This is a genomic window from Paenibacillus oryzae (assembly GCF_001675045.1).
In the GTDB taxonomy this organism is placed as follows: domain Bacteria; phylum Bacillota; class Bacilli; order Paenibacillales; family Paenibacillaceae; genus Pristimantibacillus; species Pristimantibacillus oryzae.
The window spans coordinates 1-57,671 of the sequence record NZ_LYPA01000028.1 but is presented as its reverse complement, the minus strand read 5'-3'; the positions used below and the strand labels follow the sequence as shown (position 1 = coordinate 57,671).

The 57,671-nt window shown below is 48.2% G+C and carries 48 protein-coding genes and 1 pseudogene (1 of these 49 running past the window's edge); 12 read left to right on the top strand and 37 right to left on the bottom strand.

Features of this window, described 5'->3' with window-relative positions:
• From A7K91_RS03095 to A7K91_RS03075, 5 genes are all read right to left on the bottom strand, one after another.
• Positions 1–328 carry the 5' end (the start) of an MFS transporter gene (locus A7K91_RS03095; protein WP_068679564.1) on the bottom strand. 857 nt of this gene lie to the left of the window's left edge, so only the first 328 of its 1,185 coding nucleotides appear in the window; its start codon is at positions 326–328; its stop codon lies off the left edge, out of view.
• A 15-nt stretch (positions 329–343) separates the two neighbouring features.
• Positions 344–1,180 (bottom strand): MerR family transcriptional regulator, encoded by an 837-nt coding sequence (locus A7K91_RS03090; RefSeq protein ID WP_068679562.1) that lies wholly within the window; start codon positions 1,178–1,180, stop codon positions 344–346.
• Between the two features lie 75 nt (positions 1,181–1,255).
• Entirely contained in the window at positions 1,256–2,914 is a 1,659-nt protein-coding gene (locus tag A7K91_RS03085) for an extracellular solute-binding protein (protein ID WP_068679560.1), read from the bottom strand.
• A 35-nt stretch (positions 2,915–2,949) separates the two neighbouring features.
• Positions 2,950–3,705: a response regulator transcription factor gene (locus A7K91_RS03080; protein WP_068679558.1), complete on the bottom strand. Its 756-nt coding sequence runs from the start codon at positions 3,703–3,705 to the stop codon at positions 2,950–2,952.
• Between the two features lie 44 nt (positions 3,706–3,749).
• Positions 3,750–5,579, bottom strand: a complete 1,830-nt coding sequence (locus A7K91_RS03075) for a cache domain-containing sensor histidine kinase (RefSeq protein WP_068679556.1) — start codon at positions 5,577–5,579, stop codon at positions 3,750–3,752.
• Positions 5,580–5,807: 228 nt separating this feature from the next.
• Here A7K91_RS03075 and A7K91_RS03070 point away from each other — a divergent pair, with 228 nt between their 5' ends.
• From A7K91_RS03070 to A7K91_RS03060, 3 genes are read left to right on the top strand one after another with little or no spacing between them, the layout of a single operon-like run.
• Positions 5,808–6,890, top strand: coding sequence for a Gfo/Idh/MocA family protein (locus tag A7K91_RS03070; RefSeq protein ID WP_068679554.1), 1,083 nt, complete (start codon positions 5,808–5,810; stop codon positions 6,888–6,890).
• Positions 6,891–6,903: 13 nt separating this feature from the next.
• Complete coding sequence (locus tag A7K91_RS03065) at positions 6,904–7,947, top strand: Gfo/Idh/MocA family protein (protein WP_068679552.1); 1,044 nt, start codon at positions 6,904–6,906, stop codon at positions 7,945–7,947.
• A 37-nt stretch (positions 7,948–7,984) separates the two neighbouring features.
• Positions 7,985–9,013: an AraC family transcriptional regulator gene (locus A7K91_RS03060; RefSeq protein ID WP_245697200.1), complete on the top strand. Its 1,029-nt coding sequence runs from the start codon at positions 7,985–7,987 to the stop codon at positions 9,011–9,013.
• 505 nt (positions 9,014–9,518) lie between these two features.
• Here the strand turns inward: A7K91_RS03060 and A7K91_RS03055 are convergent.
• The 8 genes from A7K91_RS03055 to A7K91_RS03020 all read right to left on the bottom strand — a co-directional run bounded on the left by A7K91_RS03055 (position 9,519) and on the right by A7K91_RS03020 (position 18,587).
• Entirely contained in the window at positions 9,519–10,907 is a 1,389-nt protein-coding gene (locus A7K91_RS03055) for a UDP-N-acetylmuramoyl-tripeptide--D-alanyl-D-alanine ligase (protein WP_245697198.1), read from the bottom strand.
• Between the two features lie 134 nt (positions 10,908–11,041).
• Positions 11,042–11,566 (bottom strand): MogA/MoaB family molybdenum cofactor biosynthesis protein, encoded by a 525-nt coding sequence (locus tag A7K91_RS03050; RefSeq protein WP_068679550.1) that lies wholly within the window; start codon positions 11,564–11,566, stop codon positions 11,042–11,044.
• Between the two features lie 197 nt (positions 11,567–11,763).
• Positions 11,764–12,312, bottom strand: a complete 549-nt coding sequence (locus tag A7K91_RS03045) for a GNAT family N-acetyltransferase (protein WP_068679549.1) — start codon at positions 12,310–12,312, stop codon at positions 11,764–11,766.
• Between the two features lie 404 nt (positions 12,313–12,716).
• Entirely contained in the window at positions 12,717–13,160 is a 444-nt protein-coding gene (locus A7K91_RS03040; RefSeq protein ID WP_068679547.1) for a hypothetical protein, read from the bottom strand.
• Positions 13,161–13,250: 90 nt separating this feature from the next.
• The gene (locus tag A7K91_RS03035) at positions 13,251–14,159 is read right to left on the bottom strand and encodes a M23 family metallopeptidase (RefSeq protein WP_068679545.1); all 909 of its coding nucleotides are present in this window, start codon (positions 14,157–14,159) and stop codon (positions 13,251–13,253) included.
• Positions 14,160–14,188: 29 nt separating this feature from the next.
• The gene (locus tag A7K91_RS03030) at positions 14,189–15,520 is read right to left on the bottom strand and encodes a hypothetical protein (RefSeq protein ID WP_156739270.1); all 1,332 of its coding nucleotides are present in this window, start codon (positions 15,518–15,520) and stop codon (positions 14,189–14,191) included.
• A gap of 780 nt (positions 15,521–16,300) precedes the next feature.
• A complete protein-coding gene (gene rsgA, locus A7K91_RS03025) occupies positions 16,301–17,329 on the bottom strand; it encodes a ribosome small subunit-dependent GTPase A (RefSeq protein ID WP_068679541.1) in 1,029 nt (342 codons plus the stop codon).
• Between the two features lie 361 nt (positions 17,330–17,690).
• Positions 17,691–18,587, bottom strand: coding sequence for an AraC family transcriptional regulator (locus tag A7K91_RS03020; protein WP_068679539.1), 897 nt, complete (start codon positions 18,585–18,587; stop codon positions 17,691–17,693).
• A 146-nt stretch (positions 18,588–18,733) separates the two neighbouring features.
• Here A7K91_RS03020 and A7K91_RS03015 point away from each other — a divergent pair, with 146 nt between their 5' ends.
• Positions 18,734–19,675, top strand: coding sequence for a DMT family transporter (locus tag A7K91_RS03015; protein WP_068679537.1), 942 nt, complete (start codon positions 18,734–18,736; stop codon positions 19,673–19,675).
• Between the two features lie 115 nt (positions 19,676–19,790).
• Here the strand turns inward: A7K91_RS03015 and A7K91_RS03010 are convergent, their stop codons facing one another.
• Together A7K91_RS03010 and A7K91_RS03005 are read right to left on the bottom strand one after the other, a co-directional pair.
• Positions 19,791–20,555 carry an alpha/beta hydrolase gene (locus tag A7K91_RS03010; RefSeq protein WP_082967196.1) on the bottom strand — a complete coding sequence of 255 codons (765 nt, stop codon included), beginning with the start codon at positions 20,553–20,555 and terminating at the stop codon, positions 19,791–19,793.
• A 30-nt stretch (positions 20,556–20,585) separates the two neighbouring features.
• Positions 20,586–21,527, bottom strand: coding sequence for a COX15/CtaA family protein (locus A7K91_RS03005; RefSeq protein ID WP_342671724.1), 942 nt, complete (start codon positions 21,525–21,527; stop codon positions 20,586–20,588).
• A 155-nt stretch (positions 21,528–21,682) separates the two neighbouring features.
• Here A7K91_RS03005 and A7K91_RS03000 point away from each other — a divergent pair, with 155 nt between their 5' ends.
• Positions 21,683–22,297, top strand: coding sequence for a TetR/AcrR family transcriptional regulator (locus A7K91_RS03000; RefSeq protein WP_068679532.1), 615 nt, complete (start codon positions 21,683–21,685; stop codon positions 22,295–22,297).
• Between the two features lie 160 nt (positions 22,298–22,457).
• Here the strand turns inward: A7K91_RS03000 and A7K91_RS02995 are convergent, their stop codons facing one another.
• A complete protein-coding gene (locus A7K91_RS02995; protein WP_068679636.1) occupies positions 22,458–24,713 on the bottom strand; it encodes an ATP-binding cassette domain-containing protein in 2,256 nt (751 codons plus the stop codon).
• Positions 24,714–25,095: 382 nt separating this feature from the next.
• Here A7K91_RS02995 and A7K91_RS02985 point away from each other — a divergent pair, with 382 nt between their 5' ends.
• Positions 25,096–25,698, top strand: a complete 603-nt coding sequence (locus tag A7K91_RS02985; protein ID WP_068679528.1) for an AraC family transcriptional regulator — start codon at positions 25,096–25,098, stop codon at positions 25,696–25,698.
• A 38-nt stretch (positions 25,699–25,736) separates the two neighbouring features.
• On the opposite strand, the gene A7K91_RS26945 is transcribed toward A7K91_RS02985, so the two are convergent.
• From A7K91_RS26945 to A7K91_RS26935, 3 genes and pseudogenes are all read right to left on the bottom strand, one after another.
• On the bottom strand, positions 25,737–26,021 hold the full coding sequence (locus A7K91_RS26945) for an alpha-L-rhamnosidase C-terminal domain-containing protein (RefSeq protein WP_245697208.1): 285 nt from the start codon (positions 26,019–26,021) through the stop codon (positions 25,737–25,739).
• Between the two features lie 117 nt (positions 26,022–26,138).
• Positions 26,139–27,421: pseudogene (locus tag A7K91_RS26940) on the bottom strand (family 78 glycoside hydrolase catalytic domain); the annotation flags it as partial.
• A gap of 164 nt (positions 27,422–27,585) precedes the next feature.
• On the bottom strand, positions 27,586–28,209 hold the full coding sequence (locus A7K91_RS26935) for a glycoside hydrolase family 78 protein (protein WP_245697189.1): 624 nt from the start codon (positions 28,207–28,209) through the stop codon (positions 27,586–27,588).
• A 215-nt stretch (positions 28,210–28,424) separates the two neighbouring features.
• On the opposite strand from A7K91_RS26935, the gene A7K91_RS02975 reads away from it, so the two are divergent.
• Complete coding sequence (locus tag A7K91_RS02975) at positions 28,425–29,153, top strand: EcsC family protein (RefSeq protein ID WP_068679526.1); 729 nt, start codon at positions 28,425–28,427, stop codon at positions 29,151–29,153.
• A gap of 100 nt (positions 29,154–29,253) precedes the next feature.
• Here A7K91_RS02975 and A7K91_RS02970 read toward each other — a convergent pair whose 3' ends face one another.
• The 4 genes from A7K91_RS02970 to A7K91_RS02955 all read right to left on the bottom strand — a co-directional run bounded on the left by A7K91_RS02970 (position 29,254) and on the right by A7K91_RS02955 (position 31,965).
• Positions 29,254–29,982, bottom strand: a complete 729-nt coding sequence (locus A7K91_RS02970; protein WP_068679524.1) for a hypothetical protein — start codon at positions 29,980–29,982, stop codon at positions 29,254–29,256.
• A gap of 266 nt (positions 29,983–30,248) precedes the next feature.
• Positions 30,249–30,719 carry a DinB family protein gene (locus A7K91_RS02965; RefSeq protein ID WP_068679522.1) on the bottom strand — a complete coding sequence of 157 codons (471 nt, stop codon included), beginning with the start codon at positions 30,717–30,719 and terminating at the stop codon, positions 30,249–30,251.
• A gap of 207 nt (positions 30,720–30,926) precedes the next feature.
• Positions 30,927–31,601, bottom strand: coding sequence for a bacillithiol biosynthesis deacetylase BshB2 (gene bshB2 / locus A7K91_RS02960; protein WP_068679520.1), 675 nt, complete (start codon positions 31,599–31,601; stop codon positions 30,927–30,929).
• A gap of 19 nt (positions 31,602–31,620) precedes the next feature.
• Positions 31,621–31,965 carry a YojF family protein gene (locus A7K91_RS02955; protein WP_068679518.1) on the bottom strand — a complete coding sequence of 115 codons (345 nt, stop codon included), beginning with the start codon at positions 31,963–31,965 and terminating at the stop codon, positions 31,621–31,623.
• Between the two features lie 977 nt (positions 31,966–32,942).
• On the opposite strand from A7K91_RS02955, the gene A7K91_RS02950 reads away from it, so the two are divergent.
• From A7K91_RS02950 to A7K91_RS02930, 5 genes are all read left to right on the top strand, one after another.
• Complete coding sequence (locus A7K91_RS02950) at positions 32,943–33,869, top strand: tyrosine-type recombinase/integrase (RefSeq protein WP_068679516.1); 927 nt, start codon at positions 32,943–32,945, stop codon at positions 33,867–33,869.
• Between the two features lie 122 nt (positions 33,870–33,991).
• Positions 33,992–34,597: a DUF1349 domain-containing protein gene (locus tag A7K91_RS02945; protein ID WP_211274502.1), complete on the top strand. Its 606-nt coding sequence runs from the start codon at positions 33,992–33,994 to the stop codon at positions 34,595–34,597.
• A gap of 227 nt (positions 34,598–34,824) precedes the next feature.
• Positions 34,825–36,453, top strand: coding sequence for a spore germination protein (locus tag A7K91_RS02940; protein WP_068679512.1), 1,629 nt, complete (start codon positions 34,825–34,827; stop codon positions 36,451–36,453).
• Between the two features lie 21 nt (positions 36,454–36,474).
• Positions 36,475–37,578 (top strand): GerAB/ArcD/ProY family transporter, encoded by a 1,104-nt coding sequence (locus A7K91_RS02935; protein ID WP_068679510.1) that lies wholly within the window; start codon positions 36,475–36,477, stop codon positions 37,576–37,578.
• On the top strand, positions 37,571–38,767 hold the full coding sequence (locus tag A7K91_RS02930) for a Ger(x)C family spore germination protein (RefSeq protein WP_068679508.1): 1,197 nt from the start codon (positions 37,571–37,573) through the stop codon (positions 38,765–38,767). Before A7K91_RS02935 ends, A7K91_RS02930 begins: the two co-directional genes overlap by 8 nt.
• A 22-nt stretch (positions 38,768–38,789) precedes the next feature.
• Here A7K91_RS02930 and A7K91_RS02925 read toward each other — a convergent pair whose 3' ends face one another.
• The 14 genes from A7K91_RS02925 to A7K91_RS02860 all read right to left on the bottom strand — a co-directional run bounded on the left by A7K91_RS02925 (position 38,790) and on the right by A7K91_RS02860 (position 57,488).
• On the bottom strand, positions 38,790–39,926 hold the full coding sequence (locus A7K91_RS02925) for a DUF4179 domain-containing protein (RefSeq protein WP_068679506.1): 1,137 nt from the start codon (positions 39,924–39,926) through the stop codon (positions 38,790–38,792).
• The gene (locus tag A7K91_RS02920; protein ID WP_169833368.1) at positions 39,923–40,453 is read right to left on the bottom strand and encodes a sigma-70 family RNA polymerase sigma factor; all 531 of its coding nucleotides are present in this window, start codon (positions 40,451–40,453) and stop codon (positions 39,923–39,925) included. Before A7K91_RS02920 ends, A7K91_RS02925 begins: the two co-directional genes overlap by 4 nt.
• Before the next feature lie 126 nt (positions 40,454–40,579).
• Positions 40,580–41,665 carry a Gfo/Idh/MocA family protein gene (locus A7K91_RS02915; RefSeq protein WP_082967195.1) on the bottom strand — a complete coding sequence of 362 codons (1,086 nt, stop codon included), beginning with the start codon at positions 41,663–41,665 and terminating at the stop codon, positions 40,580–40,582.
• Positions 41,666–41,680: 15 nt separating this feature from the next.
• Positions 41,681–42,484 carry a sugar phosphate isomerase/epimerase family protein gene (locus tag A7K91_RS02910; protein ID WP_169833367.1) on the bottom strand — a complete coding sequence of 268 codons (804 nt, stop codon included), beginning with the start codon at positions 42,482–42,484 and terminating at the stop codon, positions 41,681–41,683.
• A 211-nt stretch (positions 42,485–42,695) separates the two neighbouring features.
• On the bottom strand, positions 42,696–43,820 hold the full coding sequence (locus A7K91_RS02905) for an NAD(P)/FAD-dependent oxidoreductase (protein ID WP_068679634.1): 1,125 nt from the start codon (positions 43,818–43,820) through the stop codon (positions 42,696–42,698).
• A 33-nt stretch (positions 43,821–43,853) separates the two neighbouring features.
• Positions 43,854–44,270 (bottom strand): organic hydroperoxide resistance protein, encoded by a 417-nt coding sequence (locus A7K91_RS02900; protein WP_068679498.1) that lies wholly within the window; start codon positions 44,268–44,270, stop codon positions 43,854–43,856.
• 77 nt (positions 44,271–44,347) lie between these two features.
• Positions 44,348–45,388: an NADH:flavin oxidoreductase gene (locus A7K91_RS02895; RefSeq protein ID WP_068679496.1), complete on the bottom strand. Its 1,041-nt coding sequence runs from the start codon at positions 45,386–45,388 to the stop codon at positions 44,348–44,350.
• 28 nt (positions 45,389–45,416) lie between these two features.
• Positions 45,417–46,454 carry an HD-GYP domain-containing protein gene (locus tag A7K91_RS02890; protein WP_068679495.1) on the bottom strand — a complete coding sequence of 346 codons (1,038 nt, stop codon included), beginning with the start codon at positions 46,452–46,454 and terminating at the stop codon, positions 45,417–45,419.
• 180 nt (positions 46,455–46,634) lie between these two features.
• Positions 46,635–47,822, bottom strand: coding sequence for an MFS transporter (locus tag A7K91_RS02885; RefSeq protein WP_068679493.1), 1,188 nt, complete (start codon positions 47,820–47,822; stop codon positions 46,635–46,637).
• 106 nt (positions 47,823–47,928) lie between these two features.
• The gene (locus A7K91_RS02880; protein WP_068679491.1) at positions 47,929–48,648 is read right to left on the bottom strand and encodes a YebC/PmpR family DNA-binding transcriptional regulator; all 720 of its coding nucleotides are present in this window, start codon (positions 48,646–48,648) and stop codon (positions 47,929–47,931) included.
• 242 nt (positions 48,649–48,890) lie between these two features.
• A complete protein-coding gene (locus A7K91_RS02875) occupies positions 48,891–50,447 on the bottom strand; it encodes an ABC-F family ATP-binding cassette domain-containing protein (protein ID WP_068679489.1) in 1,557 nt (518 codons plus the stop codon).
• Positions 50,448–50,639: 192 nt separating this feature from the next.
• Positions 50,640–52,229 carry an MDR family MFS transporter gene (locus tag A7K91_RS02870; RefSeq protein WP_068679487.1) on the bottom strand — a complete coding sequence of 530 codons (1,590 nt, stop codon included), beginning with the start codon at positions 52,227–52,229 and terminating at the stop codon, positions 50,640–50,642.
• A gap of 71 nt (positions 52,230–52,300) precedes the next feature.
• A complete protein-coding gene (locus A7K91_RS02865; RefSeq protein WP_169833366.1) occupies positions 52,301–52,741 on the bottom strand; it encodes a MarR family winged helix-turn-helix transcriptional regulator in 441 nt (146 codons plus the stop codon).
• Positions 52,742–52,958: 217 nt separating this feature from the next.
• Entirely contained in the window at positions 52,959–57,488 is a 4,530-nt protein-coding gene (locus A7K91_RS02860; RefSeq protein WP_068679483.1) for a DEAD/DEAH box helicase, read from the bottom strand.
• Between the last annotated feature and the right edge of the window lie 183 nt (positions 57,489–57,671).

Below are 57,671 nucleotides of genomic sequence, written 5' to 3'. Positions count from 1 at the left end.
AGATTCCTCCGCTGGCTCCTTGAATAATACGTATCCAGATCATTGCTTCAAAGGAAAGCTTCAGCAGCATGAGAGCGTTGCTGGCTATAAAGATGCTGAGCGTAGTCAGGAGCAGCTTCTTGCGGTCTGCATTAATCGTAAGAGTAATCAAAATCGGGGCGATGACGGCTGCCGCGAGAGCAAACACCGTAACCAGCAGCCCGGCTTTGGAGGTTGTTACCTCCAGGTCCGTGGCAATTAGCTCAATAACGCCGGTAATAATATATTCAATGGTACCGATCAGAAAAACAGCCAGTGCCAGAACATAGATGATTCCTTTATTTTTCAATCCACTCCACCTTCTTCAGTTACCTATTTCTAGCTTTCTATTCCCAATCGGGATTTGAATTTCGATAAATTGTGCCTCTTGTCCCGGAGACAACGGGAGATACAGCTCCCTGCCGTATTCGTTTTCCTTGATTTCATAGTTGCTGTTTTCAATCCATTTGGCTAAATGAACGCAGGCCGCGCCATCGAACTTGGAGTTGGAATGAAAAGCCATTGCGGCCATCATCGGCTCGGGGGGAAGAGTACGCAGCTGAAACGGGTCCGGATAGGAGCGCGGCTCGCTTGTCAAATAATATCCGACCTCGAATTCAAACTCGTCTTCTTTTCCATCTACATCCCTCCACAGCACAACCTGGGGCCCCTGAATCAACTGTCTTATTTCCTTTGTTACTAAAGGTTCGGCTTCACGAATCAAAACAGGAATGTCCTCTTCTCGACCGTAAGCCTTCTGGAAAAGAAACAGCTTGGCTTCCTCCGCGGTTACTCTGATTTCCTGGCCCGTTTCGAGCTGCCCCTCCCTTTCGATCAGCCCGATACGCTGCTCGATTCTGGCCAGCCTCGCTTGCTCGGTATCGATAATTTGCTGGATTTCGCTTCTTTTCAGCTTAAACATCCCTTGAATGTTTTCCAGGGTGATGTCCTCCTGGAGCAGCTGGCTAATCTGCGGCAGGGTAAAGCCCAATTCCTTGTACACGAGAATTCGGTTAAGCTCCAAAAGCTGATCCGCGGAATAATAGCGATAACCGGAGTCATGATCCACCCTTCTCGGCTTTAAAATGCCGATCTGGTCATAATAGCGCAAGGTTTTTAAGGAGGCCTTGCTCAGTCTGGAAAACTCGCTGATTTTAAACAAAATATCACCTCCAATCCACTTGTTAAGGCAAGTATACAGTTTCCCGTGCAGGGGAAAGTCAAGAGCAGAAATTAGCTACTGCTCAGAAAGTTTTGTTTGCTTGGCGACGATTGTCCAGACATCGTCGGCAAGAAAGGCTGTTTCCTTGTTGGCGTCATACCATTCGTTCATATAGGACACGATGCGCTCTCCGCCGATCGCCGCCCAAGCCGCTTTTGCGTCCTCCACGGCTTGCTCCGCGCTATATTGCTCCCCGCTTACGATTGCTTTTATATACAAATCGGTTGTTTCCTTAAGCGCCTTTATCCGGATTTCGTCCAGCTCGATCGGCAGTCCCGGCACATGGTCGCCAAGCGTCAGTCCGGGATATTCCTTTTCAGGGTCCAGGTACAGCTTGTATGCTTCCTTGTACATCTCCAGTCCCTTCCGTTGAATGTCATCCTTGGGGTTAAACTGGTTTTTGACAAAATGACATTTTTCCGTCCCTCTGCTCAGGAACAGGCCGTAAGCGGCGGCAAATCCCACTTCCGTGCGCCATTTCAAATCGTTCGTATAGACGGGACAACCTCCGGCTTCAGAGGAAGCGATCCAATGGACGCCCTCCTCGCCCTTGAACAGCCGGTTTGACGTATCCGGCTCCAGAATAAAATTGATGTATTGCGCTGCCGCAAGGGGGTCCTTCATCGCCACATTGAATACAGTCGTCATTTGGTAAGGGTTGTCGATGGCTCCCGTATAGCGGCCAAACGGAGAAGCTGGATATTCCAGCGGAACAACCACCGCGGAGGGGTCATTGCGATGGAGTGAAACAAGATCCCTTGTCGTAAATTCAAACCAGTTCATGCTGTAATTGACGTAAATGCCAAGCTTGCCCGCAATAAAATCTTGCTTTGCTTTGCTTCCGTCCTTGTCCCGTATGAAATCCCGGTCAATTGCTCCAGCGTCATAGAGAGCTTTTTTGAATCTAAGAGCCGCCAGCTCCTTGTCCCATTGCCGGATGACGCGGCCTTCCCGGAGGCCCCAGCTATGATCCTGCTGGATGCCGAACATTTCATTGACGGCTCCGTCGGAGGCGTAGCTGATATTTAAACCCAGCGTATCCTCTTTCCCGTTGCTGTCCGGATCTCGCTGGGCAAAAGCCTTCGCAACGGCCAGCAGCTCCTCTGTCGTTTTGGGCGTATTTAATCCAAGCTTATCCAGCCAATCCTGGCGAATAAACAAGACATGCAGCGGATTCGCCTCATTAACGCGGCCGATTTCGTACAGCTTGCCATCCGATTTTGTGCCCGCCAGGCGCAGCTGCGGATGCTCCTCCAGCAGCCTGGCGTAATTCGGCATGTACTGGAGCAGATCGTCCAGCGGCAGCAGCCTTCCTTGCTCGTACAAATTGTTGCGAAACGGAGCGTTTGTTTCGTTGATAATATCCGGTGCGGAGCCTGAAGCCAGCATAACGTTAAGCAGCTTTTTCGATTCGCTGCGCAGGACGGGGACGAATTTAACGTTGACGGGAGCATTGGCCATAATCCACCTCGTCCAGCGGTTTTGCTCGTACGAGCCTTCAGAGGAAGCAACCCCGCCCCTGTCCTGCACGCCAACGGATACCTTGCCCCGGTTATCGGCCCTGCGTTCACTGCCGCCCCCGTCCTCGCGGAACAAAACGCTGCAGCCGGCAATGATCGCTGCGATGGCGCACATGGCCGTAATGCCGATGATCTGCTTGTTAGTATAGCCCATAAAGCGACCTCCTGTCCCTGTTACCGTGTCTGTCCTTACAGCTCGCTATGCTGCCTGCGCCATTCCTTGGGAGAAAGCTTGTAATGCTGCCGGAACACGTTTGTAAAATAGTTCGGTTCCCCAAAGCCCGTTACGCGGGCTATTTCAAGCACCTTCATATCCGTTGTTCGCAGCAGGTTCAGCGCCTTCTCCATCCGGTAGCGCGTAACGTAGCCCGTAAAGCTCTCCCCTGTTTCCTTCTTGAACAGCATGCTGAAATAGCTGGGGTTAAGGCGTACATGCCCAGCGACCTCCGTCATTCGGCAATCGTCGGCAAAATGCATGTCGACATATGAAATAGCTTTGCCGATCGCCCCGTCGAGCTTTCGTGAGGGATGAGCCTCTCCCTCCTTTGCTTCCCGGGACTGGCTGGCCTGGAATCTTTCCGTCGCCATGTCCAGCATGGCGCGTACATCCTCCTCCGTGCACGGCTTGACCAGAAAATCCATAACGCCAAGCTTGATGGCCGCTTGCGCGTAATCAAATTGCTTGTAGCCGGTCAAAAAAACAACGATCATATCGGGGTGCATCCGTCGTATTTGAGTCACAAACTCAATGCCGTCCATTGCGGGCATCCGAATATCGGTCAGCACAAGATCCGGCTTATGCACCTCCAGCATTTTTAAGGCATCAAGCCCGTTGCTTGCCTCGCTGACAACCTGCCAATTATGCTCGCTCTCCTGAATCATTTTGACGAGACCTTTGCGAAAATGATACTGGTCCTCTACAACCATTGCATTTCCATAGCTCATCCTGCTTCTCTCCCTTCGAAATAGACGCCAATTAATGTGTATTGTCAGGAGTCCGACGTGGTGGAAATGGTTCTTCCGAATGCAGCTGTTTCCAAATTTCCTGTCAGCGGCAAATAAAGACGCATAACGGTTCCAGAGCCTGGCTTGCTGTCGATTTCCAGCCTGCAGGGCTCGCCGTGCAGCAGCTGTATTCGTCTGGCGACATTGCGGACGCCAATGCTTTCGCGCCGATTCTGGCCTATTGGGGGTTCCTCGCCCTTAAGCAGCTTGTTGATCTGCTCCTGCTCCATGCCGCATCCGTTATCACTGATTTCGATGCACAGAAACCCCTCCTTTTCCCGGACGCGGATTTCCAGTACCTTATGGCCAAGCTGGTTGCGGAAGGCATGCATAAACACATTTTCGACCAGCGGCTGAAGCAGCGACCGCATCATTTGGCCCCTTAACGCCGCATCATCAGCATGAATGGTGAATTCAAAATCCGTCTCGAACAGCTCAGCCTGAATTTTGACGTAATTGCGGATTTGCTTCAGCTCCTCCTCCACGGTGGCAGGCATATGGACCGGCATAAGCGAATGCTTCAATATTTCCGACACTGCCGCAATCAGCGAGGCCGTATCCTTTTGTCCCTGCAAGTGCAGCTTCCAGTACACCTCGTTGAAAAAATTGTGCAGAAAATGCGGATTAAGCTGCGCCTGAAGCGCCTTAAGCTCCGCATCCCGTTCGCTAAGCTGCGTCATGTAGACCTTTTTGATCAGCCCTTCGACATGCTCCGCCATCGCATTGAAGCTTTCGCCGATATAAGCCAGCTCATCCTTGGTGCCAACCTTGACCCTCGTTTCAAATTTTCCGGAGCGCAGCCGCTGTAGCCCCTTTAGCAAATCGGCAAGCGGAAGCAGCAACCGCTCCAGCGTCAACACGATTAACAAACACGCAACAAAAGCGATCAGCAAGCCGGCGATAATAATGTTTTCCGCGATACGGCGGTTTTGTTCTTCGATATTGTCTAGAGATCGGGAGCTGACCAGCAAAAAAGAGTCGGTCGGCGGATTAAGCGATTCGCTGCGCGACAACAGCCTTCCTGCAATAATGCTGGAATTTTGCGCCTCCCGGATATCCTTCAGCTCTGTTTCGCTAATGGATTTGTCATTGGCATACAGCAGTTCGTTGGAATGGTTGAACAAATAAACCATGCCCGTGCCGTCTTTAGTCAGCTCCCTTAGCCCTTCCGCCAGATAAGACTCGTCAATGGACATGACGAGCATGCCGTACCGCTGCTGAAAGCTGTTGATCATCCACCTGGCTGCAACGATCGTATTGCGAAAGCCGTCCGGTTCGATTTCGCTCGGCAGAGGCATTCGCATCCAGATCAGCTCGCCCGACGTATCCGCAAGCTGGAGCCTGACGCGATCCAGAGAGCTTTTGTTCGGCTCATTGATAGCCGGCGTATTGTAACGGTAATAGGCGGTTTCGCCGTCAGGATCGAGCATGTACAGGCCTGTTATATAAGGCGCTTCGGACCTGAGCTGATTGATCATTTCGTCTATTTTTTGCATTTCCAGATAAAGCTGAAATTTGTCGTTGTCCTTGTAACGGTTGTACCGGGTAATCATCTCTTCAATTTCGCCCTTGAACACCAGTAATTGTGAAATGCGTTTCATTTCCTGCACCTTCAATTCAAGCTTTGAAAGCGCTTCCTGATTTATGATGCGCGCTTGCTTGCTCAGCTCTTCCCGGAACAATAGCTGGTTGCTCCGATACGTGTACAGGCTGGCAATGCCGAAGGCTACGATAATGATAAAAAATAAACTGCCGAGAAGCTTCAGCTTAAAGCTGTTTGTTACGCTGCTCCACAGCCACTTCCAAAGGCGCATGCTGGACAGCTCTCGTTCCCCCCTGTCTGCTTACGGCGTACCTATGATTTATCTTGAAAGTATCATACCGTATTTTCGAGAGATTGTGGCAAAATAATGACAAAAAATCTGTAAGGAAAAAGATTGTCGCGATTGTGCACCCCATGTTGTCGTAATCGTTCATTAACTACCCTCTTTTATTCGTGCTAGAATGAGCGCGAGAATATGTTATGCTTAGGAGGAAACAGAATGAGCAGGCGTGTAAAAATCGCTATAATTGGGTGTGGCGGTATAGCAAACGGCAAACATTTGCCAAGTCTTGCAAAAATGCAACAGGTTGAGCTTGTCGCCTTTTGCGATATCTATATCGATCGGGCGCAAAAGGCAGCCGAGCAGTTCGGCGCTCCGGAGTCGAAGGTTTACGATGATTATCGGGAGCTGCTGAAACAGCCAGACATCGAGGTTGTGCATGTTTGTACAGCTAACGACAGTCATGCCGAAATCACAATAGCAGCGCTTGAAGCAGGCAAACATGTCATGTGCGAAAAGCCGATGGCCAAAAAAGCGTCGGATGCCGCATTGATGCTGGAGGCAGCCAAACGTACCGGCAAAAAGCTGACGATCGGCTATAACAACCGCTTCCGGTCCGACAGCCTCCTGCTCAAAAAAATGTGCGAGGAAGGCGAGCTTGGCGACATTTATTTTGCCAAGGCGCATGCGGTTCGAAGACGCGGCGTGCCAACCTGGGGCGTTTTTCTGGATGAAGAAAAACAAGGCGGCGGGCCGCTTATTGATATCGGCACGCATGCGCTGGATTTGACGCTTTGGCTTATGAACAACTACGAGCCCAGCGTTGTATTGGGCTCCGCCTACCATAAGCTGTCCAAACGCGCTAACGCGGCCAATTCCTGGGGGCCCTGGGACCCCGACAAGTTTAAGGTGGAGGATTCCGCTTTTGGCATGATTATTATGAAAAATGGCGCTACGATCCTGCTGGAATCAAGCTGGGCGCTCAATACTCTGGATACGCGCGAGGCGCGTTGCACGTTAAGCGGCACCGAAGCCGGGGCCGACATGACCGACGGCCTGCGCATTAACGGGGAAGCTTACGGCAAGCTGTATGAAAAACAGTTTAAGCTTGATCCCAAAGGCGTTGACTTCTACGATGGCAAGCGCGAGTCGATGCAGGATGTCGAATTACGGATGTGGATTGACGCCGTTGTTAATGATACCGAGCCGGTTGTAACGCCGGAGCAAGCTTTGGTCGTATCTCAGCTGCTGGAGGCTATTTATGAATCGGCCCGGACCGGCGAAGCGATCTATTTTGACTAAGGAGGCTATTCCCATGCCGAACGAGCTAACGGGTCAAGGTAAAGGCCAATCCAGGCTGCGTATTGCGGTTCTCAGCTTCTGGCATGTCCATGCCGCGGATTATGCCAAGCTTGCAATGGAGCATCCCGATACCGAGCTGGCTGCCGTTTGGGACAACGACCCGCAGCGCGGCCAGCGGGAAGCGGCACTGCGCGGAGTCCCCTATTACAGCAGCCTGGAGCAGCTTCTTGCGGACCGTTCCATTGACGGCGTAATTGTGACCGAAGCGACAACGCGCCATCCTGGCGTGCTGATGGCGGCCGCAAAAGCGGGCAAAGCTATTTTTACGGAAAAGGTTGTTGCGCTGACGGAAGCGGATTGTGTGGATATTATACAGGCGTCTGACGAAGCCGGCGTTGCGATGGTTGTATCGCTGCCGCGTCTTAACCTGCCATTTGTGCTGGGGATGGAGGAGCTTGCAGAAAGCGGCCTGCTGGGCGGGCTGACGCTGGCGCGCGCGCGGCTGTCGCATAGCGGAGCCTTGCCTTCAGAGGCCGGGCCAAACGGTTATTTGCCGGACGGATTTTTCACTTTGTCGGAAGCGGGCGGCGGCGCTATGATGGATCTCGGCTGCCATCCCATGACGATAGTGCGGCAGCTGCTCGGCATGCCGGCTTCCGTCAGTGCCGCTTTTGGCTACTATACCGGCAAGGAGGTTGAAGACAACGCGGTCGTTACGCTGCAATACGGCAGCGGCGCAATCGGCATTGTGGAAGCGGGTTTTGTCAACCGCTCGTCGCCCTTTACGCTGGAGCTTCACGGTACCGAAGGAAGCGCCATCTATTTCGCCAAGGATGGCATGCTGATGTACAAAAGCGCGCTGTTAAGCGGTGAACAAGCCAAACAATGGCAGGAATACGCTTTGCCCGAAGCCCGGCCAAACGCTTTTTCGCAATGGGTGAATCACATCCGAAGCGGAACCCGCGCTGACGCGAACCTTGCCGCAGCGCTTGATCTGACCCGGCTGATGGAAGCCGCTTCGCAATCGGCGCGCTTGGGGAAAACGATTCAGCTTTAAGCGGCTGTTCATAAATAATGTTGCAGGAGGAACGGCAATGGCCAAGCTTCAAACAGGAACGGAAACGCTAATGCAAGCTCCTGAGGGGCAAAACCTTGCTCCCGCCATCAACGAAGCTGCCGCGAATGGCGGTCACAGATATCCTTTCCAGCTCATGAAGGAGCAGCAGCATGCCTTGGAGCATGTGCAGGCTGATTTTCGCTGGGGGCCGTATGGGATATGCGTCTTCCGCTTCCACCTGGCCGCTTTTCCTCCGGGCAAAATTGACCGTTTCCATAAGCATACCGAGGAATATGAATTTCATTTTGTGCCGCGAGGCTCAGGAATGGTTATACTGGAGGATACGCCTTGCCATGTTGGCGAAGGCATGATGTATGTGACAGCGCCGGGCGTTATGCACTATCAGGAAGCCGATGACAAGGACGGCATGGACGAGCTGTGCTTGCGCATCCGGATTGTCCGCATTGATGACGGCGAGCCTGCCGAGAGCTGGGGAGCAGCTTCGGAGTGGCGGGAAGCCGAGGCATGCGTGCGCCAGCTTGGGCTTATCCCCCGCCGTCCTTCCCACGACCGATTCAAGGCAATGGAGTGTTTCCTTGCCGCCTATCGCGCCTGGTACGAAAACCAGCCCGGGCTGCTGACCGTCATCCGTCAATGCATTATCCAGATATTGCTTCGTACGACACGGGCTTATTTTCCGGAACCGGAGCATATGCAGCTTCCATCACGCGATATTAACCGCTACCGCTGCCGGATCGCGGAGCAATTTATTAAGGATAACTATCAGGAGCCGTTGACGCTGGAGGCGGTTGCCGAGGTCATCCATATTAGCCCGCGCCAGCTGCAGCGCATCATGAAATCGCAAATCGGCTCTACCTTTAGCGATTATATAGAAAGCATCCGGCTTGATCACGTGTGCCGAGAGCTTGCCGAAAGCCGCAATACAATCGACCAGGTAGCCGTTCGCAACGGCTTTTCAAGCGCCAATTATTTGCATCGGGTGTTTAAGAAGAAGCTTGGCATAACGCCGCAGCAATACAGGAGCCGGAGCTGTCCCGGGAGCTAAAAGGAGTTAAGGCAACCTTGCATGCTTATTTTCAAGCTCGCCGGAACGCTGCGGGACATAGAGGGGTCAGTTCTTGCAACAAGCTGACTTGACTTAAAAGCGCCATACAACTCCCTGCGCCCATCAGGAGCGCTATAATAGAGATTTTTGTGCCGGCTTCTTTCCAGCGGACAAAAATGTCCTTTACGAGCTGTTTTTGACTGTATTTCAGCTTGTAACGGACACTGACGTCCGTCCCGCCTCCTAAATCCAGCCCATTATGCCAATTTGGAGCGCTTAAGGACACGAATGACCGTTAAACAAGCAAAATCCAGCTATTTCATACTGTAACGGTCATGAATGTCCATCCAATAAATGCCCATCAAATAACAGATCACTACAAGTTACAGACCACTTCAAGATACTGGGTTAACCCCTAAGTTTGGACACTTACCATACTCCTACTCTCATAGTCAGTACGCACGCTACAAGTCAAGCACAGCTTATTTGTGTCTTAGTGTGTTTTTTATATTTTCAGCAAATCGCACACCTCTTCTAGCTTCATTCCGCGCGAGCCCTTCAACAATACAACATCATCGCTAGCTAAAATACGTCTGCATTCAGAAGCAAGCTCTTTCTTGGATGTGAAATGTTTCGCTTTGCCTTTTAGACTGGTACCGCTAACGCTGTCTGAAATTACTTTGCTTAACCTGCCGAACGTAAAAACGGAGTGTATCTTTGACGTATCAATATACTCAGCTATTTCCTCATGAAACGCCAACTCTTCATTTCCCAATTCCAGCATATCGCCTAAAACCAAAACCTTTTTGTCATAGCCTTCAAGATTTGACACGGCTTCGATTGCTGCTTTCATTGAAACCGGGCTAGCATTCCAGGCGTCGTTTATAATTAAAAAGCCCTCCAGGCTTGGTATCTGTTCCATCCTCATTTCCGTAACCTCCAGGTTGGCAAGCCCTTTTCTAATGTTCTCCCCGCTAATCCCAAAATGATCTGTCGCTGCTATGGCAGCCAGAGCGTTCCATACATTGTGCCTTCCAAGCAATGGCATAGAAAACTCATCATCATAATGGCTCACCTTAAAAGCAAGTCCAGCCGAAGTTTCGATAATTTGAGGTGAAAAATAATGATTGGACTCCATGGCGCCAAACGTTTTTACTGTTATCGCTTCTGGAATTTTCAGTTTTGGAAGCGCATCCGTAAGCAAAGGCTCATCGCCATTAATAATGAGGACGCCATGATGGTTCATGCCATGGAGCAGCTCTAATTTGGCTAGCGCAATGGCTTCTCTTGACCCCAGATTGGACAAATGGGAAACACCAATCATCGTTATGATCCCGATATCCGGTCTGGCTATGTTGCTAAGCGCCTTTATTTCCCCTGCATGGCTCATTCCCGCTTCTAGCACAGCAATTTCTGTATCTTCATCCAGCTCCAAAATGGTTAATGGAAGCCCATATTCGCCATTTAAATTGCCACGCGTTTTTTGAACCTTACAGGTTGTGCTTAAGATGGACGTCACCATATCCTTAACTGTCGTTTTCCCGTTGCTCCCTGTTACAGCAGCTACTTTGCAGTTTAATTGATTGCGATACTCCCGTGCCATATGTTGCAAAGCAGCTAGTGTATCCTTGACGATAATAATTGGCAAATCCTCTGGCGGAGCTCCATGATCCTCCTGCCATAATGAAGCAGCAGCCCCATTTTCAAAAGCCCGCTTTACATAGTTGTGGCCGTCGTCAATTCGAACAATTGGAATAAACAAATTGCCCTTCTGCAAAGTTCTTGTATCAATCGATACCCCTTTAACCTCTTCAAATTGACGAGTTTGACAGGCTTCAGTTGCTTGAACAGCATTTGTAAACGAAATCAGATCCTGAATGGGTCGTTTGAACACAAGCATCCCTCCTTGCTCACTAATCTACATTATGCAAAGCTTAAACAGTACCCGTTTGTTCATTAAAAAAGTGGACATCTGTATTCCTAATAAACAGATATCCACTGGCACAGGCAGACAACAGTCGTAACGCCTTATTTAATATCTTTATAAATCTCGCGCATCACATGCCGCAGCTCCGGAGCTATGATCCGGCTAATGGCTAGACGTACCGCTCCAGTTGAGCCCGGCATGGAGAACACCGCTTTTCCTCCGCTCACACCGCCAATGGCTCTGCTCAGAATTGCAGCCGTCCCTATATCTTCGGAATAACTCAAATAACGAAAAATTTCGCCAAAGCCATGCATTTCCTTGTCCAGCAAATCACGAACGGCTTCGTATGAGGTATCCCGCAGCGCTATTCCGGTACCGCCATTTAATAAAATGGCTTCTATCGTTTCGTTGGCAAGCCCGCTGCGGATAGCTCCCTGAATGTCTGCATAATCGTCTTTGACGATCTGATACGCTCCGACATTGTAGCCGGCCTCAAGCAGCATTTCAGTCATTAAAGCACCGCTTTTGTCTGTTTCCGGCGTTCTTGTGTCAGACACGGTAATGATCATGCAGTTGACCATTTTAGGACTTTCCTTACGGTGTTGTTCAACCGATGAAATTGTCATATTACATACCCCATTTACATTAGAAACTCTCACATTTGTCACTTCTGCTTAAAAGCGTATCGCCTTGATTTTCAGCTGTCAAGTTAATGCAGCTTATCAGTTAACATAATTATGTTTATGTGTGTTTTATGATATTAACTAAATCATTTATTTAATGTGGTTAACTATGTAGGCAATCTACTCTCTATAAATAAGTCCTAGTCATTAAATCTTGACATGATATAACTGGTGTAGTACTTTCCATCGGAAAGCAGCTTATCCTTTTTCATCGTGCCTTCGATTTCAAATCCCAGTTTTTTATACATATCAATCGCCTTTTCGTTAGTTTCGAGCACGCCTTCAAGCACTATTTTTTTGATCCCGATAGAATCAGCCCATGCTATGCTTTCTATCATTAGGTTTTTACCGATAGCATATCCCCAAAAATCCATCAGCACCCCTAAGCCATATACGACTTTATGGGAAAAACGCTTTAGATCATAGCCTTGACAGCGGGAATACCCTATTAATCTCCCGTCACAATCTGCGACTAAAAATAAGTTTCTGGGATGATTTGCATCATTTTCAATAATGCGTTCAAATCCTGCTTCATCGATGAAGCCTTCCCCTTGCTCCCTGTCCATATTTTCCGTTTCGCCGTCTATTTGCAATCGAAGCTCAGACAGCTTTTTTGCATCCCCTCTAACTGCCGGCCGAATCTTATACGATACCCCTTTTACATGAAAATCCCGGTGTTCTATTATCATCAGTCTCTTCCCTCTCTCAAGTTAATGGATAGGAAGTTTACCATAGATACCCAAGCATGTAAAGATAAATGAATGATTATAGGCGGGTAGTTACATATTTAAGCGAACGAAGTTACATAGGGAGTGCTTTAATGAAAATGGACGCCGCTAATCCTGATTCTTCTTATCATTGCCGGGATTTTTGCGGGCTTCTATTTTGAATATCACAATGTATCCTATGCTCTTATGGGATTGGTCATCCTGGTTTGCGGCGTATGGGCGTCAGTCATCAGAATTAAAAACTTAGACAAATATTATGGTTACCAGCATAAACGTACCAGATCCATGAGCGATATTGAAAGACATAGCAGATAGCTTGACTTAAGCTGGCGGCCGATCATCTGATCGGCTTTTTTTAGTTTTCGCTATTTTTTATTCTTATACATCTCAAATTTCAATACATACAAGTTGGATTCAAGGCTATAAATGCCAAGCATATCTGACGTAAGATCAAATGACTTCATATCGACAACGATTTCTTGTCGTGCATCCGAATCCAAGAGGACACCCCAATTCGCATGAGATTTTCCATCGGAACTAAAATTCACGTCACTCATATCGGCCGCTAATACGGTAACACGTGCGCCGGGATAATAGACAAAAACACTGTATTCCCAAGGGTTACCTCCATCATCCTTCATACTCTCGGTTCGAACCTCGTAGACATTTGTTACCTCAAGTTTGAGTCCGCCAAAATTAAAAGTTTTAGTTTCTCCGTTTGAACTGTTATTGCATCCGACTAGTAAGATTAACATAGTAATTGCCACATGTATCATCATTGTACGGAGCTTTTGATGGGAGTTCCTCATTATAGATTTCTCTCCTTCAACAGATGAATCTGGACTTCAAACACCCACGCAGATAAACTACGTGGGTGTAATCGCGCTAACATTATTAACTTATGAGACCGTGTTTGTCCAATATTCATAAGGATACGAACTCGCGTTAGGATTGTTGTTTGGTTGATAGAATTTTGCAGGGCTGAATGCCGCCTGAGAAACACCACTTCGTATCATTCTAAACATCCATTGTACGGATGTTCCTGATGGGACTTTGCCAGTAAAATTATAACTGTAAACATCTCCGGATCTGGTTAAAGCACCTCCATCAGTCCACGTACCCGAAGATGTGCGATAGTACATTCTGACTTCAGAAAAGTACTCCTTAGCGCCGTCATTCCTGATATACGAGGTAAATGACGCAGTGTTGTTATTCCACGCTACTACGGAATAAGCGTCGAGGTCTTTGCCAGAGTTCCAGTTCGTCGAAGATAAATGTCTGTAATTGACCTCGTTTCGGAGCCATTTCAACCCACCCGTTGTAGAACAGACTCCAAAATGAAGGTGTGCAGCGCTGGTTCCTTGATTGCCAGACTTGCCTATCAGAGTCCCTTTACTCTTCTTTCCGTCAGGTTCCCTGCTATTCATATGATAAAACCTAATTTTATAGTCTCCATCATCCTTTTTATTATTGTTGTTTGCATCCACCAAAAATTCGATATCATACGAACCTGCACCAGTAATGCCAGTTGCCCACCCGTCATATGGTGCATATACACTTGTATTCAACGCGGCTTTTAGGTCTACTCCGTTATGGGGATTTGTTCCAACTGCACGCGGCTGATTCCACTTGCTGTTCACTGCCGCAAAGCCTGAAGTTGAAGTAGTTGAAAGCGGCGAGTTGAAATTCACAATAGACGGCGGCGTATTCCCAAAAACGATACTGTAATCAGCCGCGAATACATTTGATGTGAATAAGAACGCAATGGCAGTAATAGAAAGTGCAAATGCCGTTATTTTTCGTTTCATTTTTTTACCACCTTTCGTTATATAAAATATTATTCCCCTTGTGATTTAACCATAAAGCTAGTGGAATCACTTCCATATCTCGCATTGACGAGTACTTCGTCATCATTCACCCATTGGAAACGAATAATATTCCCGTTAACTGCGCGAGCGCTTTGCGACGAGTTGGAGAGCAATTTCTGTGAATTTGTAGATAAGTCAACAATCATTACATCGTCAATGCCAACCATTGGGTCATTACCATAACCTATCGCAATTTTGCTTCCTGATGGTGAAAAACGGGGTTCGCCATCAAGGTATCCGGAAACTCTGGAAATTTCAGATATCCTTCCTGTTGATGCATCGACACTACTAATGAACGCAGTGGAATTAGAACTGCCATTATCGTAACTTGATATCACGATTTTTCCATCCTTAACGCTGCTGATACGTAAATTCGGCAGATTCGGTACATCTACAGCGATAGCTGTCTTGTTATTTACATCAATGATACGCGTGTCGCTGAGTGCTCCCACAACAACATTGCTGTCAGTAATGAATCCGACAATATCGTTATTAAGGGACGGATCAATCAGTTGCTGTTCTTCCCCGGTATTAAGATCAATTCCCCAAACAGATGTCTCATTAAGCTCGATGCTGTCTCGATTCGTGCGATAAACAACATACTTGCCATCAGGACTAATGTTTACGCTATCGATCCAAGTTAGGTACCAATCTGAATGAGGTTTCGCTATCCCGAGGCTGATTTCAGCTAAAGACTTGCCGGAGTATGAATCCGACGAAAGTTTTTTTGCGGTCATGTTTTCTGGATCTATCCGCCAAATCCCCATATCCGTATAGGCTAAATAAATATTTTTTTCACTGATGGAGATAAAGCCGAATGACTGGTTCCCCCATTCGGAAGGGAAAACAAAGTTATCTTTACCGACGCTCGCTCTATAAAACAAACTCTTGTACTCGCCGTTCGATTCATCCGTAATGGAGATCTTAAACGGTGTCAGTGTAACTTCGGATCTCTCCTCTCCAACTAACGAATATGCTTTCATATGTTCGGCGACGAATTTTGCACGAGATTCGTCAAAGTCGTTTATACCGGGAATATCTTGCCCCTGTGCATCTACAATGCCGTTAGGGTAGAGTATACTCATCATTTCCGAATACTCTTCATCAGTAATTGAGTCGACCAACAGAACCTCGCCGTTTTCCCCAACCATAACATTACTAACATTTTTTTCGTACGGGACAGCCACTAGCTTATTTTCACTCGTAATGGTCGGGTTTGATGCTTGTAATACTTGAGAAGTCGCGACCCCGAGAAGGATGAGCGTAGTTGCTATAACTGTGATTCTAGGCCATTTTTTCATAATCATAAACTCCCCTTCCTACGCTCGCAATATATGGAAACTATAACAGAGCGCATGCTTGTTTTTAATGAAAACGTTTCGTTTATGGAATAGAAACGCTTCTCCAGAACCTGCTTTAAAGCTGCAAACTGGTCTTCTTATGAGGATGTAACAAAGGTCGCAAAAAGCTTAACAGATACCATTCATTTGTACGCTACATATCATAACACCTCCAAAACCTCCTTTTCCTTTGGAGTCCATTGGAAATTGAACCCCTTTTATCATCTATACAATACCAATATTGGTATTTATATGTAATAGTTCGATAGATTCAAAATAACGTCAAAATTCGACTCTTGCGTAGTTGACCAAATTAGTAAAGACATTTAGCTTCTTTAAGGTAAAGTCGGCGATGGTCGTACTATAAACCCTTATGGGAGGTGGGACTAATCCTAAATGAAAAGCTTGTTCCAGCACTTGAGTGTGGAGCTTGAAATCGAGGTAGCAAAGACATTCAATAAACTGCCTTACATGCCAACAGAGGAGAACTCAAATTCATAGGATAGTTAAATCATTGTCGAAAAATAAGGTTACCGACCGATTAATATGAAAGAATCGGGAGTACAAAGAATAGATCTCGAAAATCAAGTTTACATAACATATATTATGTATGTTTTATGCAATTAACAAATGGATTGCGTCCTTCTAATCCATCGGCGCTTCCATTAAGTACAGAATAGCCCAGCCAAGCGGGTCCCCCCGGATTTCCCCACAACACAAGGAAACCCGGGTATGGACTTCTTATTTCCGCAGCTTTTTAGATGCCTTATCAACCCTTCTGAGCTTTTCATTTTCCCGCCGTTCCGCATAAGCCAGCTCCCTCTCCATTTTGAGGTAGTTATCGTAGCGGCTGCGATCAAGCTCGCTGGCTGCCAGGGCCGACTTTATGGCGCAGCCCGGCTCTCCATTATGTTTGCAATCACGGTAGCGGCATTGCTCCATAAGCTGTTCAATATCCTCGAAAGCCGAGCTTAACCCTTCATCCGAAGCATTAAGCTGGATTTCACGCATGCCTGGCGTGTCAATTATGATGCCGCCTGTGGGCAAAACAATCAATTCGCGGTGTGTGGTCGTATGTTTGCCCCGCCCGTCCGACAATCTAATGTCATTGACGCGTTGAAGCTCGCTGCCTGAGAGCGCGTTAATAAGCGTTGATTTGCCCACGCCTGAGGAACCGATTAATGCAGCCGTATGCCCTTGGCCCAGGTATGGCTGAAGCTCCTGCAAGCCTTGCGTGTGGAGCGCGCTTATTGCATGGATGGGAACGCCAGGGGCTATCCCCTCCACCTCCGCAATCCTCTCTTCCGCATTATCGCAAAGGTCGATTTTGCTCAGCACAATAACCGGCGTTGCTCCGCTATCCCATGCCAATAGCAAATATCGCTCCAGCCTTCGCAGATTGTAATCCTGATGCAGCGCCATCACCAGAAAAGCCGTATCGATATTGGCGGCCACTATTTGTTCATCCGAGGTTGCCCCCGCTGTATTTCTAGAAAACTTGCTTTTTCTTGGCAAAACAGCGTGAATAATGCCTCTGCCGTCTTGATGCTTCAAAGCGACCCAATCTCCTACAGCAGGCAAGTCGGCCCGCTCCAGCGCATCAAACCTCATTTTTCCGGATACCTCGCCAAGCACCTCCCCGCCTTCAGCGGCAATTTGAAAATAGTGACGATGCTCCCTGACGACGCGGCCGACCGAATATCCACGCTCCCGATACGGGGTAAAATGCTGTTCATAACTGGAGTTCCAGCCTAGTTCAACTAAATTCAAGGTAAATTTCCTCCAAATCAAAAGTTAAGTTTTAAAAAACGGCAGCACAAAAAGCCGCGATCGCAGGACCGGCGGCTTTTGAACGGCATCATCAAAAATGACACAGAAAAGCCCCGGAGACATCAAACACGAGGTCCCCGAGGCGCTTAACTTATAAGCTTTAATAATAGCTTAACGCGCAACAACATGAGGACCGCAACTTACAACCCATACCTTCATCATCAAGTTTTTCATAGTCCCCACTCCTTTCGGCTTCTTATGCAGCTACTGTAACATATGAATGATTATCGTTAAAAGGTAATAAATAATTAAAGCCGTTTTTCACCAGCGGCGGCCCCTCATATTCCACCTCCGCCTTTTCCTAAGTAGCAGGTTCGTTTCTTATTTTCCTGTATGCCCGGGGCGTTTGATGATGCTGTTTTTTGAATGACTGAATAAAGTGGTTAACATGATTGAAGCCAACAAGCTCAGCGATTTCTGTAATTGTGCGGTCGCTGGACAGCAAGAAATCGCAGCTTTTTTTGATCCGGTAGGTGATCAGATAATCGTAGGGCGTCATTCGAATTGTTTTCTTGAAGCTGCGTGTACATTCAGATACGCTTACATGCGCCGCATCGGCTATTGCCTTAAGTGAAACGGGCTGGCTGTAATGCTGATGAATGTAGCTCAGCATTAGCTGAAGCCTCTCTTGCTGCAGCTTATTGTATGGCGAGGAGGTTTCCTCGGTCGATAAGGAGACGTTCCTGATAAACAGCAGCCATAGCTTAACGGCCAATACGGAAACCTCGTATTCCCATCCCCAGGTTTTAGGAGCGTCAAATATATTTTTCACCTCCCAAAGCAGGCCAAGGATTCCTTTGTGCCAAGGGGAAACGTCCTTTACAACATAGGCTACAAAATTGGAGTTGGTATATGGAAGCACATAATGCTGCTCCATGACGCTTTCGGAATAAAAGGCGAGCAGCTTCTCCGGAAAGTTTATGCTGACATATTGGCCGTCGGGAGAAAGCTGCGTAACGATATGCAGCACGCCTTTGTTCAGGATAATGGCTTCGCCCGTTTCCAAAACATGATCAATACCGTTGACTTGGATATTCATCCTGCCCTTTGTCGCGAGAGTGATTTGCAGCTCCTCGTGCCAATGCAAATCGTTAAATCCCCTTCCCTTGGGGACCGTTTCCTGCAGGGTATGGGTATACATGATAAAGGGAAACGAGCGATCGGGATATTGAATGGCTTCATGCAGTTCCTTCTTCAAAAAAGACGCCTCGATTCTGACGATATTTCGATAGAATATAAAGATATTATTGCACAAAAAAGAAAAGTCCGGTGATAATATTATATTTGGTTTTGAAATTCCAAATCTAACCTATGCTTAGAATTGTCAGGCATCCAGGAGGAAACATGTTTAAGCAGCAGCAGCCGGGTTTATCTCTTCATCCTTATTTTTTGCTTTTTATTAGCATTTTGTCTGTTTCCATTTCTTCTATCCTAATCAAGTTTTTTTCGGAAACGCCCACCTCCGTGGCGGGAATGTACCGGTTGTTTATTACCGTCCTTATCATGCTTCCTTTTGTCTCTTGGAGTAAGCTCACTTCGCTGGAAATGGGCAAAAGAGATTGGCTTACTGTTATTTTGGCGGGAGTCTTTATCGGCTTGCATTTTCTATTCTGGATGGAGTCATTGGTTCATACATCGGTTGCCAGCTCCATGGTGATTCTGACGCTACAGCCTCTTTTTGTCATGGCCGGGTCTTATTTTATGTTTAAAGAAAAAGCCGGTCCGCTAACTATCGCTTGTATGCTGGCGGCTTTATTGGGCTCGGTCATTATAGCATGGGGGGATATCGGCATATCTCGCGAGGCGTTGATCGGAGATGGTTTGTCGCTTGTCGGGACGCTGATGGTTTCGGCTTATATGCTTGCAGGGCAAAAGGTGAGCCGCAAGCTGGATGCCAAACTGTATAGCGTTGTTGTGTTTTCCATTGGCGGTTTTGTTTTGCTGATCTACAATGTAGTCAATAAGCAGCCGCTGATTCAATATGAAGCATCGCATTGGATATATTTCCTGTTGCTAGCCATCATCCCGACGGTGCTTGGTCAATACATTTTTAATATCCTGCTTAAATCAGTTGGAGCCACTACCGTTTCGGTCGGTATTATCGGAGAACCGGTCATCGCCATTCTTTTGGCCTTTGTTTTGCTTGGGGAATCCGTTTCCCGTTTCCAGTGGGCGGGCGGGCTGTTGACTTTGCTAGGGATGGGGATGTACTTCTGGCTGAAAAGCACTACAGCAAAACGAAATGTGAATACGATACAAAACGGGGATGTCCAAAAAGCCTCGTGAACAAGCGGCAGACATTGCCAGACATTTTGTAGACAAATTAAAGGCCCAAGCTTGCTGCATTCAACAGGCTCGGGCCTTTCGTACATTCATTTTACGAAGCATTCTCGCAGCTCCATTATTTGCTTAATTGCTCCATCCATTGCTGCATAGCGTTAATGATGTTTTCCAACTGCTCCGCCTCACCAATCTGCGGCTCGTTATCACCCTTTTGATGTCCATACGAACCAAATTGTCCGTGGTTGCCGCCTTCAATGGAGACATATTCCGTATTTGCCGGCAAATTAGCTTTGGTCCTCTCCCATTCCTCCCAGTTTAGAACGCCATCCGCGGAACCCGTCAATTGCAGCGCAGAAAGATTCGTATCCGCTAACGTCCCTCCGTCATCGGCATAGGAAGCAAGGAAATAGACGCCGACCAGCTTATCGCTATGCTGATTTGCGTATCTGGCGGCAAATGCCCCGCCCAGTGAATGTCCGCCGATGACATAAGCTTCATCAGGGTGCTCCTTTATAAAGGCATCCGCCTTGTTTTGACCGAATATAGCCAGGTTTAGCGGCATTTTCGCAATATAAACCCGATGTCCAAGCTGAGCAAGCTCGTTTGCAAACGGCGAATAGCTTTCCGGCTTAACCAAACCTCCGGGATAAAAAATAACGTTGGGCTGAACGGTCGCTCCATCGGAGGCTTCAAATTTGTACCCGTTTTTCACCTTGGTTACGGTAACGTCGCTATTGCCTTGCATAGCTGCTTCCGCTTTAGTGGAGGGACTGTATGTCTGGGAGCCGAGATACAGAAGTGCGCCGCCAACAATAAGTGCGATTAACAGGAAGCCCCATAACAAGATGCGCAGCCATATGTTTTTTCGTTTTGTCTTTGCCACAGGGATATTCTCCTTTTGGGTTGCTGCAAATTAGTTTTGACCGAGTTCTGCTGATTTTGACAGCCTCCAGACGAGGTAGCTCATATAGGTCAACATGCCGAACAACACGGCAATCGCGGTCATATGAGCAAGCACAACAAACATATAGACGTCCGGGCGCTCAAGCGTAAACAGCATGGCAACGCCGGTAAGGATCTGGAACAAAATAAGCGCAATTGCATAATTGGCTTGCAGCACCAATTCCCGGTTGCTTTTGAAGCTTTTATAAATCCACGCAAAAAGGACAATGATCAGAACAAGGAGCAGCATTCCGGCTAAACGGTGAATCATTTCGATTCGAATCCCGCTTGCCAGCTCCGGCAAGGCCCCTCCTGTGCAAAACAATCCGGTACATGAGCCGGCCGAATTAGTATGGCTGACAAAAGCGCCAGTGTAGACGACCAGATACGAATAGACGGTCAAGAACCATACAAAATTGCGAAAGGCTTTGTTTGTCCTTGGCATCTGGTTGAACTTTGCAAGCCCCCCCATCCTCTGCTCCTGCCTCGCTCCGAGACTCGTCATTAATGAGCTGGCCAGCGCGATAAAAGCAAAGCCCAAATGGAGCGCCATCACAGGCGGAGATTGGGAGAAAACAACCGCCAATGCCCCCATCGCGCCTTGAATAATAACAAAAATCAGCGTTAACCCCGCAAAAATCTGCAGATCCCTTCGATGCTTGAAATACACCAGGAAAGCGATAAACGCAGCTACGGCCAAAATACCCGCCGTTGTACTGACCAGCCGATGCGTATATTCGATAAGGGAAGCAAGCGTATGAGCGGGAACAAACTTCCCGTGACATAACGGCCATTCGGTGCCGCAGCCCAAACCGGACTCCGTCCGAGTGACGATCCCTCCGCCAAATGTCGCAAAAAACATAAATAACGTTGTGGCATAGCTAAGCCATTTCAATGTAACGATTTTTCTCAAATTGTGTCCACCTGCCCGCATTTTTGTTGACTCCATCATATTATCCTTGTCGAATAGGAATGATTCCATTAAATTATATTTACCGGAAGGTAAATTTACAAGGCGTTTTTGATAAAAAAGACAAGATGTCATAAAATATTCATGGAGGTAGAGTTATGATGAAAAACCAAACGCAACGTGCGCCAGGCAGACCCAGGCATACAAAGGACGATCCGCCCATTCAGGAGATGATTATTCAGACGGCTTCCAAACGTTTTATGGAATACGGCTATGAGCCGGTTTCGCTGCACCAAATCGCCGAAGCCTGTCATGTATCCAAACCGGCCATTTATTATCATTTCTCCAGCAAACCGGAATTATTTAAAGTGGCGGTTACTTCCGTTCTGAATAATGTACACCAGCATATCGCCCGTATACTGGAGGATGCCGAGCATCTGGAGGCGGGGCTGGTTTCTGTTGCGGAAGCGCGATTAACCAATCCCCATGCCGAAATCGAAACGATGCTTAGAGAGGCGGAGCCATTTTTAAACGAGGAGCAAATACGGGAAATCAGATTAGCAGAGCATCATATTTACCAGGTTTTGGCGGATCAATTTCAGGCAGCTATGGACAACGATATGTTTCGGTCCAACGACCCCATGCTGCTGGCCCATACCTTTTCCGCGATGCTGATGTTAGGCAACCGAAAGGATGCGCTCCAAAAATACACTACCAATGAGGCGCTGGCCAAAGAAATTGTAAGCATCTTCTTGCGGGGAGCATCTGCATAATCACAATAAAGCACTGACAAAGCGATTGATGCTCTAGTCTTGCAGCCTCTCCAAAATGTATGTAAGCATAACCTCGCGCCAGCCCTGCAGCTGGGAAATCATTTGGCTGTACAACCTAATTCCCTTTTTGTGCCTGCAAGGCAGGAGCTTGGCAACGGCCTCAAACCAGATAGCTTTTTGTGATAGATTGCTCGGCAGAGATAATATCCTCAGGAACGCCCTGGAACACGACTTCTCCGCCTCTGCTGCCTCCGTCTGGCCCCATGTCGATAATCCAGTCCGCTTGGCTGATGACCGTGAGATTATGCTCAATGACGATTACGGTATTGCCTGCATCCACCAGCCGATTCATAATACCGATCAGCAAGCCGATATCCGACATATGCAGTCCCGTCGTAGGCTCGTCCATAACATAAATGCTGCCCTTCTTATGCAGCTCGCTGGCTAGCTTGATACGCTGGCACTCTCCTCCCGAAAGCGTGCTCAGCGGCTGGCCAAGCGTAATGTAGTTTAAGCCGACGTCGCTTAACGCTTGAAGCTTGCGGACGACTTCTTTAAGCTGGAAAAAGTCCAGTGCTTGCTCAACCGTCATCGCCAGCACATCCGCAATAGACTTCCCGTTTAGCTTATAGGCAAGCACATCTTCCTTAAAACGTTTGCCGCCGCATACCTCGCATGGCAGCTTGACGCTATCCAGAAAAGCAAGGTCCGTATAGACCACTCCAAGGCCCTGGCAGTTATCGCATGCGCCCTTGGAATTAAAGCTGAACAAGCCTTGGTTTACTTTGTTGGCCGAAGCAAACGCCTTGCGAACATCATCCATAATACCTGTGTAGGTGGCAGGATTGGATCGTGTCGATACCCCGATTGCGGATTGGTCGATGACAATCGCGTCTGGATGGCGGCTCAGAAATACTTCGTTGATCAGTGTGCTTTTGCCGGAGCCGGCAACGCCCGTCACTACAGTTAACACGCCTTGCGGCACGTCAACGTTTACGTCCTGCAAGTTATGCAGCGTCGCGTTATGGATGGGGAGCGTGCCCGTCGGCTTCCTGTATTCAGGCTTCAATTGAAGCGGCAGCTTCATATGATTGCCCGTCAGCGTACCGGATTCCAATAACCCCTGATAGGTGCCTTCATAGACGACAAGACCGCCTCGGCTTCCGGCGTGAGGGCCAACATCAACAATATGATCAGCAACCTTGATAACGTCAGGATCATGCTCCACCACAATAACCGTATTTCCTTTGTCACGCAGCTTCAGCAGCAATTCGTTCAGACGGTGAACGTCTCGGGGATGCAGGCCTACGCTAGGTTCGTCAAAGATATAGGTGACATCCACCAGACTGCCGCTCAGATGTTTGACCATCTTTACCCGCTGCGACTCTCCTCCCGACAATGTACTGGTCTCGCGGTCGAGCGTCAAATAGTCCAGGCCGATATCCACCAAATGCTGGAGCCGCTCGGCAAGCGCCTTGATGACCGGAGCGGCAGCGGGATGTTCAATCTCTTGAATAACCCGGATCAAGCTGCCAACCTCCATGGAAGACATCTCCGCGATGTTAAATCCGTTAATACGGCAGCCAAGCGTTGTTTGGCTTAATCGCGCTCCTTTGCAGCTGCTGCAGGGCCCTTCGGTAATAAACGGCGCAACGGCCTTTTGCGTACGCTCCGACTTTGCTTTGATGTCCTGCTTAATGTATTTGTTCGTAAACTTTTCAATAACGCCTTCAACCGTTATATTCATCGCTTTACCTGCAAAATCCATTTGCACTTTTTTGGCTTTGCCGTAGAGCAGCTGTTGCAGTTCTTCCTCGCTGTAATCGCTCAGCCTTTTGTCGAGGTCATAGGAGCCTGACTGAACAACCATATTCCATTCCCAGCTGTTCACCGAATAGTCCGGGAGCATAATCGCTCCTTCATTTAGCGATTTTGATAAATCCACCGCTTTGCTTAGATCAACGCCCAGCCTGCGTCCCAACCCGCTGCATTCCGGACACATCCCGTGGGGATCATTAAACGAAAATAAATGAGGTTCGCCAATATGAGGTTGTCCCGCACGGGAGAATAATAGGCGCAGAATCGGGGAAATATCGGTGATCGTCCCCATCGTGGAATGAGAGCCGCCGCCAAGCCGCTTCTGATCCACGATAACCGCCATGCTCAAATTTTCGATGGCATCCGTATCGGGCTGAGGTACACGCGGCAAAAAGCTTCGCACAAACATGCTGAAGTTTTCGTTCAGCAACCGTGTGGATTCCGCCGCAATGGTATCAAATACAATGGAAGATTTGCCTGATCCGGAAACGCCGGTAAAAATCGTAATTTTTCGTTTTGGAATACGCAACGAAACGTTTTTGAGATTATTTTCCCTCGCGCCCGATATGACGATGTATTCCTGATTGGATTCCTTCATAAGCAACATCCTTCCGTAATTATTTTCCTTCTCCTATTATTCCAAGCGTTTATCTTTTCATTTTGGTGCCGTTTAGATTATGAGACACCGTCTGCCGTCCTGTCAATGTTGTTTTTAGTCTGGCGGTTTCGTGGCTTTTGTCCCTTTGTTCCACTATAATGAAAGCAACTATTTAAAAGGAGGCGACTCCGATCAATCAGGCCACAGCCTTGTTTCAAAGCCATTATTTTTTGCCCAATGAGCCCCTTCTTGATATCGTTCGTTATCCGGAGGACTTTGAGGTCCCTTTTCATTTCCCGTGCACAAGGGATTGTTGTTTGCGATTCCGTTAGGCGCATCCCATGTATTCAGGCCATCCTCTCCCGGCGAGAAGAATCAACGCTTGATTGTTTACAACTGCCTGTTTCACAAAGACATGGTAAAGCATCTGTCCTCGCATTTGGAGGAAGCTATCATCGGGCATCTAACCAAAATGACGGTTCAGAAGCAGGCTTATTTTTCCGTATTCGACAGCGATGGCGGAATCGAGCGCCTCCTGATGGCAATGTACCGCGAAAAGCTGGTACCGGGTCCCGGTTACTCAAGTTTGATGCAGGCTTATTTAAGCCAGCTTGTTATTGCCGTTTACCGGCTGGCAAACAGTGTGCATAAAGAAACAGAAAATCACTTATCGGACTTTTCCCATGTCATTGCGTATATAGATAAGCATCTCCATCTCCCTCTTACTTTACATGATTTGTCCATAATCTCTAAGTGGAGCAACAGGCATCTGCAGCGTTTGTTTCAAAAGCATTTCGGCCAGCCGTTTGGCGCTTACTTAAAACAGGTCCGCATCCAAAGAAGCTGCGAGCTATTGCAGCATTCGTCATATAAAGTCAGCCATATCGCCGAGTTGGTCGGCTATCGGAATAGCGCAGCGTTTAACGCTGTATTTAAAAAGATAGTTGGCCTTTCGCCTTCCCAATTTCGCAAGCTGAATAAATAAACGTCTCCCGGCGGCATGGCCAGGAGACGTTTTATTCTTTAGAGCGCGTATGAAAAGATGTAGCTGCCGGAGCCTAGCGCCACCTTAACGCCATCCTCACAAGCTTCTATACCGGTTATGCCTTCAGCCTTGAGGGCGAGTCCGCCGCTTTCAAGCAATCCCTCAAGCTTGGCGGCAGGCAATATGGCCTCGCCCGTTGTATTGGGCGGAATCGTAATGTGAAGCTCCATGGTTCCATTATCCGTCAAGTTCCAGTTGCATGCCGCAGTACCGTACATCGTCTCCAGGCTTGCTTTGACATAGCTTATACCTGGCCCCGGCATTGGCTTGAAATGGATGTGTTTAAAGCCCGGTTTACCTTCGTCCGGCCCGATCCCGACTACAAAGCGATACAGCCACTCCCCGATGGAGCCATAGGCGTAATGATTGAATGAAACCATCCCTCCATCTTTAAAGCTGCCGTCCTCCTTAATGCCATCCCAATGCTCCCATACTGTTGTCGCGCCTTTGGTCACTTGATACAGCCATGACGGGTAATCGGTATGAAAAAGCAGCCGATAGGCCAACTCATTGTTTCCAGTTGCGCTTAAAACGGGGTTCAAATAAGGCGTGCCAACAAAACCCGTTTTCAAATGGTCGTCTGCCTCGGCCAGCAAATCCTTCAGCTTCTGAATCGCGCTTTCCTTGACGGAACCCTCCACCAAACCGAAATGAAGCGCCAAAACATGGGCGGTTTGCGTAGGCACGGAGAGGCTGCCGTCTGAAGTTACATATTCATTGCGGTAAGCTTGGACGATGCCGTCGTAAAGCGTTTGGAAATAGTCTGCGTCTTCGGCATAACCCAAAGTGGCCGCTGCTTTTTGAACAAGGGATGTGGAATACGCGTAAAACGCGGTAGCGACATAGTGGCGGTCAGTTGCGCCAAAATAAGCGTCCCATCCCTCCTTATCCGAATCTAAAGCAAGCCAGTCGCCATAGTGGAATCCCGTATTCCACAGGTAAGGATTGTCGCCTTGATCATAGATGTAGGCGATCCATTTCTTCATGCTTTCATACTGCTGGGCCAGCAGCCGTTTATCCCCGTACATTTCATAAATCGTCCAAGGGCAAATGACAGCCGCATCGCCCCAAGCGGCGGAGGAATGATGGGTTTCGCCCCAGTTGGATTCAATAGAGTAGGATTCCTTCAGATTTGGAATATAGAACGGAACGCCACCTTCAGGGGTTTGGTCCGCCTTTAAATCTCTAAGCCATTTTGTGAAAAAGGGAGCTGTGTTCATCAGATGGGATGCCGTACGTACAAAGACCTGAGCGTCGCCGGTCCATCCCATTCGCTCATCCCGCTGCGGGCAATCGGTAGGCACATCCAGAAAATTACCCTTTTGCCCCCACAATATATTGTGATGAAGCTGGTTGATGAGCGGCTCCGAGCATTCAAAATTTCCTGTCCGCTCCAGGCTGGAGTGCATAACAACACCTGTGAAATCATCAAGCAAAACATCGCCGCCAAAATTTTTTAGTTGAACGTACCGAAATCCTTGAAAGGTGAAATGGGGTTCGAAAACCTCGTTTTCTTCTCCCTTCAACGTATATTGAATAGCTGCTGTGCTGCCCTAATATTTTCCCTGTAAAAATTGCCTTGACTGTCGAGCACTTCAGCGTGGATTAGCTCTACGGTTTGACCAGCCTGTCCTCTGACTTCAAAGAGAAGCCAACCGACCATATTTTGGCCCATATCCAGCACCAGCTCGCCATCCGGCGTATGCCATAATTGGACCGGCTTGATAAATTCGATTTTGGTTACAGGTTCATTTTCTTGCGGTACCAGGATGGTTTTGCTGTGTGGAATCAAATCCACCTCATGCCAGCGCCCCATGCTGTCATCGTTCAGTCTCCCAATAATGCGCCCAATGTATTTTTGCCCATATGCAAATAATCCTTCACATCATAGGTCTGGTACTGCAGCCGATTGGCGTAGCTGGTCCATCCCGGCGTAAAATAATGCTCCCCCACTCGTTCGTCATTGAGCTGCAGCTCATATAAGCCAAGCGCGGTAACATAAATGGTTGCGTTTGCGATCTCTTTGTCAATATGGAAAAACGTGCGCAGCTGCGGGCAGACGCCAGCCCTCAATCGTTTTTCTGGAGCAGCGATCCACTCAGCCTCCCAGTCCCCCGGATTTTGAAGGCCGGTTTGGAAAAAGGCAGGTTCTGTCCAAGGGCTCTCCCTCCCCGCATTGTCCCATGCTTTTACGCGATAATAATAGCGTGACCTGGCTTTCAACTGAAGACCATCCAACTCGACGAGTACGGATTGGGTGGAATTCATTTGGCCGGAGTCCCATAATAACTGGTCAAAATTCACGGTTGCGGAGATTTGAATGCGGTAAGCCTTTTGCATACAGGCTCTTGCATCGCATTTCAGCTTCCAGCTAATGCGCGGAGCGGCTCCTGCATCAATACTAAGAGGATTAACTTTGTATTCGCAAGTAAGCTGACTAATTGATAACATATAGATGGCTCCCTTCATCTAAATTCGTCGTAATGACTTTACTTTAGAGCAAAAAGCAGCTCCAAACATTATGCAATCAGGACATTTGATGCGGTAAACATGACATTTTTCAGCCTGCTGGACTTTTGTCGGGGAATGCAACCAGCTCAAGTCTGTTTCGTATGACGAAGATAGCTTTTACAATTAGGGGGAGTTCAACAGAGGAGCGATTGATGATGTATTACGAACAAAGGGTACGCAAGGAACTTGCCGACTGGGAGCGACGACTGTTCAAAGCGCCTGGCTTGCTGGAGAAAGCATCCAAATCCATAGGCGCGCGGATTAACGGCATCATTCCTCCCAAAATACATGCCGCCATTACAACGACTATCAAATCCATAGTCCGCACAGCTCTGTTTGGCGCAGAATATACGCCCCGCAGACCCGTATCTGTATTTACGGACCTGGAGCACGCCGATAGAGAGGCAAACGAGCTGTTTTCCCTTTATCAAAAAATCGCGGTGGCCTCCGGCGCGGGCACTGGCGCCGGAGGCATTATGCTCAGCATGGTGGATTTCCCTGCTTTAATTGCAATCAAAATGAAATATTTGTTTGAGCTTGCTCATGTGTACGGGTATGATACAAGACAGTTTTCCGAGCGGGTTTTTGTACTGAAGGTTTTTCAGATGGCGTTTTCGGGGCCTGATAAAAGAGCGGAGCTGCTCCATTCCATCAACTATTGGGAGCATGAGAAAACAAGATGGCAATCCGACAGCGACTATACCAAACAGATGGATTGGGAGACATTCCAGATGGAATACCGCGATGCGATCGACTTTCGGAAAATGCTGCAAATGGTTCCCGGTATTGGAGCCGTGGCCGGAGCTTGGGCCAATTACAGCATTCTTGGCGACCTTCGCGAAATCGCAGCCAACGCCTATCGTTTGCGCCGTTTAAACTCATAAATGCAGTATCAATGAAAAAAGCAGCCTATTGGAGCTGAGCTGCGCTTCTATCGCTTGTTGCCACTAACGATAAAGGCGCAGCTTAACCAATGGCTGCTTTTTAGCTTGTCTGGCGGAAGTAATAGTTCAGATTGATTCCATTTTGGCCTCCCATGCTGGAATAACGCTTGGGATCATCGACGGCAAGGGATTCATCGCGAACCGCTCCCCACTGCATATTTGTTATTAATAGCGGAATACCATCGATATTTTCAAGCAACACGAGGCCATTCGTATCGTAAGATAATTCCTCTGCAGCCCGAAGCCTGTCATTAAAACTGATCTGGTAGACATCCGCATGTTCTGCTCCATATTGGGTCAACTCCCGATAGGCTTTTGCCGGGAAATCCCGAATGGAAGAAAACAAGTCGGCCAATACGTAGCCGCTTTTGGGGTGGCGAATTTCGTTGGGCAGTCCGCTATATTCAATTTCTCCTAGGTAAAGGATTGCCAGCTCGTTGTCTATGGAATTATTAGCTTCATAGGCGAGTTGTCTGTCACCATTTTTGCCCGGAACGTTCAGGGTAAAACGGAAGGCAACCTGGCCTATGCCCAAATCCTTTTCAGGCTCTGCCGGCTTGCTGTAGACATTGACAGAAAAACGGTCAAATACAGTTACAATTGGGACGGCATCAGGATAGCCGATAGCGTTCATTATTGCTGCGGTCAGACCTTCCGGATCGATTTCCTTCGCTTGTGAATACGTAAACGGAATATATACGGTTCTGGAATTTTCCTGTCCTTTAGAAACTACAAACCATGTCACTAACCCTGTTGTCAAAATCAGCATTGCCGAAATGATCAGGTTTGTTTTCTTTTTATTTGATCCTGATATGACCTTTCCTCCTTAATCAAATTCTGCTTGAACGCTCAAGCACACAAACAAAAAATTCGCCTCAAAATATGATCTACGTATGACCGCATTACCATATTATACTCTTACTTCCATTTTGAATCCATTGTTTCCGAGACTCGGCAGCCTAGCGATTGTCTACAATCGCACCTGTACCCCTCAGGAGGTGACTTAAACTTACTGCAAGTATCTCCATGAAATGACTAAAGTTTAGCGAGGTTCATTTTCGGCGGGATATACCCGAGTTGCCTGCCCATTTTTACAATTTGTCCTCTATGATGAAATTCATGGGTAATGGTATGTGAAAATAACCATAATTCAGTTAACTCTACACTGTCACTCTGCCAGGATACATGAATGGTTGGGTCCCATTTGATTTTAAAGTCATTTAGAAATTCATAAACCAGTTCATCCGTGTTCTTAAAAATTTCACGCATGCTCTGAACATTACCAACGGATTTCGGGGTTATTTTGGGAAGTGATTTACCGAGGGCACGATTCCCTAACCATACCCGATAACAATCGGCTACATGAACATGCAAACTGCGAATCGAAACCCCGCCTAAGGTTTCTATTTCTTTAACATAATCCGTGGGGGTCAATGTTTCGCAAAAACGAAATAATGATTCTCTTGTGCGTTGGATCATTTCATACTGACTTTTGAATACATCCATCTTTTTGCTCTCCTTTTGATATCCTTTTTGACAACAGAACTATTTTCCATATAAGGATATTAGATGTCTATAATAACTATTATATTTCCTTACGTCAAGAAAAAGTATAAATGGCGGCGTATATAGCGAATAGTAACAAGCGTCAGAAAACAGAAAAAAACTGCCAGCAAATGCTGACAGTTTACATAATTAAAGTTATGGAACTTTTTATTCAAAACGATATGTCCAAAATGACTCCCTGCCAAATCTTCTTTTGATTTCTTTGCTGTTAAGCTCCTGGTTTCCAACCAGCTCCGCTGCTTGAAATTGTGTGCGATGCGCCTGAATGGAAGCCATTTTTTGCGGAAGGAACGCGCTTGCATCAATAATGATGTCCGCTTTCCCAATGGCTTGCTCGTGACCGCTGGAAAAAGCGCTGCAATAAACAAGGGGCCTTTCTTCAGCCGGGAGCTTTTTAACTGCTCGAATAACAGCGGCGCCCGTTGCGTCATGATCGGGATGTACGCTGTAACCTGGGTAGAACGTAAAAATGAGCGTTGGCTGAAGCTCCTCCAGTAAATGGCCGATAACCTTGTCCAGCACATCAGGATTTTCGAATTCAATCATTTTGTCGTGAAAACCAAGCATCCTTAAATCCTGTATGCCAATGGCCTCAGCCGATTCCTCCAGCTCTTTTTTGCGGATTGTAGGCAAGTTCACTCGATTCGCAAAAGGCGGGAAGCCCATGTTCCGTCCCATCTCCCCCAGCGTCAAACAAGCATAGGTGACGTGAGAGCCGCCTTCAATGGCCATCGCTATTGATCCGGCCGCAGTGAAGGATTCATCGTCCGGATGGGGAAAAACAACTAGAATGCGTTGGTGACGTGTTATTAAATTATCCATTTTGTTTTCTTCCTCTCATTCAGAAGCTTTCCCGGCTTAGTTGCAGCGCAACCACCAGTTTACCCTGGTTGTCATGCCCGGCAAGAATAAGCCGTTCATGCTCATTTTCGTCAACATGCGTCAAGCCTTCGGCATAAATCCAGCCTTGTGTTGTTTTTAGTCCTACCCTATAGGGACCTGCCCCGGATATAGAGCCATTGGTGTATTGGATAACTGCATTGGAAATAAAGGCCGATGCGGGGTGACGCGAATTGTCCAGATGGCTGGCATAAGCTCCTGTCGTCAGCTCCAGATGCACATATAAATCCTGGTCAGCCAGACTATTGATTCGGGTTTGAATCTCTTGAGGTTGAATGGGCTGCATAAAGGTCTCCTTTTTATCGTTAATGAACCTACGAATAAATTTTAGTCATAAAGCAATTTTACCACGATCGACTTGCTTCAATCCAGATAAGGCATTCCAATAGGCAACAAAAGCTTTCAGCCCGCTATAAAACATTATGACATTCTTTCAAGAGTGCCGGAAAAGGGTTTCATGTGGCGCTTCATTCCTGCGGACAAAAATGTCCTTTAGGAGCTGCTTTTGATAGAAATTGAGTTTGTAATGGACATTGACGTCCGTAACACCCTTAAATCCCGTCCATATGTGTCGCTTTTGAGCTCTAATGGACACGGGTGACCATTGCTCCAGGATAACCTAACTATATCATACTGTAACGGTCATAATTGACCGGAAAAGAGCGCTTATGTAACGATCGTGTAAGTCCAATAAAAGTGGAATCACGTCAATAATTCCTCTACATTCCAAACTATTTCTCACGTATTTCAGTAGGCACTCTTGCTCCAATATGCGACTGACAGCCACAGCCGGTATACAGCAAAGCATTGCATGGTGCAAACAAGCGCTGCGTATTAGGTTGTCTTTATATTTAATAGGGTTAATTATTTAAAATTCCAGTGATGTGGAGATAATTAGCTACATTAAATAATAGAGTTAATTAATAGTTGCATAGGCTGAACACGCCGTTTCTCCCTTAATCCATCATCCCACTTTTATCTCACTCTTTATCTCACTCTTCATCTCATTCATCCCCTCAATGTGCGGATGCAACTCTATTCCGTATAAAAAAAAATACTTCCTTTCGCAATATCATAGCATCCTCTTCATAATAAACGTTGTTTTTCTTGCACGCTTGGCCGCTCTTAGGCTGAGAGTGGAGTTCAGGCCCCTACGCATCCCCTTTATCTGGTCTTAAGCTTGCCATTTTGCTATACTAAAATTGCATTAAATCTATATTTAATGCAATTTCGGTTTAAAACAATCATTTAGGAGATAATGATATGGAGTTCAATGAAGATTGGGAGTCATTTCAATCAAAAATGGAGCTTTTTGAGATTTATATGAAGGATCGCGAATATTCCAAAGCAACGCAAAAAGGTTATTTGCATGATTTGAGACATTTCTTGATTAGCATCGAAGGCAAACCCATTGATCAGGTTACCGATCTTGATGTGATGAAGCATTTGACGAGGATTCGCGAAACCGGCGCCGGCCCCCGCTACCGTAATCGTAGCCAATCCGCAATCCGTCTGTTTTATAAAGTCATGATTAAATTTAAAGAAGCAGCCTATAATCCTGCTATGGACATTGAAAAAGCAAAGGTGGAAAAAAACCGAAAGCCGGCTTTTTTGCAAAAGCCGTTTCTGGATGCCTGCCTCCATCTCGTACAAGGCAGATATTTGGTGCGCGATGTTTCCATTATGGCATTAATGGCGTATGCGGGGCTTCGGGTAAGCGAGATTGTTCGCTTGAACATTTCGGACTTTGATAGAGAGGGTTCTGTGCTCGCGGTGTTGGGTAAAGGAGACAAATGGCGTTATCTCCCCCTCCCTCCTGAAATAAATCAGCTGCTGCAATCGGCGCTTAACGACCGGATCGAGCCTCGAAGCCTGCGGGACAACCCGGCATTTTTTGTTTCCCAATTCAGACGAAGGATCAGCCAACGAATGGTACAAGCTGTCGCTGAAAAGACCTTTGCGGCGCTCGTCAAGGAATACCCGCAATTTGCAGGGCAAGCTTTGTCCGCTCATAAATTAAGACATTCATTCGCCACGGATTTATTGCGGAACGGAGCCGATTTGCGCGCTGTGCAGGAGCTGCTTGGTCACGAGGATATTTCGACTACGCAAATTTATACACATGTGTTGGATGAAGCCAAGGAACGGGCCATGCAAACGGTTCGACCTTCCATTCCCTCCTTTGGATGACGGATATAGAATCATTAAATATTTTTCTAGTTTTCCTGTGTTTGCACTATTATTTTCATCTCGTTTCCTTATAATGTTAGTATATAGATTTACATTTGATGGAACTTGGGAGGGAAATAAACGTGGGACAAACGAATTTTGATGCCTTTAAATGGATGAATGAAAGCAGCATTTCCTTTCGAAACGATGCGCTCATCATGTATGCCACTAAAAAAAGCGATTTTTTTTGCAATCATACCCCAACAGCCGAAGTTGGTATCACACCTGAGAATTTAACTAACGCCCCCTTTTTCTATACGGAGGTAACGGGCGATTTCGTCATGAAGGTGAAGGTCAGCCACGAGTTTAAAGAAACCTATGACTCCGCTTCCGTGATGGTTATGAAAGACCTGCATGTATGGGCCAAGGCCTGTTTTGAGCTTACGGATTTCGACACCAACGCTGTCGTTAGCGTAGTAACGAATGAGGTATCGGATGATGCCAATGGCTGTAATATTGACGCAAAAGAGGTTTGGCTTCAAATCGCTCGATTGGGCAATTCCTTTGCCTTTCATTATTCCCTGGATGGCAGAAAGTTCGATATGATGCGTTTCTTCAGTTTGCCTGTGGAGGAGACGGTCAAGGTTGGTTTGTTGGCTCAGGCCCCCTTGGGCCAAGGCGGCGAGAGAGTATATGAGCATTTCTCTTTAGAATTGAAATCTGTCAAGAATATCCGAATGGGCGTTTAGCGACAGACCAGTGTCATAAGCCGCGTCTCATTTGTTTCGTGATTAAACAAATGAGATGCGGCTTTTTACGTTAAAAGCTGCAAAAGCCAAACTCCATTTTTCATAACTCCCCTCATAGCATAGATTTTCTGCGTATCTGAATTGATGATCCCTGCATAAAAACAAGAAAACCTTGGGAAACTTCAAAAAAGCGCCTTTTCGGCCATTTTCTTTGGAGGGGATCAGCTATGTCAGCCGTTATCAAATACATCCCCGATTGGATTATTTTTATTCAAGCCTTCATTGCATTTTCAGTGCCTCTCCTATTGTATTTTTTGTACACAAAGCTTTACCATTTTGTCGGCAAAACGCCAAGTCCCAATGTAAATCGACCTAATGAAAAAAAAGAACCCGACGAAGTAAATGTCCCCTTTACAGGCAGCTTTGAAAAAGACATGGAGATCATTCAAGAGCTAATAGGCGGCAATTGTGATTTTCGGACAAGAGAATTTACAATGGCGAAGCTGAATCGCCGTGCCATATTGGTTTATGTGGACGGCATGCAAAATGACCGCCTTCTTAATGTCAAAGTACTTGAGTACTTGATGTTTGAAGCTACGGCAGAGGATATGGGGTTGCCGCTTAAAGCCGCCGAGCTCCTTCCTTTTGAAAGCTTGATTGAAGCTGGCGATATCGGAGCCTTTAACCGGTCTGTCTTGTTTGGGCATACGGGCCTCATTATTGAAGGTTTTCCAAAAGGCCTATTAATCGAGCTGCCGGACGGCGCGAACCGGGCAGTGACAGAGCCGGTATCCGAAGCACTGCTGCGCGGCCCGAGGCTTGGTTTTACCGAGGTGCTGAGTGAAAACACCTCCATGCTTCGCCGCCAAGGCTTTACCGATCAATTAGTTATGAAGACGTATCGAGTCGGAACTCGTCTGAAAAAGGACCTTGTCATCGCCTATATGAAGGATATCGTCAATGAAGATTTGCTGCGCGAGGTCGACAGCCGCATTGAAAAAATGAACATGGATTTTTTGGCGGAATCCGGTTATGTAGAGCAGCTGATCGAAGATAATTATTTGAGCCCGTTTCAACAGGTGCAGAATACAGAACGGCCCGACAGGGTGATCAATGAAATAGTGGCGGGACGAATCGGAATTTTGCTTGACGGGACGCCATTTGCTTTAATCGTACCGGCAACCTTCACGATGCTCCTTCAATCGCCGGAGGACTATTATGAGCGTTGGCTGCCCAGCACGCTGCTGCGCATGCTCCGTTTCCTGGCGGCATTTCTTGCATTAATGGCGCCGGCTCTGTACATCTCCCTTATTTCATTCCATCCCGGTCTCATTCCAACCGAGCTTGCCATAACGATTATTGAAACGAGACAAGGTGTTCCATTCCCATCGCTCATTGAAGTGCTGATTCTGGAGGTTGCTATTGAAATATTGCGGGAGGCCGGCATTCGATTGCCCAAACCGATTGGTCCGGCGATGGGTATCGTTGGAGGTTTGATCATTGGCGACGCGGCTGTTCAAGCGGGGATTGTAAGCCCGTTTCTGGTCATTGTTGTAGCTGTTACGGCCATCTCCTCTTTCTCGATTCCTACGTACAGCGCCGGGTTTACGCTTCGATTGCTCCGGTTTGTCGGCATGATTTTTGCCGCCGTCTTGGGCATGTACGGAACGATTTTGTTTTTCCTTCTCATGTGCAGCCATTTGACCAAGCTCAAAAGCTTTGGCGTGCCGTATTTGACACCGCTCACTCCTTATAGGCTGCAGGACTGGAAGGATATATTCCTTCGCGTACCCTTTACCCTGATGAAAAAGCGGCCAGCCATGTTTAAAACAAGAAACAGACGAAAAAGTACGTAAACCGCTATAGGAGGTCCTACTTTGTTCAAACGAAATGATGATAAAATAACAGCCTCTCAAGCAACCATTTTTTTGACCAATACTGTGCTTGGCGCCGGTATTTTGACAATGCCTCGGAGCGTTACTCAAGCTATGGATTCCCCTGACTCCTGGATTACCATATTGATTGGCGGCTTCGTCATTATGCCGGTCATATTGCTTATGGTGCGCCTTTGCCTGAAATTTCAAGGGCAAACGATCTTTGAATTCGCAGGCAAAATTGTTGGCAAGTGGCCGGGGAAAATCCTTTGCTTGCTTTTGATCCTTTATTTTATTATCATTGCGGGATTTGAAATTCGCACCTTGGCAGAAGTGGGTTTATTTTTTCTGCTGGAGGGTACTCCGATTTGGGCAATCGTGCTGCCTTTTATTTGGGCGGGCACTTATCTTGTGAGCGGCGGCATAAATTCAATCGCGCGTGTCTATCAAATTATTTTTCCAATTACCATTTTGTTTTTGATTGTTTCTTATGGATTCAGCCTGCGCATCTTTGATTTCAGCAATCTGAGGCCATCATTGGGGGACGGAATTATGCCGCTGCTAAAAGGGCTGAAATCGTCAATTTTGATTTATACCGGCTGCGAGGTCGTCATGATCATCGTTGCTTTTATGGAAAATCCCAAACAAGCGACAAAAGCGATGTTAGGCGGCATTGCAATTCCTTTTGGTCTTTATTTCCTCACCATTGTACTTGTTGTTGGCGGCTTGTCCATCAACACCGTAATAACCAGCACGTGGCCAACAATCGACTTGATCCGAAGCTTTGAAATTACGGGATTTTTTGTGGAACGGCTTGAATTTCCATTGATGGTCATCTGGCTGATGCAAATGTTTTGCAATTTCTGCAGCTTTTTCTTTCAAGCATCTCTTGGCGTATCCCAGCTTTTTAAGGTGTCCTACCAAACGATGATATTCATTATGGTTCCATTGATCTTTTTGTCCACGATGGTACCCAAAAGCCGTCAGGATCTGTTTGCTTTGGGCGACGCAATTGGCATGATGGGTGTATGGCTGTTTTTGCTCACAACCGTACTTCTTAGCCTTGTGTGGTGGATTCGCGTGAAGGGATTGAAGCAACATGTCTAAATGGAGAAAAAGCTTGCTTCTGTTAATTCTCCTCTCCTTCCTTCTTTTAACGGGCTGCTGGAGCAGCAAGGAAATCGAGGACCTGGCCCTGTATGCAGGCCTGGCTCTGGATGTTGGCCAACCGGCTCCCGTCGAAGAAGAGTTTGAGGCCAAGGGCGCCACCTATTCCAAAAAAAACAAAGTAATGGCGACTATCCAAATTGTTCCTACCAAATCAACGAGCGGCGATGAAAAGAAAAAAATGATTGCGCCAAAGCATTATATAAATATTTCTGCAAGCGGCGATTCCATTCTCGAAATTTTTCGTCAATTTTCAATTCGCAGGGATCGGCCGATTATCGGTCATCACTTAAAGGTTATTGTTATAAATAGCGATTTACTAAAAAAGCAAACCATCGAGCAATTAATGGATTTTGTATTGCGGGATAATGATATAAGGCCCAGTACCCTGGTTTTCATAAGCCGGGGAAAAGCCCAAAATACCCTTATTTCTTCGCAGCCTAACGAAATCCCCGCTTTCCATATTTATGGTATGATTCGTAACCGGTCAAGAACAAGCAAGGTCATTCAAGCGGTAACGCTGTCCAAGCTGGATGGTTTGATGTATTCCAAAAGAAGCCTGGTATTGCAAAATCTCGAAACCGCCAAGGGAGAAACAGAGTTTTCCGGCGTGGGGATCATCAAAGGCTCGACCGGTCATTGGATCGGCAATTTGAACCAGGAGGATACCGAAGGCTTGGCCTGGATTAAAAATGAAGGTCACGCCGGCGTTATCAAAACCTATGATCGGGACAATGAACCCATTACCTACGAAATCAAGTCTATGAAAAGCAAAACCAAAGTCCATGTGAACGACGGGAAAATAGCCTTCCACGTTTCAATCAAAACGGAAGGCCGTCTGATTGAAATTTGGAATAGTAAAGGCCATTATACGAAGGATGAATCAAATATAAAAGAAGTTGAGGAGCTTTTTAAAGCCAAACTAAAACAAACAATAGACGAACTGATGCATAAGCTTCAGTCCGTCTACAAGGTTGATGTTGCAGGCTTCGGGGAAGCGCTGGCGCTTAAAGATCCCCGTCTCTGGAAAAGTATTAAAGACGATTGGGATGACCTATTCAGCAAAACCGAAGTAACCTTTGATTATGAGCTAAAAATTACCGAATTTGGTTCATTTACTGATGAATAAAATACGTCATCCTTTCTGCGCCTTATTGTTCAGATTCAAGACGATCGGCCGTAATGGAAAAAACAGAAAGCGTCTCGACTTTTTCGCTCCATAAACCGGTTTCTTTATCTTTGGTGCGGGTGTGCAATACAGGGGTGACTTCTATTTTTTTGAACGCCGGAGGCAACTCCTCCGTGACCAGCGTATGTTCATTGTAAAATCTGCCCGGGATGGGCTTATCGTTTATTTTTAACCTTCCCGTGCTTCCTGCGCCACTTAATGCAAAATGTTCGAATGGTTGCCCATCCACCTTAATTTGATATTTGATATTATACCGGGGGGCATAATCATCAAAAGCATTGGGACGTAGCTCTTCGGGATACTCCCAGCGAAACGTCCAAGCCGTAGAGCGCTCGGCGCTCTTTATACGATTAATTTTAAACATAACATCGTCATGCTGGATGGGGTTAGGGATTTTCACAATAGAGTCACTAACTTCACCGCTTTTGGCAAGCGGCAATTCAAAGCTCCAATTCCCTTCAATGGTTTCTTCGCGATCGGAGAGATCATGAATCAGAATGCTTCGCAAATCCACTTTTAACATAAATTTATCGGGCGCTTGTCTGGTGAAAAAGTATTTGACGATACCCGTTTTCTGCTCTCCACGAGCGTCAGAACTATCCGCCATCACAATACCGGGGTAATTTTGGTCAAGTGATTCGTCAAGTACAAACTTGGGTTCCACCCATGAATCATACGGAATGCCTTCAGCATGAGAAAGCGAATAACTAAAGGAAAGACGAATGCCGTCATACATTGCTTCGTGAATCCTTAATGTGTAGCCTGCATCCGCTACTTCAGTTAAAACGTCCATTTCGTTTTCTTTGATTTCTGGTATTAATGCGGGATCACCGGATTGTTCGAAGATGGATTGCCATTTCTGCTTGACCGCTTCAGCGAGCGCAGGCGAGCTCAGCACTGCCGTGCCTCCAAGCATGAGAACCAGAAATAGGCTGGCGGCGGCAATCCTCATCGTTGTCCATTTACGCGGTTTTATTGTATTTCTTTCTGGCAAACGAAGCAGCAAAGCCTCCACCTCCTCCTTTAACTCTGGCGGCATTTGATTCTGATCATGTGATAAGGCGCGAACAAAACGATCATCCAGTTCATTCGTATTCATTGTACAGAGACCTCCCTGGGTTCGGTTTGCTTCAACAAGACGGAAAGCTTCAAGCGTGCACGGTGCAGCTTGGATTTTACATTGCTTTGGGAAAGATTAAGAATTTCGCTAACCTCCTTGACGGACATGTCATTTACGTAATACAAAACAATGACCTCCTTCAAGTCGTTTTCCAATCCATCCAGCAAATCAAGCAGCTCCAAATCTGACTCCATACCGCTGCTTATTCGAACATCCATTTCCTTTGGCTCAATAGGCACGGTTCTGTTGTTTTGCTTGCATATACGCCGGCATTCGTTTATTAATATCCGGATGAGCCAGGTCCTGAAGTAGGCGGGCTGCCTTAGATTTTCGATACTCTGGTACGCCAGAAGGATGCTTTCCTGCATCGCATCCCTTATATCCGGTTCCGACCGCATCAGTCCTTTGGCGACTGCGTACAGATACGATTCATGAGCGCGCACTAATTCGGAAAAGGCTTCGCGAGAGCCCTTTTGCGCTTTAATAACCGTTTGTATTCCATCCAAGCCATGCATCTCCTTTCTTTGTTCTATCCATTAGATAAACGGGGAGGCCGATCGGTTGCATCATACGAAAAAAAACGGCAATTTCCCGATAAGAGAAATTGCCGCTATAGCATAATGTTAACTTGTTTATACCAGCACACCGGGATAAGCAGATACTACCTGTACAGGCAATCCTTTTTCCGCGCTTTCGTAAAAAGCGTCAACAATTTGTGCAAAATACAACCCGTCATCCGCCGGAGCAACCAATGTTTGACGGCCTTGAGCAATGGCATCAACAAAATGCCTGAATTCATTCAATAATTGCAATTGAGGGTTAAGCTTCAGCTTTGGCGTAATATCCAGGCAAATATCGGAGCTGTCCCCAAAAAGCTTCAACGTTCCGTTGACTAGGCTGGCTCCGCCTTTTGTACCCATCAGCTCGACATAAAAGCGGTCCTCCTCGATATTGGACGCCCAGCTGAAATCAAACGACAACGATGCGCCGTTGTCCAGACCCACGTAACCAATCGCGGCATCCTCGACATTAAAGACGCCTCCTTCGATTCCTTTGTAGCCATTTCGATTCCTAGCCGTCGTATGTATGAAGTTTTGATAGGTTTTTCCCGCTACATAGGATGCCTTGGGACGATCCATCAAATAAAGAGCCAGATCCAGATAGTGGGCGCCAAGATCAATCATGACACCGCCGCCGGAGCGCTTTTTGTCCGTAAACCAGGTGCCTCTGCCAGGGATGCCGCTCCTTCTCACCCAACCGGCTTTGGCGCTATAGATGTCGCCCAAATGCCCATCGTCGATCCATTTTTTAAGAAAAACAGCTTCATTGGTAAACCGGTTATTTAAGCCGATCATAACCAGCTTGCCGTACCGGTCTCTCGCCTGCAGAATTCGTCTTGCTTCCTCCGCATTGATGCTAAGCGGTTTTTCGCAATGGACATGCGCGCCTTGCGATAAAGCATATTCAGTAATTTCAGCATGCAGAAAATTTGGCGTTACGATGCTGACGATATCCGGCTTTTCAGCTGCAAACATGTCCTTATAGTCTTGGTAAGCGCTAGGCACATTATATTTTTGCGCCATTTTGGAGGCTTTATCCAGATCAATGTCGCATATGGATGCTACTTGAACATTCTCCAGCGAAAGATATCCGTGAATATGTTTTTTCTCCGCGTTGCCGCCGGCGCCGATCAGTGCATATTTTAATTTAGTCATCATTTTTTCCCCTCTGGCTTATTCCTCTTCAAGAGACTCAAGCAGCAGTTTTCTGAAATACGATGCCGAAAAATCAACGCCCCTATCCGCTAAATGGTCCGACAGCGCCGACTTTCGCGGTTCGATGCTCAGGCCTGCATCATAACCAGCCGCCCTGAGCGTAGCCAAAAATGAAGGCCAGTCCGTTTGATCCAGCCCCGCCGGCGGCTCATCAACCTTAACGCCATTAATTAACAGCGAGCCCTTAAGATGAACATGGTAAAACCGATGTCCCCACTCCAGCGTTTCCTGCAAATAATCTCCGCCAAAAAACACGGCATGCGACGGATCGTATTTGATGCCTAGCTGAGGCAAATGGCCATGAATGATCCGCCAGATATCGGGCGAATGAACAAAATTGATTTTTCGGCAATTGTACGTTGAGATTTTGACATTTTTGGGACTTGCATAAGCAATCAGCTTGCTGAAAAAAGCGATAGCCGCCGCGCAATTGTCGAACAAGGATAGCTCATCCACATAATTGCAGCCCGCAACAAAGCTGGGACATTGCAGCTCGGCAGCCGCGTCAATCAGCTTGAAGCAGCGCTGTACCTCTTCTTCCAGGACATTGCCATTCCGGTCAATCCTTATAGATTTCCATCGTCCAATTGATCCTACCTGGATACCGTATTGGTCCTTCCAGGCCTCAAGCTCTCGGACCCGATCGCAAAAAGCGTTTACATCGTCTCCTTCATTAACGCAAAACTCTAAAAAGCGCAGCTTCCGCTTTTGAGCTTGAATAAAGCTGATCTCTTCGGGCGGAGCGATGATGCCCAGTTGCATGATGCAAAACTTCCCTTCCTCATAAATTAATGAATAAATTAATGATAAGTGATCATAAACGTAAAAAGCGGATTCCGATGGAATCCGCTGGATTGATTGCTTCCATTGCAAGTCATCGCTGTTATGAACTAGGATAATACGATGAAATGTAAATATCAAGCAGTATTTTGCTTTTTTCGAGCAAATTATTTTAAGCCTGCTATATATGCGGTTAATGGATGGCCATGCCGGGGTCATAATCGTTAAAATCAATCTCCACTGGCTTCCCCAATACTAGCTTCGCCATTTGTTCTCCGAGAAAAGGGCCAACCGTCAGCCCAGAGGAGCCTAAGCCATTGGCAGCAAACAATCCATCCCAGCCCGGACATTTACCCGCAACCGGCAGAAAACCCGGCGTAAAGGGACGGAAGCCTACTCTGGTTTCCAAAATTTCTGAATCAGCCAGTCCCGGGGCTACCAGCAGCCCTTTGTTTAATACCTCTTGCAAGCCCCCTGCTGTTGCAGTTGCCTCGCGAGCAAGCAAACCTTCGTTTTCGTGCGTTGCTCCAATGACTAATCTTTGACGGTCAAAGGCCAGCAAATATTGGTCGGAAGGCGGCATAACGACGGGCCACCGTTCTGTTGGATGACCCTCTTGCGTCTGAAGGTGCAGGATTTGCGCTTTTTGACTTGCCACTTGAAAGCTTATGCCAGCCTTCCCCAAAAGCTCTCTAGCCCATATTCCCGCACAAACAATGATTGCATCTGCAACATATTCCCGCTCTTCAACCACTACGCCATTGACGCGATTGGCCTTGAAGGACAATGCCGCGTCTCCGTTTAGAATCGCAGCGCCATGTTTCCGTGCGGCTGAAACCAGCGCATTTCTCAGCGCTTGCCCGTCAACGCGGGCGGCTCCCCCAATAAAAACGGAAGGATAACCGTCTGCCAGCAGCGGAAAATGACGCTTTGTCGCCAAAGAGTCGAGAAGCGTAATTTGACCAATTTCGGGAGCGTCCGCTTTGCGTATTCCCGCTCTTTCCTCCAGCTTGTTCAGCTTGTCTTCATCATCATGAAGCAGCAATGCGCCTACACGGGCATACCCGGTCTCTGTTTCACCGGCTTTTTCCAGCTCATTGATCAGCTGGGGATAAAAGCGCGCCCCCGCCGATGCCAGCCGATACCAGGCTTTGTTCCGCCTTTGCGATACCCATGGGCATATAATGCCTGCGGCCGCATCCGTTGCTTGACCTTTATCCTTGCGGTCAACCAATGTAACCTCTGCACCCATTTTGGCAAGATGATAAGCAGTTGATGCCCCCATAATACCGGCTCCGATTACGATGCACTTCACTATCCGGGTCCTCTCTCTCCAGCAATTCAATACTTATTAGTTTGTTTCTACGTCAATATTGCCCCTTGTCGCTTTGGAATAGGGGCAAACGGCATGGGCCGCAGCAACCAGTTCACTGGCTTCCTCTTGTCCGACTCCATCGATGGTGACTTGCAGCTTAACGCCAAGCTTGTAGCCATTGTCCGCTTCGTCCTTCAGCAAAGATACATGCGCTGTTACCTTTGTAGCCGTCACATCACGCAACTTTTTCCTGCCGATGACGAGTTGAAGAGCGCTATCAAAGCAGGAGGCATAACCCGCAGCAAACAATTGCTCCGGGTTGGTGCCATTGCCGCCCCTTCCTCCAAGCTCCTTGGGCATAGACAATTGCAGGTCTAGTACACTGTCAGGGGTTTGGACTTGTCCTTCCCTGCCTCCTGTTACTGTTGCCGACGCTGTATACAATACGCTCATGTTGATCATCCCTTCTTGGTTCATTCAAGTAAAGGATGGTTTAGCGCATCTTGAAATATGCATGACGCCGAGATTTATTAGGTTAAAGTGCCCAGCAGCTCCGGCGTAAAAGGCAATAATTCGTCGGTACGGCCATCGCGCACCTTGCTTGCCCATGCCGGATCGCCCAGAAGCGCGCGGCCAATTGCTACCAGATCGAATTCTCCGTTCTCCAAGCGCTGCACCAGGCCGTCGATTGCTTGAACGCTGCTACCTTTTCCTTCCTTAAACATCGACATAAAGTCGCTATCCAATCCAACCGAACCAACGGTAATGACCGGCTTTCCGGATAGCTTTTTTGTCCAGCCAGCCAAATTGAGATCAGAGCCTTCAAATTCAGGCTCCCAGAAACGGCGTGTGGAGCAATGGAACAGATCGACGCCTGCGTCGCTAAGCCGCTTCAGAAATTGTTCCAGCTCCTCCGGCGTTTTGGCCAGCTTTGCGTTATAATCACTGGATTTCCATTGCGAGAAGCGAAACACAATCGGGAAGTCCGGACCTACTGCATGGCGGCAGGCCTTAATGATTTCAACGGCAAAAGTGGTTCGCGCCAAATAATCACCGCCGTATTGATCGGTGCGGGTATTCGTTTTTTCCCAGAAAAACTGGTCGATCAAATAACCATGCGCTCCATGAATTTCTATACCGTCGAAGCCAATTTCTTTGGCTGCCGCCGCTGAGCGGGCAAAGGAAGCAACAATCTCTGCAATTTCGGCTGCCGAATAGTCATTGACTTGGCCTTTAGCTCCCATATGCCAAATTTGCGGAATAATTTTGCCGCCTGCCTCATGCACGGCTTTGACCACCTGCGCCCAGCCCTTCAGCGCGGCCTCGCCGTATATATGAGGCACATTTCCTTGATTGGAGGCATCAGCATGCTCAATGACTGTACCTTCCGTTACAATCAAACCTACGCCGTTTTCCGCACGGCGCTTGTAATAAAGGGCCACATTTTCACCCGGAACGCCTTCCGGCGAAAATTGGCGGGTCATCGGCGCCATAACGATACGGTTTGCCAGCTCCAGGCTTCCGGCTTGGAACGGCGTAAATAAAGCTTGGGCAGATTTTGCTGCTTCCATTGGTAATCCCTCCGCGTTGTTCGATAAATTATGTTTCCTCTGTCATCATTATAATAAACGCATCTACAACATCCGGGTCAAAATGCTTGCCGCGCTGCCTGAGAATTTCCACAAGCGTTTCTTCAGTGCTCCACGCTTTTTTATAAGGGCGTTCATGCGTTAAGGCGTCATAAAAATCAGCCAATGCCACAATTCTTGCTTCGATTGGTATTTGTTTTCCCGAAAGACCTTCCGGATAACCGCTCCCATCCCATTTCTCATGATGGCTTCTGGCGATAATTTGCGCAAGCTTCAGCACGGTAAACGAGCTGCCCTCAAGCATTCTTGCGCCAATCACCGTATGCTCCTTCATTTGTTCAAACTCATGAGCTTCAAAGCGTCCGGGCTTTAATAATATCGTATCGGCAATACCGATTTTGCCAATGTCGTGCAGCGGGGCTGCGATTGCAATCATATCGGCATGATCATGGGATAAGCCGATTTTTTCCGCAAGCCTTCTCGCGAGCTTCCCTACACGCTGAGTATGGCTGCCTGTCATATCATCACGGTATTCCCCTATTCTGCCCAGAAGCTTCAACGTTTCCCGTTTGGCCTTCTTCAGATCCTCGGTTCTCTCGCGAACCCTCTCCTCCAAACTGCTGTTCTGGAGCTTAAGCTGTATATGATAGGATCGGGTCTTTAACAAATTGTTAATGCGCAGAACAACCTCCATCCGATCGTATGGCTTAATCAAAAAATCATTAACCCCGGCTTGCAGCCCATGCTGTCTTAATGTCGGTGAAGGCTCCTCCATAAGCATTAACACTGGCAAAAAGGCATTGTCGCCCGTATGCTCCCGAATCAAGGCCAGCGCCTGGAGAGAGTCCATTTCTCGTTTGTGCATATGTACAAGCACGATGTCGGGTTCAACTTCACTTAACATCCATTCCAAATCTGAATCATGAGTCGTATAGTGTATTCGGGTATATCCGGCACGGGACAAAATGCGCTCAAGCAGCGCGTCATTATAATCCTGCCCGCAAGCGATGAGAATTTTTGCCTGGCTAAAGTGATTGGTCGTTATCATTGCTTATTGTGGTTCATTCTATTATCCTCAGCGAGCAAGATTGTACTCATTATGACAGGCCTCCTGATCGGTTGTATCCATATTATGTATCAGCCGTAAATAGGAACCATCTTGCTATTCTCCCCACATTTTTCTTGATCACTTCCATCATAGGGTGCCTAAGACTTTGATGCAATACATTTATGCGATCGGGCCGGAACGGATTTTTGGACGGAAGGCGAGGCCTAGCAACGAAAAGAGGAGAAATGCCGATCCAAGCAGCAAAAAAAGGCTGTTATCCGATAAGTAGGACAGGCCGTATCCTCCAAGCAGAGGTCCCAGTATACTGCCGATGCTAAAATGAATGGAACCTGCCACATTCGCTGCCGGCAGGATATCCTTGGGCAAAATATCTGCGGCATAAGCTAGCCCCAGCGAAAAAAAGGAACCTACCGCTCCGCCGGCGACAATAAACAGCAGCATAAGAACCCCGATGGCGTCTCCGGCGAACGGAATCGCCAAAAACGAGACGGCGCCTGTAATCCCGCAAAGCATAAGCACCGGTTTCCGCCCTGTCTTGTCGCTCAGTATGCCTAGAGGCAGCTGCAGAATCAGACTGCCTATGCCAAAGGCAAGCAGCAGCAGCGAAATCCAATGCTGATCCAGCCCCGTTCGTAATCCGTAAAGCGGGAATGTACTGTTCATAGACGATTCCATCAAGCCAAACAAAATCGCAGGGATCAGCGCAAACCATGCCAGGCGATAAATCGTCCAATATCGTTTGCGGCCCGCCTCTCCCCGCTTGGGCATTTCCGGGTTTTCATGAGGAAGCTTCAAGGCCAGAAGCATGACGCTCAGGAAAATAAACCCGGAAACGAGAAACGGAACATGCCTTCCGGCCTGGAGCAGATTAATGCCCAGCGGGCCAATACTGAAGCCAAGGCCATATGCCATGCCATAGAGCGAAATGTATCTGCCGCGTTTCTGCGCCGGGCTGGAGCTTACAATCCAGAGCTGGGTCGCATAATGCAAGGCGCTGTCTCCAACGCCAACGAGCAGCCTCAGGACAAACCATACGGCCAGCGATTGGGTAAAAGGAAACAACAAGACGGAGCATGCAACCAAAGCGATACCGGCAATAATGACTCTTTTATAGCCCCACGCTCTGACCGGTTTTTCCACAAAAAACATCATGCCAAATACGCCGATATACATCGCTACCGAATTCAAACCGTTTTGATCAGCGGGAATCCCGGCATCCTCCAGCAATATGGATAATAAGGGCAGAAGCAGACCTTGGCTCATGCCTGCAACGATAACAACAGCTAACAGCAGAACGAGCTTATAGCGAAAAGAAGGGGAATATGAAGCATTGCTGTCACGAAACAATGAAGCTGCTCTCCTTTAAACTCCAATAATAGGAAGAGAACGCTGCAATAGCCTGCAGCGTCCCCTTTACAAGCAATCGGCCCTGACTCAGGGCCGATTTATTTTTTTATTCGGATAGCTCAACATTATGGTAAACCTGCTGCACATCCTCCAAATCCTCCAGCGCGTCAATCAGCTTTTCAAATTGAAGCTGGGCATCGGGCTGCAGCTCGATATCGTTTTGCGCCAGCATGGTCAGCTCCGCGACGGTAAATTCCGTAATGCCGGCGCTTTTGAAAGCCTCCTGCACGGCATGGAATTGGTCAGGCTCCGCATAAACGATGACGGCTTCATCCTCCTCCAGAATGTCCCGAACATCTACATCCGCTTCAAGCATCAGCTCCATTACTTCGTCGAGCGACTTGCCGGTAACGCCAAAAACGGCTGTTGAGTCAAACATATAAGCAACCGAGCCGCTAACGCCCATGCTGCCGCCATGCTTGTTAAAGGCGGAGCGCACGGCAGGCGCGGTACGGTTGACGTTATTGGTTAGCGTGTCCACAATGACCATGGAGCCATTTGGCCCAAAGCCCTCGTAGCGCAGCTCGTGATAGTTTTCATCCGCACTGCCCTTTGCCTTGTCCAGCGCACGGTCGATAATGGCTTTGGGCACGTTATAGGTTTTGGCCCGTTCCAGCACAACCTTTAATGCGCGGTTTGATTCGGGATCGGGTTCGCCTTTTTTGGCTGCCACATAAATTTCAACGCCGAATTTTGCGTAAACTCTGCTTGTATTGGCATCCTTGGATGCTTTTTTTTCCTTAATGTTATTCCATTTGCGCCCCATACTGCTCCCACTTTCTAAAATAATCTTGTCCTTAGCTATTATACCTATATTCCAGTGCTGCGGACAAGCATCATTCAAAGGTGATGAAAATGAAAACTTTTTGACGGTTAATTGACAAGCTAACGCTTCCTGCCCTTTTTTAACCTCGTTGGAATGGCGGCTGGGCCGTGACGCCAAAAAACCGCAAGCCCCTTCATTGCGGAGGCAAGAAGGAGTTTACGGTTTTTTGGTCAAGCTAAGCTCTAAAATACTTTAGTTGTCCACGATTCGCAGTTCCAGATATCATTAACGACATCGCGGTAAAAATCAGGCTCGTGGGAAATAAGCAATATACTGCCTTTATAGGCTTTGAGCGCCCGCTTCAGCTCTTCTTTGGCATCGACGTCGAGATGGTTCGTCGGCTCGTCAAGCACCAGCAGGTTCGTTTCGCGGTTAATCAGTTTGCAAAGGCGAACCTTCGCTTTTTCGCCACCGCTCAACACGGTGATTTTACTTTCAATATGCTTGGTCGTTAAGCCGCATTTTGCCAAAGCGGCGCGCACCTCGAATTGATTGAGGGAAGGAAACTCGTTCCAGATTTCCTCGATGCAGGTGTTGTAATTGGCTTCCTTGGCTTCTTGCTCAAAGTAGCCGATTTGCAAATTGTCGCCAAGCTCCACCTCGCCGGAAACCGGCTTTATTTCACCTAGAATGCTGCGCAAAAGCGTCGTTTTGCCGATGCCGTTGGCGCCAACCAGAGCGATTTTTTGCCCGCGCTCCATCCGAAGGTCCAGACTGCGCGACAGCGGCTCCGAATAACCGATCACAAGCTGCCTTGCTTCAAAGATGGCGCGGCCCGCGGTCCGCCCTTCCTTGAAGTTAAACTGCGGCTTCGGCTTTTCCTTGGCCAGCTCGATGACTTCCATTTTGTCCAGCTTTTTCTGCCTCGACATCGCCATATTGCGCGTAGCGACGCTTGCTTTGTTGCGTGCAACAAAATCCTTTAGGTCGGCGATTTCCTGCTGCTGGCGCTTGTAGGCGGATTCCAGCTGCTGCTTCTTCATTTCGTAAACCTCAATGAAATGATCGTAGTCGCCTACATAGCGGTTCAGCTCCTGATTTTCCATATGATAGATCAGGTTGATTACGCTGTTCAGGAACGGGATATCGTGGGAAATCAGAATAAACGCATTTTCATAAGCCTGGAGGTATCGTTTAAGCCATTCAATATGGACCTCGTCCAGGTAGTTGGTAGGCTCGTCAAGCAGCAAAATGTCGGGTTTCTCCAGCAGCAGCTTGGCAAGCAAAACCTTGGTCCGCTGACCGCCGCTCAGATCGTTGACATCTTTGTCAAGGCCGATATCCGTCAGGCCGAGACCTCTTGCTGTCTCATCCACCTTAGCGTCGATCATATAAAAATCCTGATTGGTGAGCGTGTCCTGTATGGTGCCCACATCCTCCAGCAGCTGCTCAAGCTCCTCAGGGGAAACGTCGCCCATCCGGCCATACATATCGTTCATTTCCTGCTCCATATCCAGCAGGTATTGAAATGCGCCCTTCAGCACGTCGCGAATGGTCATGCCCTTCGTCAATACCGCATGCTGATCCAGATAGCCGACGCGCATGCGCTTGGACCATTCGACCTTGCCGTCATCGGGCTGAAGCTTGCCGGTAATAATATTCATGAAGGTGGACTTTCCTTCGCCGTTGGCTCCGATCAGTCCGATATGCTCCCCTTTCAGTAATCGAAAGGACACATCGTTAAAGATAGCCCGGTCGCCAAAACCGTGGCTTAAACGTTCTACATTTAATATGCTCATTTATGACACCTTTTCCGTTAGACTTGATACTTGACTATTATAATCGGAAACGGAGGGTTAACTCAACATCGAAAATGTAAAGACAAAGGGACCCTCCCTATTTAGGGAAGGTCTCCTGCGGGTTATGGATATAGCTCTTAATGATCTGTTTCGGTGAAGGCAGCTCTACGCTTGCGTCACCAGCAGTTTAAATTACGAGGCCTGTGCTTCGTTATCCGGCATCCGGTTGGAGGTGCGAAGCGGAATTTCCCGCAGGAAAAACGTAAGCAGAAGAGCGACCGCAATCAAGGCGGTTCCCCATAGGAACACAACTGTTAAGGACGAGCTTAACGCTTCGCGCAGCGTATCGATCATTTTAGCGATCAAGGGCTGGATATCGCTTGGCAGCGTGCTTTGAAGCTCCTGGAGCTTGGGCTGGTCAAGCAGCATCTCGGGATGCTGGAATTCCGCGAGCTTGGAAGCCAGATCCGGATCCAGCGACCCGAAGTCAAAGCCGTTTTCCGAAGCTGCCGCCTCCTTCATATTTTTGAGCAGGCTGGATTGCATGATTGTGCCCATCACTGCAATGCCGATCGTGCCGCCAAGGTTACGGAACAGCTGCGAAGAAGCAGTTGCGACGCCAAGCTCTTCGGGGCGAGCCGCATTTTGTACGGTGAGCGAAAAAATCGGCATGCCGATTCCAAGTCCCACCCCAAACACAATCATAGCCACGACAGCAAGCCAGACGCTATTCATATAAGCCATAATAAGCATGCCGCCAACCATAATCGGCAGTCCGGCAAGCGCATAACGCTTGTATTTCCCCGTCTTGGTAATGTAACGGCCAATAACGGAGCTCATAATGACCATGGAGATAGACATCGGCATTGTAACATAGCCGGAATAGGTTGGCGAAATGCCCTCCACGCCCTGCACAAAAAACGGCAAATAAATCAAAGCGCCCATCATGCCGGCATTCATCAGGAAGCCGATCACATTGGATACCGTAATAATATCGTTTCGGAACAGCGACAGCGGAAGCACGGGGCTTTTTGCCTTCTGTTCAACAAGGATAAAGAACAAGGTGAAAATCAAGCTTGTCGCAAACAGGCCGAGAATCTGGAATGAACCCCAGTCGTATTTTGATCCGGCCCATGTAAAGCCGAGCAGCAGCGCAATAATCGCAATGCTAAGCAGCAATGAGCCCGCATAATCGATGCTTTCCGCCGGCTTCTTCTCCGTTTTTGGAAAAAGGAACAAAATCATAAAAAAAGCAACAAAACCAAGCGGCAGGAAGATCCAGAACAGCCACTTCCACGCAAAATGGTCCACCAGCCAGCCGCCGAGCGCCGGCCCGATAACACTGGAGAAGCCAAACACAGCCATCATCACGCCGGTCCATTTGGCACGTTCCCTTGGCGGAAACAAGTCGCCCACCGCAGAAAAGACGGTTGCCATAATAATGCCTGCGCCAACGCCTTGAATGCCGCGATATAGAATCATGTCAAAAATGGTTTTGGACAGACCAGTCAAAAAGGCCCCTGCCATAAAAATAACAATACCGCTTAAAATAAACGGCTTCCTTCCATAAATATCGGACAGCTTACCGACCAGCACGGTTGACAGCGTCGAGGTCAGCATATAAATCGTAATGACCCAGCTATAGTGCTCCATGCCGTTCAAAACGGCGATAATGCGCGGCATTGCCGTGCTGACAATCGTTTGGTTGATTGCGGAAAAAAACATAGCCGCTATAATAGCGAACATAATCGTCATTTTTCGTTTTGGCGATAAATCTTCCATTATTTCTCTCCTTCTTTCTGTAAAAAAGCGTTCTAGATGAGGCAATAAACAGCATTATTTTATGCCATTAACTATCTTGGCTCTTCCTCTGATTTATGGAACGGAGCCGTCAGTTTTTCAAGCAAGCTCGTCACCGTTTCCCTTTCCTTCGGCTCCAGTATGCCCAGATAGTGCTCTGTAATCTCCTGTTGAATGTTTCTGGCCTCGGTTAATGCCGCATATCCGTTATCGGTCAGCTCTGCCATAATGACGCGGCGATCCTGGTTATCACGGATGCGAAGGACATATCCGCATCTCACCATGCGGTCAATCATAACCGTTACCGCGCTAGGCTTTACGTTGAGCAAATCCGCCAAATCGGTCAGCTTGCATCTTTGGCGGTCGGCAATTACATGCAGCAGAAATAATTGAGCTCCCGTTATTTCGGAGTCTAATCGCTTTACCGCTTCCGATTTTAGGCCCCGATGCAGCAAAACAATAGATCTGAAAAAACGGCTGGGTACAGAATCCACTTCATTCACCGCCCCTCCGAATTTATTTTAGAACTAAACTATTAACTTTTATAAATATTAATCACTAAATGAATTATTGTCAAGACAGTGTCTCCATCGTTCACAATTGACCCATAAATTAACAAAACGCCGTTTCCACAGTGCCTTTTGGGGCTGGAATCGGCGTTATGATTATAGGTGTGATTTGTTACCGGTATGGTTGAAGGTTGTGCAATCATTAAGCTTTGCCTTGCAGACGGCTCATCCAGAGCACAAAGGATTTGCCATCCCTTTCAGCGCCAATGGCTTGCAGCATGTCTGCTGCTTCGGTTTCCGCCACAGCCTTGTTATTCCACTTTTCGATGACGATTTTGGTCAAGCGCTGCGTATGAAGAATGGTATTGAATACCTTGCGTAATTGCCGGGTATCATCCTTGCCTATAGCATGATTCACATCCATGTTATAGATACGTTTGCCATTGTTTTCGATCCAAAAGCGCCATTTCCCGCCGCCAACGACTAGATAACTTCCCGTTTTTCTGGCGCAGGCAATGCCGGGAGTGTCTGGCCAATCCATCATTAGGCCAAACGGGTTGGCGGGGTCCAAAGCCGACAAGACGGTTAAATCCCCGACGGCTTGTTCAGTTTCGTCCAGCCGCGAGGCAACGCCTGGGGGCGCAAACTGCATGCCGGACTGCCCCTCGATGAAACGCCCCCGAACTACCGTCCCCCACTCCTCCAGCTTCCCAAGAAGCGGCAGCATATCGTCCCAGCTAAAGGGCGAAACGGCATGAACAAGCTCCTTCGTAATGATTCCATACCCTTCCAGCAGCTGATGCAGCCAGCCTAAGGCGGATTCTGCAAGCTCCTTGGCACGCTGGGCTCCAGGAGCGCCGACTTCTGTTGTCTGAGGCATATGACCAGGGGCTGGCGCAGCCAGACTTCCCGTCCAATACCAACGTCCAAAGCCGGAGCCGCCTTGGGCAAAATCGCCGCTTTTCCCTTTACGAACCCGAAGCGGAGCAAACTGGTCATTTGACGCATGGCCCTCCCATACAAGCTCCAGCAAATCGCTCAACGTTTCGCTAGGCGGTTTGCCATAATTGCGGCTTAATCCGGTAAGAAAGGCGGCTCCGCCGGTTTTCAACAGCTCCAGCAGCTCGGGGTGAGAGGACTCGCTCCGGCTTGCGCGCTCGACAATAGGAGTATACAAGCCGGCTTGATCGCTCAGAAAAAAAGCAACCTTCCCTTCCTTGCGTCCCTCCCCCTTACCGCCAAGCCAGATTAGCTCCCCCGCAGAGCATAACATGTCCAGCTCTTCCTTCCGGTAATTAGGAATGCGTGCGGGGAAAATAAGCGATTCCCAATGAGATACGGGCATGTACAAGCCCTGCAGCTTACGCAAAGTCTCCACTATGCTTTGACTGTTTCCCGCAACGGCGCCTTGTCCAACAAGCTGACGTTCGGCCAGCATGCCGCACCAGCGCCACGGGTTTACGGGCTGAATCTGGCTTCTCGCCTCGCGCAGCGAGTTTTTGACCAGACGCTCCACTATTCTGCTGCTGCTCCAGCTTTCCTCGTCCCCATCCGTTTGAAACGGCGTTGGCACGATACGGCCGTGCTTGCTTGAATGCTGTATCCATTGCTCCGCCTGTTCAGGTGTTAAAACGGGGAAACGCTCCGCCAAAGCGTCTGGCGAAAAGGATAGGATACCATCCACGTAACGGTTGAGCACAAAAGCTGCGGCTTCCGGCTTTTCTGCAAGCGACTCGTACATATCTCTTTCCTCCGCGCAATACCACCGCTGGATGCCCTTGCTTGAAGTCATGGACGCAATTGCTCCCTGGCGGCTAAGCTCCGTTACCCACTCTGGCGTTTGAGGGCCGGCAATGATGCTTAGCTCCTCCACGCTGCTCTCGCCGCGCTGCTTGAGCAGCTCCAGAAGTCCGACTGCGCTGCCCGGGACATAAGCAGGGTTTTGGAGGCGGTGTTTTTCCTCTTGAATAGCGCCCCAGGTCAACACCCCCTTCACCGCATCCGGTCCAAATAATGTGCTCGCGAGCTCCCGGCTGATAGCCAGCAAGCTTGCTTGAGTCTCCAGGTTCAGACCGTCCCCTTCATAGACCTTCATATTGACGTAATCGGCTAAAAATTGGGTTGCCATCGGCGAAGGGTACGCCGTTTCACGAATAACCAGCGTCATGCTTCCGTCCTGGATGGAAGCAAGCACCTCCCTGAGTCCGTCAATATCCAGGTAGTCGTGCAGACACTCCCTCATAGCCTCCGCAAGAAACGGGAATTTGTCGGCATAGGGAAGGGATTCGCGTAGCAGCTCTTCGCTGCGCAGGCGCATCTGCCACATCGGCGTGCGGGTAAAGCTGCGAGCAAGAAGCAGTCCGGTTTCCGCAATTCTCCGGAAAGCAATCGCAAGCAGAGGTGATCCCGTCATCCCGTCCATCAGCAGCTGCTCGACATTGCCGGGCATGACCTCCCGAAAAACGCGCAGCCAGGAAACATCCCATTCCGGCAGCACGAATTCAATTCCGTTATCCTTGGCGTTTCCGTATAACGTATAGGGAAGCAACAGCTCAAACTGCCGCTGCAGCGCCAGCAGCCATGTCCGGTTAATTCGCCTGCCAAAATGGTTCAGCACCACTACATGCGTCTGATTCATCATATCGCGGTAATGCTCCACCACAATCCTTTTGGCCGTCGGCAGCTCGCTTACGGCATGCTGCGATGCGACATAGGACATCAATTCAGTTGCTGATCCGTCGTCCATACCGTATTGTCCGCGCAGGAAGTCATTCGTTTCGTTCCGCGCAGCCTCGTCCGGGACAAGCTTGGACAACTCCGCAAGCTGGCTCCAATGCGCTCCGCGCTCCCTGTCGGGGCTGGAATCAAGGCGCAGCAAGCCGGAGAGAGTCTCCATAAATAAACCAATTTGCTTTCCCAGACGAAAAGAGCGCCCCGGCCCCTCATTGCGCCAAAACGGAATTTCGCTAAAGCTGTTTGCGCTTTCGGATACATAAACGCGATCCTTATCTATTTGTCTGATCATCCACGAATTTGTGCCGAGAAGAAAAACATCCCCGACCCGGCTTTCCAGCACAAATTCCTCGTCCAGCTCTCCAAGGTGGGTGCGGCTGTCTATGTGATGGACCGGATATTGCGAGCTTTGGGGAATCGTTCCCGCGCCTCGAAGTGCGGCAATGGCCGTATTTCCCCGCTTTGTAATTTCTCCGCTCTCGCGGTTCCAATCCAGAATGGGCCTGGAGAAGGGGTAAAAGCCCGCCAGCACATTCAGCATCTCCTCCAGCATAACGCGGTCAAGCTCCCTGTAGCTGTCGCTGCCTGCAACCAGGCGGTGCAAGTCAGCCACGTTCATCGGCGACTCGGCGGAGCCTGCAATGGCGATAGTCTGCTGGGACAATACGTCAATAGGCCGCTGGGGAATAACGATGGGATCAATATCCCTCTCTGCGATGCATTTGCCCAGCACAGCCGCTTCCGGCAGCGCGCCTCTGTACCGGGTTACAATGACGCCCGTGGAGATGTCGCCTACGGCATGGCCCGCACGCCCGATCCGCTGAATGCCGGAAGCGGCGCTTAGCGGGGAATCAATCTGTATGACCAGGTCGATATGACCCACGTCAATGCCCAGCTCCAGCGACGAGGTTGCGACCAGGCAGCGTAAATCACCGCTTTTGAGCCGGGCCTCAGCCTCCAGCCGCAGCTCCTTCGACATGCTGCCATGATGCGATCTTGCCATATCCATGCCAGCAAAATCATTAATGCGCAGCACCAGTCTTTCACATAACCTGCGGCTGTTCACGAAAACAAGAACGGAGCGCCGTCCCTCCATCAGGCTGAACATTGTTTTTAACAGGGGGCCCCATACCGCCTCCCGCGAGGTTTGAATCCCTGCCAGCTGCGGCATGCAAAGGATAACATCCAGCCTTTTGTCCATTGCGCTTTCTACTATATGTACCGGTCGGGGAATAAAGCCGAGGCTATGGGAACGGGCTGTTTCCTCGCCGTTCAGTATTCCTTTATGAATTTCTTTATTTATGCCAGCCGCTTCCGCGCTTTCGGGGTCCATCCATCCGCCCAAAAAGGCTGCCACCGCCGACAACGGCTTCTGGGTTGCGGATACGCCAATCCGCTGAATGCGTCTTCCCGTTAATGCAGCCAGCCGCTCCAGTGAAAGCGAGAGATGGGAGCCGCGTTTGTCTCCAGCCAGGTCATGAATTTCATCAATAATTACCTGCTTTACAAACCGTAATATGCCCCTGCCCTGATCCGATGTCAGCAAAATAAAAAGGGATTCCGGCGTTGTGATCAATAGCTGAGGCGGATTTTTAAGCATAGCTCTGCGCTGTGCGGGGGTGGTGTCTCCAGTACGAACAGCGCTGCGATAGCCAGGCCAAGGCAAATCCAGCTTTTCCGCCGCAGCCGCCAACTGCTCGCCAAACCCAATAACATGATGCTGAATATCGTTATTCAACGCTTTTAGCGGAGTAATATAGAGCGTCTCCACTCCTTGGCGCGAGCTGCCATGGCGTTCAGCTTTACTCAAGCTCGCATGGACGCAAGGCAGTAAGGCAGCCAGTGTTTTTCCTGAGCCTGTTGGAGCCGCAATCAAGGTATGCTTCCCGGCGGCAATCGCCTCCCATGACTGCCGCTGGACATCGGTTGGCTGCCCAAAGCTTTGGCTGAACCAAGCCTGCAAAAGTGGATGAAATTGCTTTATGACGGATGTAGACATCTGTTCAACTCCCGAACTTGGCTTTTGTCATTTGACTTATGTGCTTGACAGAACCTTGCGTTATACTCCTGCTGCTAGTATACAGGATGTCGATAACTCTTCACATGACTTATGCAGTTCGTCCCAATTGATGGAAGTTTCATAGGTGTCATGCAAATGTACTCAAAAATCCTGAAAACCCCT

Bases quoted from the DNA above. Each gene is read 5' to 3' on its own strand.
- A7K91_RS03045 (WP_068679549.1), bottom strand. From the start codon at position 12,312: ATGATAATAGAACACCGGGATTTTCATGTAAAAGGGGTATCGTATAAG.
- A7K91_RS03040 (WP_068679547.1), bottom strand. From the start codon at position 13,160: ATGAGGAACTCCCATCAAAAGCTCCGTACAATGATGATACATGTGGCA.
- A7K91_RS03065 (WP_068679552.1), top strand. From the start codon at position 6,904: ATGCCGAACGAGCTAACGGGTCAAGGTAAAGGCCAATCCAGGCTGCGT.
- A7K91_RS02970 (WP_068679524.1), bottom strand. From the start codon at position 29,982: ATGCTGATTTTGACAACAGGGTTAGTGACATGGTTTGTAGTTTCTAAA.
- A7K91_RS02950 (WP_068679516.1), top strand. From the start codon at position 32,943: ATGGAGTTCAATGAAGATTGGGAGTCATTTCAATCAAAAATGGAGCTT.
- A7K91_RS03035 (WP_068679545.1), bottom strand. From the start codon at position 14,159: ATGAAACGAAAAATAACGGCATTTGCACTTTCTATTACTGCCATTGCG.
- A7K91_RS02955 (WP_068679518.1), bottom strand. From the start codon at position 31,965: ATGCAGCCCATTCAACCTCAAGAGATTCAAACCCGAATCAATAGTCTG.
- A7K91_RS02915 (WP_082967195.1), bottom strand. From the start codon at position 41,665: ATGATGACTAAATTAAAATATGCACTGATCGGCGCCGGCGGCAACGCG.
- A7K91_RS02910 (WP_169833367.1), bottom strand. From the start codon at position 42,484: ATGCAACTGGGCATCATCGCTCCGCCCGAAGAGATCAGCTTTATTCAA.
- A7K91_RS02940 (WP_068679512.1), top strand. From the start codon at position 34,825: ATGTCAGCCGTTATCAAATACATCCCCGATTGGATTATTTTTATTCAA.
- A7K91_RS03060 (WP_245697200.1), top strand. From the start codon at position 7,985: ATGGCCAAGCTTCAAACAGGAACGGAAACGCTAATGCAAGCTCCTGAG.
- A7K91_RS03000 (WP_068679532.1), top strand. From the start codon at position 21,683: ATGATGAAAAACCAAACGCAACGTGCGCCAGGCAGACCCAGGCATACA.
- A7K91_RS02890 (WP_068679495.1), bottom strand. From the start codon at position 46,454: ATGATAACGACCAATCACTTTAGCCAGGCAAAAATTCTCATCGCTTGC.
- A7K91_RS03085 (WP_068679560.1), bottom strand. From the start codon at position 2,914: ATGGGCTATACTAACAAGCAGATCATCGGCATTACGGCCATGTGCGCC.
- A7K91_RS02965 (WP_068679522.1), bottom strand. From the start codon at position 30,719: ATGGATGTATTCAAAAGTCAGTATGAAATGATCCAACGCACAAGAGAA.
- A7K91_RS02860 (WP_068679483.1), bottom strand. From the start codon at position 57,488: ATGTCTACATCCGTCATAAAGCAATTTCATCCACTTTTGCAGGCTTGG.
- A7K91_RS03030 (WP_156739270.1), bottom strand. From the start codon at position 15,520: ATGAAAAAATGGCCTAGAATCACAGTTATAGCAACTACGCTCATCCTT.
- A7K91_RS02995 (WP_068679636.1), bottom strand. From the start codon at position 24,713: ATGAAGGAATCCAATCAGGAATACATCGTCATATCGGGCGCGAGGGAA.
- A7K91_RS03075 (WP_068679556.1), bottom strand. From the start codon at position 5,579: ATGCGCCTTTGGAAGTGGCTGTGGAGCAGCGTAACAAACAGCTTTAAG.
- A7K91_RS26945 (WP_245697208.1), bottom strand. From the start codon at position 26,021: ATGCCGGGGCCAGGTATAAGCTATGTCAAAGCAAGCCTGGAGACGATG.
- A7K91_RS26935 (WP_245697189.1), bottom strand. From the start codon at position 28,209: ATGTTATCAATTAGTCAGCTTACTTGCGAATACAAAGTTAATCCTCTT.
- A7K91_RS02930 (WP_068679508.1), top strand. From the start codon at position 37,571: ATGTCTAAATGGAGAAAAAGCTTGCTTCTGTTAATTCTCCTCTCCTTC.
- A7K91_RS03080 (WP_068679558.1), bottom strand. From the start codon at position 3,705: ATGAGCTATGGAAATGCAATGGTTGTAGAGGACCAGTATCATTTTCGC.
- A7K91_RS02975 (WP_068679526.1), top strand. From the start codon at position 28,425: ATGTATTACGAACAAAGGGTACGCAAGGAACTTGCCGACTGGGAGCGA.
- A7K91_RS02900 (WP_068679498.1), bottom strand. From the start codon at position 44,270: ATGAGCGTATTGTATACAGCGTCGGCAACAGTAACAGGAGGCAGGGAA.
- A7K91_RS03015 (WP_068679537.1), top strand. From the start codon at position 18,734: ATGTTTAAGCAGCAGCAGCCGGGTTTATCTCTTCATCCTTATTTTTTG.
- bshB2 (WP_068679520.1), bottom strand. From the start codon at position 31,601: ATGGATAATTTAATAACACGTCACCAACGCATTCTAGTTGTTTTTCCC.
- A7K91_RS03070 (WP_068679554.1), top strand. From the start codon at position 5,808: ATGAGCAGGCGTGTAAAAATCGCTATAATTGGGTGTGGCGGTATAGCA.
- A7K91_RS02880 (WP_068679491.1), bottom strand. From the start codon at position 48,648: ATGGGGCGCAAATGGAATAACATTAAGGAAAAAAAAGCATCCAAGGAT.
- A7K91_RS03050 (WP_068679550.1), bottom strand. From the start codon at position 11,566: ATGACAATTTCATCGGTTGAACAACACCGTAAGGAAAGTCCTAAAATG.
- A7K91_RS02875 (WP_068679489.1), bottom strand. From the start codon at position 50,447: ATGAGCATATTAAATGTAGAACGTTTAAGCCACGGTTTTGGCGACCGG.
- A7K91_RS02870 (WP_068679487.1), bottom strand. From the start codon at position 52,229: ATGGAAGATTTATCGCCAAAACGAAAAATGACGATTATGTTCGCTATT.
- A7K91_RS02895 (WP_068679496.1), bottom strand. From the start codon at position 45,388: ATGGAAGCAGCAAAATCTGCCCAAGCTTTATTTACGCCGTTCCAAGCC.
- A7K91_RS02925 (WP_068679506.1), bottom strand. From the start codon at position 39,926: ATGAATACGAATGAACTGGATGATCGTTTTGTTCGCGCCTTATCACAT.